51 protein-coding genes (2 of these 51 running past the window's edge) are annotated in these 56458 nt (G+C 60.5%); 19 read left to right on the top strand and 32 right to left on the bottom strand.

Going from position 1 to position 56458, the window contains the following annotated elements:
- A protein-coding gene (locus B9Z34_RS05185) for a hypothetical protein (protein WP_108427043.1) crosses the window boundary here: on the bottom strand, window positions 1–170 show its 5' portion. 232 nt of this gene lie to the left of the window's left edge; 170 of the gene's 402 nt are visible here — the first part of the coding sequence; it begins with the start codon at window positions 168–170; its stop codon lies off the left edge, out of view.
- Complete coding sequence (locus tag B9Z34_RS05180) at window positions 167–1558, bottom strand: acyclic terpene utilization AtuA family protein (RefSeq protein WP_108427042.1); 1392 nt, start codon at window positions 1556–1558, stop codon at window positions 167–169. The genes B9Z34_RS05185 and B9Z34_RS05180 overlap by 4 nt, the downstream gene beginning before the upstream one ends.
- A gap of 178 nt (window positions 1559–1736) precedes the next feature.
- Here B9Z34_RS05180 and B9Z34_RS05175 point away from each other — a divergent pair, with 178 nt between their 5' ends.
- The 6 genes from B9Z34_RS05175 to B9Z34_RS05150 are packed head-to-tail and all read left to right on the top strand — an operon-like array spanning window position 1737 to window position 8409.
- Window positions 1737–2612, top strand: a complete 876-nt coding sequence (locus B9Z34_RS05175) for a branched-chain amino acid ABC transporter permease (RefSeq protein WP_108427041.1) — start codon at window positions 1737–1739, stop codon at window positions 2610–2612.
- Window positions 2613–2621: 9 nt separating this feature from the next.
- Entirely contained in the window at window positions 2622–3698 is a 1077-nt protein-coding gene (locus B9Z34_RS05170) for a branched-chain amino acid ABC transporter permease (protein WP_108427040.1), read from the top strand.
- Window positions 3695–4528: an ABC transporter ATP-binding protein gene (locus tag B9Z34_RS05165; RefSeq protein WP_108427039.1), complete on the top strand. Its 834-nt coding sequence runs from the start codon at window positions 3695–3697 to the stop codon at window positions 4526–4528. The genes B9Z34_RS05170 and B9Z34_RS05165 overlap by 4 nt, the downstream gene beginning before the upstream one ends.
- Window positions 4525–5343 (top strand): ABC transporter ATP-binding protein, encoded by an 819-nt coding sequence (locus B9Z34_RS05160; RefSeq protein WP_108427038.1) that lies wholly within the window; start codon window positions 4525–4527, stop codon window positions 5341–5343. Before B9Z34_RS05165 ends, B9Z34_RS05160 begins: the two co-directional genes overlap by 4 nt.
- A 3-nt stretch (window positions 5344–5346) precedes the next feature.
- Window positions 5347–7203 carry a long-chain fatty acid--CoA ligase gene (locus tag B9Z34_RS05155; RefSeq protein ID WP_108427037.1) on the top strand — a complete coding sequence of 619 codons (1857 nt, stop codon included), beginning with the start codon at window positions 5347–5349 and terminating at the stop codon, window positions 7201–7203.
- A 36-nt stretch (window positions 7204–7239) separates the two neighbouring features.
- Window positions 7240–8409, top strand: a complete 1170-nt coding sequence (locus tag B9Z34_RS05150) for an ABC transporter substrate-binding protein (protein WP_108427036.1) — start codon at window positions 7240–7242, stop codon at window positions 8407–8409.
- A gap of 90 nt (window positions 8410–8499) precedes the next feature.
- Here the strand turns inward: B9Z34_RS05150 and B9Z34_RS05145 are convergent, their stop codons facing one another.
- Window positions 8500–9021 (bottom strand): DUF2062 domain-containing protein, encoded by a 522-nt coding sequence (locus B9Z34_RS05145; protein ID WP_108427035.1) that lies wholly within the window; start codon window positions 9019–9021, stop codon window positions 8500–8502.
- A 226-nt stretch (window positions 9022–9247) separates the two neighbouring features.
- Between B9Z34_RS05145 and B9Z34_RS05140 the strand changes: the two genes are divergently transcribed.
- A complete protein-coding gene (locus B9Z34_RS05140) occupies window positions 9248–10195 on the top strand; it encodes a TerC family protein (protein ID WP_108427034.1) in 948 nt (315 codons plus the stop codon).
- A gap of 71 nt (window positions 10196–10266) precedes the next feature.
- On the opposite strand, the gene B9Z34_RS05135 is transcribed toward B9Z34_RS05140, so the two are convergent.
- Entirely contained in the window at window positions 10267–11160 is an 894-nt protein-coding gene (locus B9Z34_RS05135) for a LysR family transcriptional regulator (protein WP_108427033.1), read from the bottom strand.
- 211 nt (window positions 11161–11371) lie between these two features.
- On the opposite strand from B9Z34_RS05135, the gene B9Z34_RS05130 reads away from it, so the two are divergent.
- Window positions 11372–11659 carry a zf-TFIIB domain-containing protein gene (locus B9Z34_RS05130; RefSeq protein WP_108427163.1) on the top strand — a complete coding sequence of 96 codons (288 nt, stop codon included), beginning with the start codon at window positions 11372–11374 and terminating at the stop codon, window positions 11657–11659.
- A 75-nt stretch (window positions 11660–11734) separates the two neighbouring features.
- Here the strand turns inward: B9Z34_RS05130 and B9Z34_RS05125 are convergent, their stop codons facing one another.
- The 8 genes from B9Z34_RS05125 to B9Z34_RS05090 form a co-directional block, all read right to left on the bottom strand.
- Window positions 11735–12904 (bottom strand): acyl-CoA dehydrogenase family protein, encoded by a 1170-nt coding sequence (locus tag B9Z34_RS05125; RefSeq protein WP_108427032.1) that lies wholly within the window; start codon window positions 12902–12904, stop codon window positions 11735–11737.
- Window positions 12901–14871, bottom strand: coding sequence for a biotin carboxylase N-terminal domain-containing protein (locus tag B9Z34_RS05120; protein ID WP_108427031.1), 1971 nt, complete (start codon window positions 14869–14871; stop codon window positions 12901–12903). Before B9Z34_RS05120 ends, B9Z34_RS05125 begins: the two co-directional genes overlap by 4 nt.
- Complete coding sequence (locus B9Z34_RS05115; RefSeq protein ID WP_108427030.1) at window positions 14868–15674, bottom strand: enoyl-CoA hydratase/isomerase family protein; 807 nt, start codon at window positions 15672–15674, stop codon at window positions 14868–14870. The genes B9Z34_RS05120 and B9Z34_RS05115 overlap by 4 nt, the downstream gene beginning before the upstream one ends.
- Window positions 15671–16843: an acyl-CoA dehydrogenase family protein gene (locus B9Z34_RS05110; RefSeq protein ID WP_108427029.1), complete on the bottom strand. Its 1173-nt coding sequence runs from the start codon at window positions 16841–16843 to the stop codon at window positions 15671–15673. Before B9Z34_RS05110 ends, B9Z34_RS05115 begins: the two co-directional genes overlap by 4 nt.
- A gap of 206 nt (window positions 16844–17049) precedes the next feature.
- Window positions 17050–18660, bottom strand: coding sequence for an acyl-CoA carboxylase subunit beta (locus tag B9Z34_RS05105; RefSeq protein WP_199220068.1), 1611 nt, complete (start codon window positions 18658–18660; stop codon window positions 17050–17052).
- On the bottom strand, window positions 18657–19550 hold the full coding sequence (locus B9Z34_RS05100) for an SDR family oxidoreductase (RefSeq protein ID WP_108427161.1): 894 nt from the start codon (window positions 19548–19550) through the stop codon (window positions 18657–18659). The genes B9Z34_RS05105 and B9Z34_RS05100 overlap by 4 nt, the downstream gene beginning before the upstream one ends.
- Entirely contained in the window at window positions 19547–20221 is a 675-nt protein-coding gene (locus B9Z34_RS05095; RefSeq protein ID WP_108427160.1) for a TetR/AcrR family transcriptional regulator, read from the bottom strand. The genes B9Z34_RS05100 and B9Z34_RS05095 overlap by 4 nt, the downstream gene beginning before the upstream one ends.
- Window positions 20222–20337: 116 nt before the next feature.
- The gene (locus tag B9Z34_RS05090; RefSeq protein ID WP_108427028.1) at window positions 20338–21501 is read right to left on the bottom strand and encodes an acyl-CoA dehydrogenase family protein; all 1164 of its coding nucleotides are present in this window, start codon (window positions 21499–21501) and stop codon (window positions 20338–20340) included.
- 121 nt (window positions 21502–21622) lie between these two features.
- Between B9Z34_RS05090 and B9Z34_RS05085 the strand changes: the two genes are divergently transcribed.
- On the top strand, window positions 21623–22828 hold the full coding sequence (locus B9Z34_RS05085) for an acetyl-CoA C-acetyltransferase (RefSeq protein WP_108427027.1): 1206 nt from the start codon (window positions 21623–21625) through the stop codon (window positions 22826–22828).
- A 22-nt stretch (window positions 22829–22850) separates the two neighbouring features.
- Window positions 22851–25004, top strand: a complete 2154-nt coding sequence (locus B9Z34_RS05080) for a 3-hydroxyacyl-CoA dehydrogenase NAD-binding domain-containing protein (RefSeq protein WP_108427159.1) — start codon at window positions 22851–22853, stop codon at window positions 25002–25004.
- Window positions 25005–25234: 230 nt separating this feature from the next.
- Here B9Z34_RS05080 and B9Z34_RS05075 read toward each other — a convergent pair whose 3' ends face one another.
- The 3 genes from B9Z34_RS05075 to B9Z34_RS05065 form a co-directional block, all read right to left on the bottom strand.
- The gene (locus tag B9Z34_RS05075) at window positions 25235–27652 is read right to left on the bottom strand and encodes a DUF4238 domain-containing protein (RefSeq protein ID WP_108427026.1); all 2418 of its coding nucleotides are present in this window, start codon (window positions 27650–27652) and stop codon (window positions 25235–25237) included.
- Between the two features lie 183 nt (window positions 27653–27835).
- A complete protein-coding gene (locus B9Z34_RS05070; RefSeq protein ID WP_108427025.1) occupies window positions 27836–30805 on the bottom strand; it encodes a DEAD/DEAH box helicase family protein in 2970 nt (989 codons plus the stop codon).
- On the bottom strand, window positions 30802–32850 hold the full coding sequence (locus B9Z34_RS05065; RefSeq protein WP_108427024.1) for a DNA methyltransferase: 2049 nt from the start codon (window positions 32848–32850) through the stop codon (window positions 30802–30804). Before B9Z34_RS05065 ends, B9Z34_RS05070 begins: the two co-directional genes overlap by 4 nt.
- A gap of 102 nt (window positions 32851–32952) precedes the next feature.
- On the opposite strand from B9Z34_RS05065, the gene B9Z34_RS05060 reads away from it, so the two are divergent.
- Window positions 32953–33369, top strand: a complete 417-nt coding sequence (locus B9Z34_RS05060; RefSeq protein WP_108427023.1) for a transcriptional regulator — start codon at window positions 32953–32955, stop codon at window positions 33367–33369.
- 47 nt (window positions 33370–33416) lie between these two features.
- Here the strand turns inward: B9Z34_RS05060 and B9Z34_RS05055 are convergent, their stop codons facing one another.
- From B9Z34_RS05055 to B9Z34_RS05020, 8 genes are all read right to left on the bottom strand, one after another.
- On the bottom strand, window positions 33417–34745 hold the full coding sequence (locus tag B9Z34_RS05055) for a type II toxin-antitoxin system HipA family toxin (RefSeq protein ID WP_108427022.1): 1329 nt from the start codon (window positions 34743–34745) through the stop codon (window positions 33417–33419).
- 1 nt (window position 34746) lies between these two features.
- Window positions 34747–35016 (bottom strand): helix-turn-helix domain-containing protein, encoded by a 270-nt coding sequence (locus B9Z34_RS05050; RefSeq protein ID WP_108427021.1) that lies wholly within the window; start codon window positions 35014–35016, stop codon window positions 34747–34749.
- A gap of 73 nt (window positions 35017–35089) precedes the next feature.
- Window positions 35090–36052, bottom strand: coding sequence for a DMT family transporter (locus B9Z34_RS05045; RefSeq protein ID WP_108427020.1), 963 nt, complete (start codon window positions 36050–36052; stop codon window positions 35090–35092).
- 19 nt (window positions 36053–36071) lie between these two features.
- Window positions 36072–36710, bottom strand: coding sequence for a trimeric intracellular cation channel family protein (locus B9Z34_RS05040; protein ID WP_108427019.1), 639 nt, complete (start codon window positions 36708–36710; stop codon window positions 36072–36074).
- An 11-nt stretch (window positions 36711–36721) separates the two neighbouring features.
- On the bottom strand, window positions 36722–38041 hold the full coding sequence (locus B9Z34_RS05035; RefSeq protein ID WP_108427018.1) for a DASH family cryptochrome: 1320 nt from the start codon (window positions 38039–38041) through the stop codon (window positions 36722–36724).
- A gap of 3 nt (window positions 38042–38044) precedes the next feature.
- Window positions 38045–39586, bottom strand: coding sequence for an FAD-binding domain-containing protein (locus B9Z34_RS05030; protein ID WP_108427017.1), 1542 nt, complete (start codon window positions 39584–39586; stop codon window positions 38045–38047).
- Window positions 39583–40122 (bottom strand): hypothetical protein, encoded by a 540-nt coding sequence (locus B9Z34_RS05025; protein WP_108427016.1) that lies wholly within the window; start codon window positions 40120–40122, stop codon window positions 39583–39585. The genes B9Z34_RS05030 and B9Z34_RS05025 overlap by 4 nt, the downstream gene beginning before the upstream one ends.
- Window positions 40123–40146: 24 nt before the next feature.
- Window positions 40147–41145, bottom strand: coding sequence for a MerR family transcriptional regulator (locus tag B9Z34_RS05020; RefSeq protein ID WP_108427015.1), 999 nt, complete (start codon window positions 41143–41145; stop codon window positions 40147–40149).
- Window positions 41146–41269: 124 nt separating this feature from the next.
- On the opposite strand from B9Z34_RS05020, the gene B9Z34_RS05015 reads away from it, so the two are divergent.
- The 8 genes from B9Z34_RS05015 to B9Z34_RS04980 all read left to right on the top strand — a co-directional run bounded on the left by B9Z34_RS05015 (window position 41270) and on the right by B9Z34_RS04980 (window position 49407).
- A complete protein-coding gene (locus tag B9Z34_RS05015) occupies window positions 41270–41764 on the top strand; it encodes an Rrf2 family transcriptional regulator (RefSeq protein ID WP_108427014.1) in 495 nt (164 codons plus the stop codon).
- A 118-nt stretch (window positions 41765–41882) separates the two neighbouring features.
- A complete protein-coding gene (locus B9Z34_RS05010; RefSeq protein WP_369907578.1) occupies window positions 41883–43613 on the top strand; it encodes a PHA/PHB synthase family protein in 1731 nt (576 codons plus the stop codon).
- A 13-nt stretch (window positions 43614–43626) separates the two neighbouring features.
- Window positions 43627–43863: a DUF2789 family protein gene (locus B9Z34_RS05005; protein WP_108427013.1), complete on the top strand. Its 237-nt coding sequence runs from the start codon at window positions 43627–43629 to the stop codon at window positions 43861–43863.
- A 117-nt stretch (window positions 43864–43980) separates the two neighbouring features.
- Window positions 43981–44826: a GNAT family N-acetyltransferase gene (locus B9Z34_RS05000; RefSeq protein WP_108427012.1), complete on the top strand. Its 846-nt coding sequence runs from the start codon at window positions 43981–43983 to the stop codon at window positions 44824–44826.
- A complete protein-coding gene (locus B9Z34_RS04995; protein ID WP_108427011.1) occupies window positions 44823–45743 on the top strand; it encodes a UDP-2,3-diacylglucosamine diphosphatase in 921 nt (306 codons plus the stop codon). The genes B9Z34_RS05000 and B9Z34_RS04995 overlap by 4 nt, the downstream gene beginning before the upstream one ends.
- A complete protein-coding gene (locus tag B9Z34_RS04990; RefSeq protein ID WP_108427010.1) occupies window positions 45740–46786 on the top strand; it encodes a glycosyltransferase family 1 protein in 1047 nt (348 codons plus the stop codon). Before B9Z34_RS04995 ends, B9Z34_RS04990 begins: the two co-directional genes overlap by 4 nt.
- Before the next feature lie 69 nt (window positions 46787–46855).
- A complete protein-coding gene (gene ppk1, locus B9Z34_RS04985; protein ID WP_108427009.1) occupies window positions 46856–48940 on the top strand; it encodes a polyphosphate kinase 1 in 2085 nt (694 codons plus the stop codon).
- A 5-nt stretch (window positions 48941–48945) separates the two neighbouring features.
- The gene (locus tag B9Z34_RS04980; RefSeq protein WP_108427008.1) at window positions 48946–49407 is read left to right on the top strand and encodes a histidine phosphatase family protein; all 462 of its coding nucleotides are present in this window, start codon (window positions 48946–48948) and stop codon (window positions 49405–49407) included.
- Between the two features lie 6 nt (window positions 49408–49413).
- Here B9Z34_RS04980 and B9Z34_RS04975 read toward each other — a convergent pair whose 3' ends face one another.
- From B9Z34_RS04975 to B9Z34_RS04940, 9 genes are all read right to left on the bottom strand, one after another.
- Window positions 49414–49851, bottom strand: a complete 438-nt coding sequence (locus B9Z34_RS04975; protein WP_108427007.1) for a hypothetical protein — start codon at window positions 49849–49851, stop codon at window positions 49414–49416.
- Between the two features lie 121 nt (window positions 49852–49972).
- Entirely contained in the window at window positions 49973–51025 is a 1053-nt protein-coding gene (locus B9Z34_RS04970; RefSeq protein ID WP_108427006.1) for a DMT family transporter, read from the bottom strand.
- A 3-nt stretch (window positions 51026–51028) separates the two neighbouring features.
- Entirely contained in the window at window positions 51029–51379 is a 351-nt protein-coding gene (locus B9Z34_RS04965; RefSeq protein WP_108427005.1) for a DUF6488 family protein, read from the bottom strand.
- 42 nt (window positions 51380–51421) lie between these two features.
- Window positions 51422–52210 (bottom strand): HupE/UreJ family protein, encoded by a 789-nt coding sequence (locus B9Z34_RS04960; protein WP_199220067.1) that lies wholly within the window; start codon window positions 52208–52210, stop codon window positions 51422–51424.
- Window positions 52211–52383: 173 nt separating this feature from the next.
- Window positions 52384–52743, bottom strand: coding sequence for a hypothetical protein (locus B9Z34_RS14450; protein WP_146179619.1), 360 nt, complete (start codon window positions 52741–52743; stop codon window positions 52384–52386).
- 17 nt (window positions 52744–52760) lie between these two features.
- A complete protein-coding gene (locus B9Z34_RS04955; RefSeq protein ID WP_108427004.1) occupies window positions 52761–54263 on the bottom strand; it encodes a Ppx/GppA phosphatase family protein in 1503 nt (500 codons plus the stop codon).
- 32 nt (window positions 54264–54295) lie between these two features.
- Complete coding sequence (locus tag B9Z34_RS04950; protein WP_108427156.1) at window positions 54296–54652, bottom strand: helix-turn-helix transcriptional regulator; 357 nt, start codon at window positions 54650–54652, stop codon at window positions 54296–54298.
- Between the two features lie 23 nt (window positions 54653–54675).
- Window positions 54676–55962: an organoarsenical effux MFS transporter ArsJ gene (gene arsJ, locus B9Z34_RS04945; RefSeq protein ID WP_108427003.1), complete on the bottom strand. Its 1287-nt coding sequence runs from the start codon at window positions 55960–55962 to the stop codon at window positions 54676–54678.
- 1 nt (window position 55963) lies between these two features.
- Window positions 55964–56458, bottom strand: partial view of an ArsJ-associated glyceraldehyde-3-phosphate dehydrogenase gene (locus B9Z34_RS04940; RefSeq protein WP_108427002.1) — the end only. Its footprint extends 549 nt past the window's final position; 495 of the gene's 1044 nt are visible here — the last part of the coding sequence; its start codon lies off the right edge, out of view; the stop codon is at window positions 55964–55966.

The raw sequence follows: 56458 nt of genomic DNA, 5'->3' as shown, positions 1-56458 counted from the left end.
CAAGGCGCAAAGTGCGCCTGCACCTTGGCGGCAGTGACTTCGCGCTCCAGCAGGCGATAACCTGCTTCGTTCCAGGCGAACAGGCCAAAGTCCACCCAGTCGGCCTTGTCGCCGCTGCGGGCGTGGGCGATGCGGGCCAGGGGAATCTTCACAAGAGCGGTGTGGTTCATGCGTTGGGCTCCAGTATCTCCAGGCGGGCCCGGACCTGGTGGCGTGGGATCAGGGTGGGCCAGATGCCCAGCAATTCGCTGGCGCTGTTCATGCCCTGAAAGCCGCAGGTGTAGGCCGGGCCACTCAAAGCCATCCAGGGGAACAACCTGCCAAAGCCATCGGCCACGGCTTTGGAGGGCGTGCGCAGCACCATGCGCACCCAGATCTCGGCGCGTTCGTTCAACTCGGCCGCAGGCGGCAGGGGCGCCAGTGGGCCGTGTGCCGAGTTCAGCCCGGGGTATTCCACAAACAGCTCGTCAAAAGGCATTTGGCGTTCTTTCAATTGGCTGCGGATCATGCTTTCTGCCGCCTGCACCTTGTCCCACGCATCGGGCCAGGAAAAGCCCCAGCTGACCTCGGCCTTGAAGCCATCCTTGAAGCCTGCAACCACCTTGAGCTGATCGGTGGGCGCGCGGCCTTGGGCGCCGGTCAAACGCACGCGGTGTTGTCCTTCGTCGTGCAACTGGATCTGGCCCATGTCCAGCACCACATCGGGCGAAAAATAGGCGTGCGGGTTGTGCACTTCGTACAGCAGTTGCTGGCGCACGGTGTCGAAGTTGACCAGACCACCTGTGCCCGGGGCTTTGGTGATGTAGGCCGTGCCGTCGGGCCAGACCTCGGCAATCGGGTAGCCGATGTGCGCCAAGTCAGGGATTTTTTGCCAGCTGCCTTGGCTGCCAAAGTTGCCGCCGCTGCCCTGGCCTGAGCATTCGAGCAAATGCCCCACCGTCAGGCCTTGTGCCAGGCGGTGGAAGTCTTCGGGTGTGCTCGCATCGGCGAGCTTCCAGCCCAGCGCGTGCACCAGCGGCCCCAGAAACAGCGCCGCATCGGCCACGCGTCCGGTGATCACGATGTCGGCCCCCTGGTCCAGTGCATCCACGATGGGCTGTGCGCCCAGGTAGGCGTTGCCAAACACCAGCCGTTCGCGCACGCTGGCCACGTCGGCACCGTTCATCATGTGGTCATAACGACCTGCAGGGTCTTGCAGCAGGGGCAGCACGTCATCGCCACTCACCACCGCGATGCGCGGGTGCCAGCCTGCGGCGGCCAAAGCCTTGCGCACCGCCTGCGCCGCGCCCATGGGGTTGAGGCCGCCCGCGTTGCACACGAATCGGACGCCACGCGTTTGCATCAAAGGCCACAGGCGCAGCAGCATGGGCACCACATCACGGGCATAGCCCAAAGCGGGATCGCGCTGGCGGTCTTTTTGCAGGATGGCCAGTGTCAACTCGGCCAGGTGGTCACTGGCGATGAATTGCACCTGGCCGCGCTCGATGCTGGCAGCGACAGGCTCCCAGTTGTCCCCGTAAAACCCGAGCCCGGAACCGATGCGAATGGCATGTGTCATGAAGGGATATTGAAGCCTTGCGTATGAGTTCGAATGGGGGACAACCCCTAGGGAAAGTCTCGTGTAAGACATGCACAATCGCACGGTCGTTCGCAAATGCCTTTGCTCGGTGTCGTCACCGACAAAGCTGACCTGAAAGCGAACAGAGGCCAGACAGAAAAAACAAAAGGAGACAGGCGTGCAATTGCTGCAACTGCTGATCAGCGGTGTGGCCCAGGGTTGTATTTACGGACTCATCGCCCTGGGTTTCGTGCTGATTTACAAAGCCACCGAAACGGTGAGCTTTGCCCAGGGTGACCTGATGATGGTGGGGGCTTTTTCGGGCCTGGCCGCCATGACCTTGCTGGGCTTTCCGTTCTGGATTGCGGTGCCTTCCGCCATTGTGGCCATGGGTGTGTTCGGTGCTTTTCTGGAGCGTCTGGTCATTCGCCCCATCCTCGGACAACCCGCTTTTTCCATCGTCATGCTGACCATCGGTGTGGGCTATGTGCTGCGCGGCCTGATCACCATGATCCCGGATGTCGGCACCGACACCCACACCATGCCCGTGCCCTATGCGGGCGAGGTTTTGCGACTGGGCGGTTTGGTGATCGCCGCCGAGCAAATGGTGGTGATCGGTGCCACAGCCATCCTGTGTCTGGGCCTGTTTGCCATGTTCAAGTACAGCAAGCTGGGCATCGCCATGCAGGCGGCTTCGCAAAACCAGCTGGCCGCGTACTACATGGGCATTCCGGTCAAGCAGATCAACGGCCTGGTCTGGGGCCTGGCGGCATCGGTGGCGGCGGTGGCGGGCTTGCTGCTGGCACCCATCACCTTTGTGCACGCCAACATGGGCTTCATTGGCCTGAAGGCTTTTCCCGCTGCGGTGGTGGGGGGGTTTGGCAGTCTGCCCGGCGCGATTGTGGGGGGGCTGGTGATCGGCATCGTCGAATCGTTCTCGGGTTTTTATCTGCCCGAAGGCTTCAAGGACATCGCGCCCTACATCGTGGTCTTGCTCATGCTGGTGCTCAAGCCCAATGGTTTGTTTGGCGAGCAATTGCGCAAGAAAGTCTGAGGCCCCGGCATGCGTTTCATTTTCAAAACCGACTACAACCAGGACGTCAAGCTGGCCAAGCACGGCGGCCATGTGTTCTGGTACAGCCTTCTGGGCTTGTTTCTCGTGACCGCGCCCTGGGTGGTGCCTGAATACTGGCTGGCCCAGCTGACCTTTGTCTTGATCTACGCCGTGGTGGGCCTGGGCCTGATGCTGCTGGCGGGCTTCACGGGTTTGTTCTCGCTGGGGCATGCCGCCTTCCTGGGCGTGGGGGCCTACACCCAGGCCGTCATGGTCAATGCCGGGGTGCCGTTTCCGCTGGCGCTGGTGTGCGCGGGTTTGTTCTCGGCCATCGCAGGCGTCATCGTGGGCCTGCCTGCGCTGCGCGTCAAAGGCATTTACCTGGGCATGGCCACACTGGCCTTTGGCTTCATTGTGGAGGAAGGCATGGCCCGCTGGGAAAGCGTCACGGGCGGCAATGCGGGCCTGATGGTGGGGTATCCCGCCATTGGCAGCTGGACACTGGACACCACCGAGTCGTTTTATTTCCTGTGCCTGGTCGTGGCGGTCGGTGCCACGCTGGCCATCGTGAACCTGCTGCGCTCGTCCACGGGCCGCGCTTTTGTGGCCATCCGCGACTCCGAGATTTCGGCGCAAAGCATGGGCATCCACCTGGCGCGTTACAAGACCTTGTCTTTTGCCTTGTCGGCTGCGCTGGCGGGCGTTGGCGGTGCTTTGTATGCGCACAAGATCCAGTTCCTCTCGCCCGAGCAGTTCAGCATCATCCAGTCGATTGACCTCTTGCTCATGGTGGTGATTGGCGGCCTGGGCTCGATCCACGGCGCATTCCTGGGCGCGATTTTCCTGATCGTCATGCCGCAGTTGATTGCGCTGGGCAAGGACTTTTTGCCTGCGGCCATTGGCGGTGCGGCAGGTTTGCAGGGCACGGTCTACGGCATGGTGCTGATCGCTTTTGTCCTGTTCGAGCCCATGGGCCTGTATGGCCGCTGGCTCAAGGTGCGCACCTGGTTCCAGCTCTTTCCGTTTTACCGCCGTGGCCTGTTCAAGCGCCAGAAATCGTTCCAGAAATCGGACCGCCTGAAATGAACGCAGACACCCTTTTATCCGCCCAGGACCTGAGCGTGCGCTTTGGCGGCGTGCTGGCCGTGAACAAGGTCAGCTTCGACGTCAAGCGCGGCGAGGTCTTCACCCTGATCGGCCCCAACGGCGCTGGCAAGACCACCGTGTTCAACCTGATCAGCCGCATCTACACGCCCACCACGGGCGTGATCGACTACGCCGGGCCACAAGGCCCCTTGCGCCTGACCGAGCAGCCGCCGCACCAGATCGCGGGGCTGGGCATTGCCCGCACGTTTCAGAACATCGAGTTGTTTGAGCATGCCACCGTGCTGCAAAACCTGTTGATCGGCCGCCACACGCACCGCAAGACGGGGCTGTGGAGCGAGATGTTTTTCTCGTCCAAAACCCGTGCGGCCGAGATCGAAGCGCGTGAAAAAGTGGAAGAGGTCATCGACTTTCTGGACCTGCAGCACCACCGCGACTCGATGGTCGCAGGCCTGCCTTATGGCGTGCGCAAAGTGGTCGAGCTGGCGCGAGCCCTGTGCACCGAGCCGAAACTGCTGCTGCTGGACGAGCCTTCTTCGGGCCTGAACGTCGAGGAAACCGAAGACATGGCCTTCTGGATCTCGGACATCAAGAATGAATTGGGCATCACCGTGCTCATGGTCGAGCACGACATGAGCCTGGTGTCCAAAGTGTCGGACCGCGTGCTGGCCATGAGCCAGGGCGAAGAACTCGCCACTGGCACGCCCAGCCAGGTGCAAAGCGACCCGGCCGTCATCGAGGCGTATTTGGGCACGGTAGACGATGTGTCCAGCCTGCGCCGCGAAAACTACAGACCCGGAGGTGCCGCATGAGCGCCGCAACTTCAACCCTGAACACGGTGGCTGAGCCCGTGGCTGGCAAGGTGATGCTCAAGCTGCTCAACGTGGAGAGCGCCTACGGCCCGATCAAGGCGATCCGTGGCGTGAGCCTGCAGGTGCGCCGTGGCGAGATCGCCACCGTGCTCGGCTCCAATGGCGCAGGCAAGACCACCATCCTCAAAACCATCAGCGGCATCATCGACCCGCGCAAGGGCTCGATCGAGTTCAAGGGCCAGAGCATCACCGCGCAAGACCCGGCCATCATCGTGCAGCGTGGCTTGATGCATGTGCCCGAAGGCCGCGAGGTGTTCCCGCTGCTGTCGATTCGCGACAACCTGCTCATGGGCGCCTTCACCCGCAAGGACCGCGATGGCGTGGCCCGTGACATGGAGGCGGTATTCAACTACTTCCCCATCCTGCGCGAGCGGGCTGCGCAAGACGCGGGCTTGCTCTCGGGCGGGCAGCAGCAGATGCTGGCCATCAGCCGCGCCCTCATGGCCAACCCGGACCTGATCTTGCTGGACGAACCCAGCCTGGGCTTGTCCCCGAAGTTGACCAAGGACATTTTTGAAATCGTGGTGCGCATCAACCGCGAGCGCGGCACCACCATCTTGCTGGTCGAGCAAAACGCCAACATGGCGCTGAACGCCTCGGACTACGGTTATGTGCTGGAAAACGGCCGCATCGTCATGGAAGACAGCTGCGCCCGTTTGCGTGAAAAGGACGACATCAAGGAGTTCTATTTGGGCATGAAGGAAGAGGGCGTGCGAGCCGACCGCCGCTGGAAAAAGAAGAAGACCTGGAGATAAGACATGAGCCAACTCTGGGACACCTCCGGCATCACGCCGCAAAAAAATGTCGTCATGGCGGGCGAGACCATCCCCGCCATTTTCTGGAACGCGGTGGCCGCGCGTGGCCCGAATGTCTGGATGCGCCAGAAGGACCTGGGCATCTGGCGCAGCTGGACCTGGAACGAGACCGCGCAAGCCGTGCGAGAGATCGGCCACGGCCTGATGGCGCTGGGCTTTGAGGCGCGGCACACCGCCTCCATCTTGTCCAACACCAACATCGAATGGGTGCTGTGCGACCTGGCTGTGCTCAGCGCAGGTGGCGTGTCCAATGGCATTTACCCGACCGATGCGGCCGAGCAGGTCCACTACCTGTGTGAAGACTCGGGCACCCGCGTGCTCTTTGTCGAAGACGACGAGCAGCTCGACAAGGCCTTGGCCGTGCGCGAGACCTTGCCCTTGCTGCAAAAAATCGTGGTGTTCGACATGGAGGGTTTGCGCGACTTCCACGACCCGATGGTCATCAGCCTGAAACAGCTGCAGGCCTTGGGTCGCGAACACGCTCAGCAACACTCGGATGCGTTGATGCAGCGCAGCGCCGCTTGCCAACCGGAGGACCTGGCCATTTTGGTCTACACCTCGGGTACCACCGGCAAGCCCAAGGGTGGCATGCACAGCCATCGTGGGCTGGTCTACACGGTGCGCGGCTACAACACCCTGATCGCCCGCGATGAGCGCGACGAATGCATGTGCTTCTTGCCGTTGTGCCACATTGCCGAACGCATGGGCGGTGAGTATTTTTCGCTCTACACCGGGGCCAAACTCAACTTTGTCGAGAACCCCGAGACGGTGCCCGAAAACGTGCGCGAAATAGCGCCCACCGTGTTCACGGCCGTGCCCCGCGTGTGGGAAAAGTTTTACTCGGGTGTGATGATCGCGCTCAAGGAAGCAGGCAGCTTTCAACAAGCCGTTTACGGCTGGGCGATTGGCGTGGGCCAGCAGGTGGCCGATTTGGTGCTGGCGCAAAAGCCGGTGCCTGCCAGCCTGAAACTGCGCTTTCATCTGGCGCGGCTGTTGGCGCTCAACAACGTGCGCAAACTGATCGGCATCCACCGCGCACGCTTTTTGGTCACGGGTGCTGCACCCATTTCACCCGAATTGGTGCGTTGGTACCTGGCGCTGGGTGTGCCCATGCTCGAAGTCTGGGGCATGACCGAGACCTGCGGTGCGGCCACGGGTGTGCCTGCTGACCGCATCAAGCCCGGCTCGATTGGCCCGGCCGCCGAGTACAACGAAATGCGTCTGGACCCGGTGACCAGCGAGATTCTGGTGCGTGGCCCCAATGTGTTCATGGGTTACCTGAACCTCCCCGAGAAAACCGCCGAGACCATCGACGCCGACGGTTGGCTGCACACGGGCGACGTGGGCGTGGTCGATGAGGAAGGGTTTTTCCGCATCACCGATCGCATGAAAGACATCATCATCACAGCCGGGGGCAAGAACATCACCCCGAGCGAGCTGGAAAACGAACTGAAATTCTCGCCCTACGTCACCGATGCGGTGGTGATTGGCGACAAGCGGCCCTACTTGACTGTGATCATCATGATCGACCAGGAAAACGTGGAGAAATACGCGCAGGACAACGACGTGCCTTTCTCCAACTACGCCAGCCTGACGCACAGCGCCGAGGTGCAGTCCCTGATCCAGGCCGAGCTGGACCGCGTCAACAAGAAGTTTGCCCGCGTCGAGCAGATCAAGAAATTCTGGCTGCTCGACACGCAACTGAGTGCCGAAGACGAAGAACTGACCCCGACCATGAAGCTCAAGCGCAAACTGGTCGAGAACAAATACGCGCCCCAGATCGAGGCGATGTACCGCTGATTTCATCACCCATCATCACCACAGGAGACCTGCACCATGAAACTCAAACTCAGTCTTGTCGCTGCTGCGATGGCCCTGACCGCTGGCGCGGCCATGGCCCAAACGCAGGGCGTGTCCAAAAACGAAATCGTGCTCGGCTCCATCCAGGATTTGTCGGGCCCGCTGGCCGGCTTTGGCAAGCAGGTGCGCCTGGGTATGATGCTGCGCGTGGACGAAGCCAATGAGCAAGGCGGCATCAATGGCCGCAAGTTCAAGCTGCTGGTCGAAGACTCGGCCTATGACCCGCGCCGCGCCGTGCTGGCCGCGCAAAAGCTGGTCAACCAGGACAAGATTTTTGCCATGATCGGCCACATCGGCACCGCGCAGAACATGGCGGCGATGCCTGTGCAGTTTCAGAAGAACGTGATCAACTTCTTCCCGGTCACGGCTGCGCGTGAAATGTACGAGCCCTTCCACAAGCTCAAGTACTCCTTTGCCGCCACCTATTACGACCAGATGCGCCTGGGCGTGCCGATCCTGGTGAAGGAAAAGAACGCCAAACAAATATGCGCCATGCACCAGGACGACGAGTTCGGTCTGGAGGTGTTCCGTGGTGCGGAGGCGGGCCTGAAAACCATCGGCATGCAGTTCGCCGAAGTCACCACCTACAAGCGCGGCGCGACCGACTTTGCATCGCAAATGCAAAAACTGGCTTCGTCCAAGTGCGATTTCGTGGTCATGGGCACCATCATCCGTGAAACCATTGGCGGCATCGCCACCGCACGCCGCCTGGGCTTCAACCCCACCTTCCTGGGTTCGAGCGCGGCCTACACCGACCTGATCCACAAGCTCGGTGGCCCTGCCATGAACGGCTTTTACGCCACCATGTCGACCCAGCACCCCTATCTGGACGAGGCCTCGCAGCCCATCCGTTTCTGGGCCAACAAGTACAAGACCAAGTTCAACGAAGACCCCACCGTGTTCTCGGTGTATGGCTACAACGCCATCGATTCCTTCTTGCGCGCGGTTGAAAAGTCCGGTGCCAATGTGACGACCGAAAGCATCATCAAGGCCATGGACACCATGGTGATCCCACCCGATATCTTTGGCACGTCCGAGATGACCTTCAGCCCGACCAAGCGCTTGGGCAGCAATGCGTCGCGCATGTCGCAGATCACCGACGGCCGCTGGAAAGTGACCTCGGACTACTTCAGCGACAAGAAGTAAAACCTGCAGCGCCCGCTGCACAAAAAAACCGCCAGTGCCCGAGAGGGCCTGGCGGTTTTTTCTTGAGCGTTCCAAGTGCCCAGGGGGCTGTCATCCCCCAGCGTTGGAACGGCGGCGTCGCAGTGCCACACGCACACGCCAGCCGAGTTTGACCAGCCCATAAGCCACTGCGGCGCCGCCTACGCCAAAAATGCCCATGCCCAGCAGCACCGGGCCGCCGACTTCTTGCAAGCCGCTTGCCCAGCCCGTGTCTGGCCCATTGTCTGCGGACATGGGCGTGCCCAGGAACAGGTTGCCGACGGGATAGGCCAACCACAGCCAGAAACCGAAAGTCAGTGGGTTGGTCAGCATGGTCATGACGGCCGCTGCCGGAATGTTGCCGCGCCACCAGGTGCAGTGGGCCGCAGCGACAAAGGTTTGACCCAAGGGGATCACGAAGGCCCAGAAAGTGCCAATGGCCACGCCCCGTGCCACCGACTCGTGTTGAAGCCGCCACAGCTGGGGGTGCAGCAGCTGGTGTGCCACCGGGCGCAGCCAGGCGTGTTGCGCCAGGGATTCGCGGGTGGGCAGCGCTTTTTGTAGGGAGGCTCTTAAGGTGTGGAAAACAGGCATGACGCGTCCAGTGTGTCGATGGGCGCATGTTGCCTGCCGGGTCCTGGTGGAAACAGCAAGAAATTTCAGTGTGACATTCTTGTTTTTTAGGAAAGAAATATCGTTTTATTCAATAAAAATAAAGACCTTCAAACGGCCGTGCAGGCCAAGTGTCCGGATTCATGCGCTGGGCAGTTGGCAGGTCGGTCCGGCTGATCGGTGTTTTCGATAACAAAAGAGGAATTTCATGGAAACCATTGCCCCCCTGTGGCTCTGGGCCACATTTGTGGCCATTGTGCTGGTGTCGCTGTTCGTGGACTTTGTGGTGCTCAAAAAGCAGGGCGCCCATGACATCGGCGTCAAGGAAGCGCTCAACTGGTCCCTGATCTGGATCGCGCTGAGTTTTCTGTTCAACGGCTTGTTCTGGTGGGCCATCAAGGACACGACCGGATCGTTGGAACTGGCCAACACCAAGTCGCTGGAGTTCCTGACCGGCTACTTGATCGAAAAATCATTGGCGGTGGACAACATTTTTGTCTTCCTGATGATCTTCACCTACTTTGCGGTGCCCACGAATTTCCAGAAGCGTGTGCTCATGATCGGCATCATCGGCGCCATCGTGCTGCGCACCGTGATGATCCTGGTCGGTGGCTGGCTGCTGGCCGAATTCCACTGGGTGCTCTATGTGTTTGGTGCTTTCCTGATCCTCACCGGTGTGAAGATGTGGTGGGCGGCGGGCAAAGAGCCTGACCTGGAAGACAACCCGGCCCTCAAGTTGCTGCGCAAGGTGCTGCCTGTGAGCAAGAACTACGACGGTGAAAACTTCTGGACGGTGGAGAACGGCAAGAAAATCGCGACCCCACTGTTCATGGTGATCTGCCTGATCGCGCTGACCGATGTGATCTTTGCGGTGGACTCGATCCCGGCGATTTTCGCGATCACCTCGGACCCCTTCATCGTGCTGACCAGCAACGTGTTCGCGATCCTGGGCTTGCGTGCCATGTACTTCCTGCTGGCGGCGGTGGCCAACAAGTTCCACCTGCTCAACTACGGCCTGGCCGTGATCCTGGTGTTCATCGGCACCAAGATGTGCCTGATCGATGTGTTCAAGATCCCGGTGGGCATCTCGCTGGCCGTGGTGGTCGGCATCCTGGCCACGACCATGCTGCTCAGTGTGCGTTCAGCCAAAGCCTGACACGCGGTGTTCGTGAACCAGCCTCCAGGGCCCTAAGCCCTGGGGGCTTTTTCACATCTGGAGCGCACGTCTCAATGGGCTGCGTCGCTGGCCTGCAAGAGCCGCTGTACGAGCGGGTGCTGCACTTTCTTTTCGGTGCCGATGGCAAAAAAGTTTTCCTTCACCCCTTCGCAAGGTCCGAGGCGTTGCACATCGTAGTGCGCCAGCAACTCGTCGTGCACCCATTCGGCGGCTGGGAACACGCCCATGCCGCTTTCGCCAAAGGTCTTGAGCAAGGCGCTGTCTTCGAATTCGCCCACGATGCGTGGCTGAATGGCGTGGTGTTCAAACCAATGGTCCAGCCGGGTGCGCACGGCGGTGTGGCCGGTGGGCAGCAGCACAGGCACCTCGGCCAGGCTGGCCGGAAATTTCTTCTTGGCCGATTTGACCAGCGCCGCGCTGCCGTACCAGGACACGGCGGACGAGCCCAGTGCGTGGTTGTAGAGCTTGATGTTGGCATTGCCCGGTGCAGGTCGGTCTGACAGCACCACGTCCAGGCGGTGCAGGGCCAGGTCGCCCAGCAGGTCGTCGAACTCCCCCTCGTGGCAGAGCAAGCGCAAATGCGGCTCGCCCATCACGGGCTGCATCAGGCGGCGCACCACCAGTTTGGGCAAACCATCCGAGATGCCTGCGGCCAGCCGCACGGTGGGCGAGCTCACCGCGTCGCGCACCTTGGCCGGCAGGTTTTCGCCCAACTGAAAAATCTGATCGGCTTGCTGCATGGCCGCCAGTCCTGCATCGGTCAAGGACAGGCCGCGCCCGGCGGGTTTGAGCAGGGCATAGCCCAGCGAGCGCTCCAGCTCCCGCACCTGGGCGCTAACGGTTTGTACCGCCATGTCGAGCTTGTCGGCCGCCCGTGTGATGCCGCCTTCCTTGGCCACAACCCAGAAGTAGTACAGGTGCTTGTAGTTGAACGTGGTGCGCATGGACAGAATTTTTGAGAGGGTTGATCAGCGATTATCTGCTTTTACCAGATTCATGGCAGCCGTAAAGTCAGTCCACATTTCACCTGCATTCCGTGGGCTGCAGCGTCTGGTTGCCCTCTGCGGCCGAAGGGCGTGCGTTGCCAGACGGTGCGGTGGAATGGATGAAGGTTTGATTCACATGTTGCGCTTGTCCAAATTCAAAGGAATCACCATGAAATGTCCCACTTGTGCCGATACCCCCCTCGTCATGGCCGAGCGCCAAGGCGTCGAAATCGATTACTGCCCATCCTGCCGGGGCATCTGGCTGGACCGGGGCGAGCTGGACAAACTGCTGGACCGCGCTGCAGCGGCCGCCCCTGTGCCCGCAGCACCGCAGCAGCCCACTCAGCCAGCACCAGGCATGCAGCGCCCGCAAGCTTACGGTGACGGGCGTTATGGCTACGGCGACCGAGACGGCTACAAACGCAAAAAGTCCTGGTTGCACGAAATTTTCGACTGAGTTTGCACGCCCCACCCACCCGTTGTTGCACAGGCGTCTGCTGTCGGCTCTGCGATGGCGCGGTGGGCTGGGCGCTCAAATGCCCAGTTGTTTGGCAGCCAGCTCTTTCATGATCTCTTCGGCACCGCCGCCGATCATCATGACTTTGACCTCGCGGTAAACCCGCTCACTCACGGTGCCGCGCATATAGCCCATGCCGCCGAGCATCTGCACTGCAGCATCGGCGCAAAACTGCATGGTTTGGGTGGCATGGTTTTTCAGCAGGCACACCTGCGCCACCCACTCGGCACCGGTTTGTCCTGCATCGGCTTGCTGCGTCACGGCATCCACCCAGGCCTGGGTGGACGAGATGCGCATTTGCATGTCCATCAGCTTGTGGCGAATTGCCTGCCGCTCGATCAGGGCCGCACCAAAGGTCTGGCGTTGGCGACTCCAGGCCAGTGCTTCGTCATAACAAGCCTGGGCAAAACCCAGTGCCATGGCCGACATGGCCAGGCGCTCGCCATTGAAGTTGCCCATGATCATCTTGAAGCCCGCGCCTTCGTCGCCGATGCGGTAACGTTGGGGCACGCGCACGCCGTCAAAACGCAGCTGAGCCGTGTCCGAACTGTGCCAGCCCATTTTGTGTAGGCGTGTGCGCGAAATACCGGGTGTGTCGCCCGGCACCACGACCATCGAAATGCAGCTGGCACCCTTGCTGGCCGGGTCGGTGCGCACGGCCAGCGTGATCCAGTCGGCGCGCAGGCCCGAGGTGATGAAGACTTTCTCGCCGTCGATCACGTAGTCCGCGCCATCGGCGCGGGCGGTGGTGCGCAGGCTGGCCACATCCGAGCCGCCACCGGGCTCGGTGATAGCCAGTGCCGCGATGCGTTCGCCGCGCAGCACAGGCGGCACCACTTCGGCCTGCAGTTCGGCGCTGCCGTGCGCCATGACCGGCGGCAGGCCGATGTTGAGCGAGAACAGGCTGGCCATCACGCCACCGCTGCCGCCGTAACGCGCCAGGGTTTGCGACAGCAGGTTGCGCGCACGCCAGGGCGCGGGTGTGCCACCCAGGTGTTCGGGATAGCCCAGGCCCAGCAGGCCCAACTCGGCGGCTTGGGTATAAAGTGATCGATCAAACTGACCAGCTTCTTCCCACGCGGGCACATGTGGGGCGATGGCTTGTTTGGCAAAGCGCTCCACCGTGGTTTGCAGGCCTTGCAGTTCTTCGGCGGTGAATGTGGGTGAGATGCCGGCGGTGTTCATACAGCGTCCTTCCATTGCACCAGCAACTGGCCGGGACCCACCTGTTGGCCCACGCTGGCCAAGACGCTGTGCACCACCGCATCGCGTGGGGCGCTCAGCGTGTGTTCCAGTTTCATCGACTCGATCACCAGCACGGCATCACCCTGTTGGACCGATTGGCCTTCTTGCACATGCAGTGCGATCAGCTTGCCGTTGAAGGGGGCGCGCAACGATTGCGCGGCTTGCGCACTGGTGCCTGTGTTCGGGGGGTTGTAGCTTTGTTCGGTGAGCCACAGCTCAAGGTTTTCGGGGCCTTGCAGCTGCACATGCCACTGCGTGGTGGTGTTCGTGCCTCGGCATTTCACGGCACGGGCGTGCCAGCGGCTGCCGTTCAGGTCGATGTGCAGCAACTCAGCGCTGCGCTCCACGCGGGCCTCGTGTGTGGCCTCGCCTGTCTGGACGCGCACTCGGCCTTGCCCGAGTTCCTGCAAGTTCAGCGAGAGGGTGTCTGAGCCCAGCCCCAAGCGCACCGGTCGCGTGAAGGGGCTGGGCATGGTGGTTGCAGGCGCTTGGTTGGTATACAACACAGCCAGAGCGGACACGGCACGGGCATCGCTCGTCGCCTGCAGGCTTTGGCGCACCGCATCGGCTTGTTCGGCCAGGAAAGGGATCAAGGCCTCGCCCGCGCGGAACACCGGGTGCTGCAAACACGCGGCCAAAAACGCCCGGTTGGTGGGCAGGCCCAGCACGGCCGTCTGGTCCAGGCCTGTGCGCAGGCGGTCGATGGCTTCTGCGCGGGTGGGCGCGTGCGCGATCAGCTTGCCCAGCATCGCGTCGTAGTGCGGCGTGACCACGCTGCCCACCTGCAATGCATGGTCAAAGCGCAAACCTGCAGGCGCAGTAAAGACTTGCACCGTGCCGGTTTGCGGCGTGAAGTTTTCGTCCTCGGCGCACAGCCGCACTTCGATGGCGTGGCCTTGCAGCTGCACATCGGCTTGTGCCAGCGGCAGCGCTTCGCCGCGTGCGATGCGCAGCTGCCACTCGACTAAATCGAGGCCGGTCAGCATTTCAGTCACCGGGTGTTCCACCTGCAGGCGGGTGTTCATCTCCATCAGATAAAACGGCTTTTCGGCTTGTGCTTCGTCCAGCAAAAACTCCACCGTGCCCGCGCCCACATAGCCCGCCGATTGCGCCAGCGCAATGGCCGCCTGGCCCAGCTGCTCGCGCAGTGCGGGGCTGACGGCTGGGCTGGGCGATTCTTCGATGATCTTTTGGTGGCGGCGTTGCACCGAGCAGTCGCGCTCACCCAGGTGGATGCAGTGGCCGTGTGTGTCGGCCATGATCTGCACCTCGATGTGACGGGGCCGCAGCAAGGCGCGCTCCAGCAGCAAGTCGCCGTTGCCAAAACCGGCCAGAGCTTCGGAGCGGGCGCTGTGCAAGGCGGGCAGCAGCTGGGCCATGTCGGTCACCAGGCGCATGCCACGCCCGCCACCTCCGGCCACGGCTTTGACCATCAGCGGCAAGCCCAACTGCTCAGCTTGTGCAGTGAAGGTGGCATCGCTTTGGTCCGCGCCAAAGTAGCCCGGCAGACAAGGCACGCCGTGCTGCAGGGCCAAAGCCTTGGCGGCCGACTTGCTGCCCAGGGCGCGGATGGCTTCGGGCGGCGGACCGACCCAGGTCAGACCTGCATCGATGACCGCTTGGGCGAACTCGGCGTTTTCGCTCAGGAAGCCATAGCCCGGGTGTACCGCGTCAGCTCCGCTGACCTGCGCTGCCTCCAGCAGCTTGTCGATGCGCAAATACGAATCGGCCGATAGCGTACCGCTCAAGGCAACGGCCGTGTCGGCTTCTTGCACATGCAGGGCGTCGCGGTCGGCGTCTGAATAAACGGCCACCGTCTGGATGCCCATCTGGCGGGCTGTGCGGATCACGCGGCGGGCGATCTCGCCCCGGTTGGCGATCAGCAGGCGGGTGACGGTTCGGTTCATGGCTGGCCTCCGGTAGCTTGGGCCCAGGGTGCTGGCTGTTTGCGTGCAAACGCGGCCAGGCCTTGGGCGGCTTCGGCACTGCGCAAGCCACTGGCAAAAGCCTGCGCTGCGGTATCACGCAAGTCGGGCACCGGGCCGCGCAAGCTGCGCAGCAATTGTTTGGTGCTGGCCACCGCGCCGGGCGCGGCGCGCAAGAGGCGCTGCAAAGTCGCTTGCCAAGCTGCATCGCTGCCCTCTTCGATGACTTCGTGCACCAGACCCACTTGCAGCGCTTGCGCTGCGCTGTAGCTCAGCCCTTGCAGCAGGCATTGGCGTGCGGCGCTCTCGCCCAGGCGTTGCCACACAAATGGCGCAATTTGCGCAGGCGGCAAGCCCAGCGTGACTTCGGGCGTGCCCAGCACCGAACGCGCTGTGGCCACCACATGGTCGGCGCAGCACACCAGGCCAAAGCCGCCGCCCATGGCCGCGCCATCGACCCGGCAGACCAGCAGCTGGGGCAGGGTGCTCAAGGCATGCAGCAGGTCACCAAAGCTGCGGTTCATGGCGAGCAGGGGGTCGGTTTGCCCGTCCCGCAAGGGCTGACCGATCAGGCTGGCAAAGCCACCCAAACTGCCGCCTGCGCAAAAGGCCCCGCCTGCGCCAGTCAGCACCACGATGCGCAGTGCGCTGTCTTGTGCGGCCCGCGCGCAGGCACTCAGCAAGCCGTCCAAGATGGCGTCGCTCAAGGCGTTGCGCGTGGCCGGGTCGTTCAGGGTCCAGGTCTCGACCGCGCCCTGGCGTTCGATCAACAAAGTGCTGCTCATTTTTGGGGCCGCTTGGTAATGCCCATCATCTTGGCCAGGATGCCCAGCATGACTTCGTCTGCGCCGCCGCCAATCGAGGCCAAGCGCCCATCGCGGTACATGCGCGAGACCTTGTTTTCCCAAGTGAAGCCCATGCCACCCCAAAACTGCAGGCAGGTGTCGGGCACGGTGCGGTTCAGGCGTCCGGCTTTGAGCTTGGCCATGGTGGCCCATTCGGTCACGTCTTCGCCCGCGATGTAATGTTCGCAGGCCTGGTAGGTCAGGGCGCGCAGGCTTTCCACCTCGGCCTTGAGTTCGGCCAGCTTGAACTGCACCCACTGCTGGTCGGCCAGCGTGCTGCCAAACAGCTTGCGCTCTTGCGCCCACTCCACCGTCCATTGGATGCAGTTGGTCAGTGACTGCAGGGTGCTGGCCGCGCACCACAGGCGCTCCTCCTGAAACTGTTGCATTTGGTAGATGAAGCCTTGACCTTCAGCCCCGATGCGGTAGCGCTGCGGCACCCGCACCTCGTCAAAATAAATCAGGCCCGTGTCGCTGCTGTTCATGCCGATCTTCTTGATCTTCTTGCCCACTTCGATGCCGGGCCTCAACTTGCCGTTTTCGCGCATGGGCACCATGACCAGGCTTTTGTTTTTGTGAATCGGTCCTTCGCCCGTGTTGACCAACATGCACATCCAGTCGGCCTGCAGGCTGTTGGTGATCCACATTTTTTGCCCGCTGATCACATAGTCGTCGCCGTCCTTGCGGGCCACGGTCTTGATGCCCGCCACATCGCTGCCCGCACCGGGCTCGCTCACGCCGATGCAGCCCACCATGTCGCCCGCAATGGCCGGGGCCAGAAACTGCGCGCGCAGTTCATCGCTGCCAAAACGCGCCAGCGCGGGTGTGGCCATGTCGGTCTGTACGCCAATGGCCATGGGAATGCCGCCGCAGTCAATGTGCCCCAGCGCTTCGGCCATGGCCAGGCTGTAGGAATAGTCGAGGCCTGCACCGCCAAAGGCCTCGGGCTTGGTCAGGCCCAAGAGCCCCAAGTTGCCCATCTTCTTGAAGACCTCATGCGCAGGGAAAATTTCTGCGGCTTCCCATTCGTCCACATGGGGGTTGATTTCAGATTCGATGAAACGCTTGAGCGTGTTCTGGATCTCGCGGTGCTCGTGGGTGTATTGCATGGCTTGTCTCCTGGTACTTTGTTGGGTTATCTGTTATGCCGGCTGACGCCAAGGTCTGTCATGCCGGGGATGATGTAAGCGCCTGTCATGCCGGACTTGATCCGGCATCCATGTGTGAACAGGCATGGACCCCGGGTCAAGCCCGGGGTGACAGAGAAGGGGGTCAAACCCGGGGTGATAAAGCGGAATGTGCATGGTCATGGCACTCACATCCGTGACACGCCAAACGTGCTGGCACGGGGCTGGCGGGCAGCTGCTTCAGTGCAGGTGTCCAGGCAAAACGACAACACTGCCCGCGTGTCACGCGGGTCGATCACACCGTCGTCCAGCACCAGGCCACTGGTGTAGAAGGCGTCGGCCTGGGCCTCGAACAAGGCCACGATCTTGTCGAACTGGGCCTGCATCTTGTCGGGGTCGGGCGTGATGCCCTTGCGGGCCATACCGGCCTCGGCCACGATTTGCATGGTGCGGGCCGCTTGTTCGCCCCCCATCACCGATGTTTTGGCACCGGGCCAGCTGAACAAAAAGCGCGGTGCATAGCCGCGCCCGCACATGCCGTAGTTGCCCGCCCCAAACGAGGCCCCACACTGGATGGTGATCTGGGGCACGGTGGCGCTGGTCACGGCCTGGATCATCTTGGAGCCGTGTTTGATCATGCCGCCTTGTTCACTGTCTTTGCCCACCATGTAGCCGGTGGTGTTTTGCAAATACACGATGGGGTGGCCCAGCTGGCACATCCACTGGATGAAATGCGTGCCCTTGTTGGCCCCGGCCACATCGATGGGCCCGTTGTTGCTGATGATGCCGACCGCATGCCCTCCGATGCGCGCCTGTGCGCACACGGTGGCCGCGCCAAACAGCGGCTTGAATTCCAGAAAATCCGAATCGTCCACCAGCCGCAAAATGACTTCGCGCATGTCGATCGGTTCGCGGTGGTGAGCGGGCATCAGGCCCAGCAGTTCCTCGGCGTCAAAGCGCGGGGGTTTGGCTTCTCGCTGTGTCTTGTGTGCTGGCCAGTCCCAGCGCGCCACCACATCGCGGGCCGTGCCCAGCGCATGCCGGTCGTCTTCGCACAGGTACTCGCCCAGGCCCGATACGCTGGTGTGCATCTCAGCCCCGCCCAGTTCTTCTTCGGTGGCCACTTCGCCCGTGGCAGCTTTGAGCAAAGGCGGCCCGGCCAGAAAGGCGCGTGATCTGCCCCGCACCATGATCACGGTGTCACTCAGGCCCGGCATGTAAGCCCCGCCTGCCGTGCCCGAGCCGTGTTGCACGGTGAGCACCGGCAAGCCCGCTGCCGACAGGCGGGCCAGGTTGCGGAACAGGCTGCCACCCAGCACAAAGCCCTCAACCTTGTACTGCATCAGGTTGGCCCCGGCGCTTTCGACCAGGTGCACAAAGGGGAGTTTGTTTTCGAGGGCCAACTCTTGCACACGCAAAATCATTTCCAGGCCCCGCGCCTGAATGGCCCCGGCCTCGATGCCCGAGTCGCTGGCCACCACCATGCAGCGCACGCCATTGATAAAACCGATGCCCGCGATCATGCCGCCGCCGGGCACCGACTTGGCCGGGTCGGGCGTGTCCTGCATGAAGCCCGCCAAGGCGCATAGCGGCAAGAAGGGCGCACCGGGGTCGAGCAACAAGGCCACGCGCTCACGCGGCAGGAGCTGGCCGCGTTTGTCGAACACGGGTTTGGACTGGGCCGAGGCAAGAGCCGCGCGGTCTTGCAAGGCTTGCCATTGCGCCAGGCGGGCCAGTGCCGCCTCGCGCCGTTGCTGCGCCACAGGGCTGTGCGGGTTCCAGGTGGATTCGAATGTCATTGGAATACCTTGGGGGTGACGGCACGGTGAAAGCCGTTGAACGGTTTGACCGCATCGCGGTCTTGCACATCGGGCTTGGCCACGGTTTGTTGCCAGCCCATGCGCATCTGCGGGCGGGCGCCGTCCACACGCAGCACGCTGCCGCTGATGAAGCTGGCGGCGGGCGACAACAAAAACACAATCGCTGCGGAAGTTTCGGCTTCGGTGCCAAAGCGGCCTTGCGGTACGGTGTTGCGCATCTCGCGCAGCATCGGGCCCGCCTCGGGTGGGTAATGGTCCATGCCGCTGCTGGCGATGTAGCCGGGGGCCACGGCATTCACACGCACACCGTGCGCTGCCCACTCCAATGCAGCCGTTTCGGTGAAGCTGACCATGCCCGCCCGCGCTGCGCCGCTGTGGCCCATGCCGGGCATGGAGCCCCACATGTCGGCCACGATGTTGACCACCGCGCCGCCGTGCTGTTGCATGCTTTGGTTGAAGCATTCACGCGCTACCAGAAAGCCGCCCGTCAAGTTGGTGTCGATGACCGCCTGCCAGCCCTTGGCGCTGGTGCTGGCCAGTGGCGAGATGTATTGCCCACCCGCGTTGTTCACCAAACCGTGGATGCGGCCGTGCAGCTGCAGCACCTGCGCCACCAGGGCTTTCACATCGTCCTCGCGCCGGATGTCGGTGCTGTGCCAACTGGCTTGGCCGCCGTCACCGGTGATTTCTTGCGCTGTGGTGCTCAGCTTATCGGGGTTACGGCCCACCAGCACCACATGCGCACCCAGGCTGGCCAGTTCGTGTGCGGTGCAGCGGCCAATGCCCGAGCCGCCGCCGGTGACCAGGATGACCTGCCCGCGCAGCAGGCCGGGCGCAAAGACGGATTGGTAGGGTGTGGTGGGCTTCATGCGGGGTCTCTCAAAAACAGGGCCAGGGCGGCCTCGGTCAATTCGTCCAGCGAGGCGCGTGGTGGGCTTTTCTTCGCCGCCTTTTTGGGGGGTGGCTGGTACCACTGCACTGCCCAATTCAAAGCGCCAAAAATCATCAGTCGTGCCAGTGCCACCGGGGCCTGCAGCTGACCACTGTGGTGCAAGGCTTGCAACACGGGTATCCAGGCCGCTTCGTACTCGTCCTTGATCTGCGTGATGGTCTGGCGTTGTTCGGCGCTCAGCGAGCGCCATTCGTACAGCATCACCGGTATGAAGTCACTGTCGGGTCCCAGCAGCACATCGAACTGGTTGCGGATCAGCACGCGCAGCCGCTCGCGTGCGCTTTCATCACCACTTAAACCGGCGCAGGCTGCGCGTTGGCGCTCACTGGCCTGTTTCATGCCCTCGACCATCACGGCCAGCAACAGGTCCTGCTTGTTGCCAAAGTGGTAGAAGGGCGAACCCGGCTGCATGCCGACCTGCGCGGCGATCTCGCGCGTGCTGGTGGCGTCATAGCCTTGGCGGTGAAACAGCTGCGCCGCCGCCGCAATCAGCGCTTGCCGCCGATTGCCATCGTCACGCTCGCCCTCGGTCTTGCGGGGGCGGCCGCGTGTGCGTTTGGGCTCAACGAGGGTGGGAGCGCTGGTCATTTTTTTGATGTCATGCCGGGCTTGATCCGGCATCCATGTGTGAAGGGGCATAGACCCCGGGTCGAGCCCGGGGTGACGGGGGGGTACTTGGATTGTTCGCCCACGGTGTTAATGCTTCAACGCCCCGCCAAACCCATGCTGCGCGAGATCACTTCTTTCATGATCTCGTTGGTGCCGCCGTAGATGCGTTGCACGCGGGCGTCGGCATAGGCGCGGGTGATGGGGTATTCCCACATGTAGCCGTAGCCGCCGTGCAGCTGCACGCATTCGTCCATCACCTTGCACTGCAAATCCGAGCACCAGTACTTGGCCATGCTGGCGGTGGCGGTGTCGAGTTTGTCTTGCACGATCAGCTCGCAGCATTTGTCTACAAACACGCGGGCCACCTGCACCTCGGTCTGCAACTCGGCCAGGGTGTAGCGGGTGTTTTGGTAATTGCCCACGGCCTGGCCAAACACCTTGCGGTCCTTCACGTACTGCACCGTCCAGTCGATGGCCGCTTGCGCCGCCGCAATGCCGCCAATCGCGATTTGCAGGCGCTCCCAGGGCAGCTGCTCCATCAGACAAATGAAGCCCTTGCCCTGCATGGCCGTGCCACCCAACAGCTGGTCGGCGCTGACCTTCACGTTGTCAAAAAATAGCTCGGACGTGTCTTGCGCCTTGAGGCCCAGCTTCTTCAAGCGTTTGCCCTTTTCAAAGCCGGGCATGCCGCGCTCGATCAAAAACAAGCTGGTGCCCTTGGCCCCGGCGGCCGGGTCGGTCTTGGCCACCAGGATCACCAGATCGGCGTGCCAGCCGTTGGTGATGAAGGTCTTGCTGCCGTTGATCAGGTAGGTGCCATCTGCTTGCAGCAGCGCCGTGGTTTTAACGCCCTGCAGGTCCGAGCCCGCTGCCGGTTCGCTCATGGCGATCGCGCCCACCATCTCACCGCTGGCCAGCTTGGGCAGGTATTTTTGCTTTTGTGCTTCGGTGCCGTAATGCAAGATGTAAGGGGCCACGATCTCGCTGTGCAGGCCGTAGCCAATGCCGCTGAAACCTGCGCGTGCCAGTTCTTCCATCTGCACCACCGAATACAGCTTGTCCGCATCCGAGCCGCCATAGGCCTCGGGCAGGGTCATGCACAAAAAGCCGTTCTCCCCGGCCTTGTCCCACACGGCGCGGTCCACGTAGCCTTGCTCTTCCCAGGCGTCGTGGTGGGGGGCGATTTCCTTGTCCATGAAGCGGCGAAAGCTGTCGCGAAAAGCTTCGTGGTCGGCGGAAAAGAGTGTGCGTTCAATCATGGTGTCACCTTCAGGACTTGGGGGTTGCTATTTATACAAAGCGTTTGCTTGGTAAAAGTCTATACTGAATGCGAAAATCCACAACACAGGGCAAACCCCTGATGACACCCAGGAGACATTCATGAGCGAAGCATTTGTTTACGACGCCATACGCACACCGCGTGGCAAAGGCAAAAAAGACGGCAGCCTGCACGAGGTCAAGCCGATCAGCCTCTTGAGCGGCGTGCTGCGCGAGCTGCAAAGCCGTAACCAGTTCGACACCGCTGCGGTAGACGACGTGGTCATGGGCGTGGTCTCGCCCATTGGCGAGCAGGGCTCGGTCATCCCCAAGGTGGCGGCGCTGGCGGCCGGTTGGGACTGGCGCTGCTCGGGCGTGCAGCTCAACCGCTTTTGCGCCTCTGGCCTGGAAGCGGTCAACATGGCCGCCATGAAAGTGCGCAGCGGTTGGGAAGAACTGGTCGTGGCCGGGGGCCTGGAGAGCATGAGCCGCGTGCCGATCGGCTCGGACGGCGGTGCCTGGGCGCAAGACCCCGAGACCAACAGCGCCACGCTGTTTGTGCCGCAAGGCATTGGTGCCGACTTGATCGCCACCATGAGCGGTTTCAGCCGCCACGATGTGGATGCCTATGCGGTCGAGTCGCAAAAGCGCGCCACGGCTGCGCGTGCGGCAGGTTACTTCGACCGCTCGGTCGTGCCGGTCAAAGACAAGCTGGGCCAGGTCATCCTGGCGCAAGACGAATTCATCAAGCCCGGCACCACGGTGGAAACGCTGGGCGGCCTCAAAGCCTCCTTTGAACAGCTGGGGGCCATGGGCTTTGACGCCGTGGCCTTGCAGCGTTACCCGCAGGTCGAGCGCATCCACCATGTGCACCACGCGGGCAACTCGTCCGGCATCGTGGACGGCGCAGCGGCAGTGCTCATCGGCTCTGAAGCCGCAGGCAAAACCCATGGCCTCACGCCGCTTGCGCGCATCGTGTCGGTGGCCTTGTCAGGCGCCGATCCGACCATCATGCTCACAGGCCCCATGCCTGCCGCACGCAAGGCGCTGGCCAAGGCGGGCCTGACGATTGACCAGATCGATTTGTTCGAGGTGAACGAAGCCTTTGCCGCCGTGCCCATGAAGTTCATGCAAGAGATGGGCGTGCCACACGACAAGGTGAACGTTAACGGTGGCGCGATTGCCATGGGCCACCCGCTGGGGGCCACAGGCGCGATGATTTTGGGTATCCTGATCGACGAGCTGCACCGCCGCCAACTGCGCTACGGCTTGGCCACTTTGTGTGTGGGCGGCGGCATGGGCATTGCCACCATCGTTGAACGCGTTTGACCAGGGAGACAGCACCATGATTTTGAAAACACTGCGCTACGAACTGGCGGACGGCATCGCCACCATCACCTTTGACGAGCAAGGCTCGCCGGTCAACACCATGTGCCTGCAATGGCAAGCCGACCTGGCCCAGACGGCCGAGCAGGTGGCCCAAGACAAGGCCCAACTCAAGGGCATCGTGCTGGCCTCGGCCAAGACGTCGTTTTTTGCGGGGGCAGACCTCAAGGGCGTGATGCGCTCGCAAGCCTCGGACGGCCCGCGCGTCTTTGCAGAAATTGAAAGCATCAAGAAAAGTTTCCGCACCATCGAGACGCTGGGCGTGCCAGTGGTCAGCTGCCTCAATGGTTCGGCGCTGGGCGGTGGCTGGGAAGTGGCGTTGATCGGCCACCACCGCATCGCCACCCGCAACCCGAAAACCCAGTTCGGCTTGCCCGAAGTCACGTTGGGCTTGATTCCCGGTGGCGGCGGCATCACCAAGATGACCCGCGTGCTGGGTTTGCTGGCCGCGCAGCCCTATGTGCTGGAAAGCAAACTCTTTGGCCCCGACGAAGCCGTCAAGCTGGGCCTGGTGCATGAGCTGGTGGACAGTGACGATCAGTTGCGCCCCCGCGCATTGGCTTTCATCGCTGCATCGCAAGGCCAGCCCGAAGCTGCCCAGCATGTGTGGGACCGCAAGGACTACAAAATGCCCGGTGGCACGCCCAGCAACCCCAAAATCGCGGGCATGCTGAGTGTGGCGCCTGCCGTGCTCAAGCAAAAAACACGCGGTCTGTACCCCGCGCCCGAAGCGGCACTGGCTGCCATGGTCGAAGGCGCGATGGTGGACTTTGACACCGCCATGCGCATCGAAAGCCGTTACCTCGCCGGTCTCATGACCAGCCAGGTGGCGCGCAACATGATCAACACCTTCTTCTTCAACATGAACAGCATCAAGGGTGGCCAAAGCCGCCCCAAGGCTGCACCGCGCTACAAGCCCCAAAAAGTGGGCATCTTGGGTGCGGGCATGATGGGCTCGGGCATTGCGTATTCACAAGCCAGCCGGGGCATCGCCACGGTGCTCAAAGACGTGAGCTTGGAAGCCGCAGAAAAAGGCAAAGCCTACAGCCACAAGCTCACGCAAAAACGCGTGGACAAAGGTCGCATGGCGGCTGACAAACAAGCGGCCTTGTTGTCACTGATTCACCCCACAGCCAGCGCCGTAGACCTCAAGGGCTGCGACCTGATCATTGAGGCCGTGTTTGAAAACCGCGAACTCAAAGCCCGTGTCACGCAAGAGGCCGAGCCGATGCTCGCCGAAGGCGGCTTCTTTGCCAGCAACACCTCCACCTTGCCCATCAGCGGCCTGGCCACGGCCAGCGCCAAGCCCGAGAAATTCGTGGGCATCCACTTTTTTAGTCCTGTGGACAAGATGAAGCTGGTGGAGATCATTCGCGGTGCACAAACTGACGACGAGACGATTGCGCGAGCCTACGACTACGTGCAAGCCCTGGGCAAGCTGCCGATCGTGGTGAACGATTCGCGTGGCTTTTACACCAGCCGCACCTTTGGCACCTTTGTGATGGAAGGCGCGGCCATGCTGGGCGAGGGCATCCCCGCGCCCGTGATCGAGAACCTGGCCATGCAAGTGGGCATGCCCGTGGGGCCGCTGGCTGTGCTGGACGAAACGGCGCTGTCGCTGTCGGTCCATGTGCTGGACCAGACCCGCGAAGACTTCGCCAAGGAAGGCAAGACCTACCAGGCCACACCCGGCGAGCTGCTGGTCGAGCGCATGGTCAAGGAACTCAAGCGCCCCGGCCGCGCCGCAGGTGGTGGTTTTTACGACTACCCCGCTGGCCAGAAAAAAGCGCTGTGGCCTGAACTCAAAACCCGGTTTGAAAAAGCCGATGTGGCCTACAGCCAGCAAGACATCAAAGACCGCCTGTTGTACCGCCAAGCCGTGGAAACCGCCCGCTGCCTGCAAGAAGGCGTGCTGACATCGGTGCACGACGGCAACATCGGCTCGATCTTCGGTATTGGATTTCCGGCCTGGACGGGTGGGGCGCTGCAGTTCATCTATGGGCAGGGCGTGGATGCGTTTGCCAAGCGGTGTGGTGAATTGGCAGCGTTGTATGGTGCGGGGTTTGTGCTGACGGTGGAAGTGATCGCGAGTTTGAAGCAGCATCAGCCGGTGTATTGACGGACAGACCCGAGAGGGCTTGCAAAATAAAACGCAGCGCTTGGGTGACCAGGTGGCTGCGTTTTTTGATGGGGGCGGTGAAGGCGGTTGAGGCTGCTTTGGGCTAAGAGAGTCCGCCTTTCAAGAGTTAGGTGCTCTGTCGTGTTTAGGCTGTTTGCTTCTGTTCAAATTTGGCTGCCTTGAGACCGCTGTGACGCCGATACCGGATATTCTTTGGCTTAATGCCCGCTCTATTGGAATAACTCGGGTCTAGAGTTTAATTCCTGCACGGGTTGCAGGAATATCGCTAGGCGTACAGGCGCCACCTCCTTCAGGCGTCCAAACGTCAATACCAAACGTGAGACATCCGTGCGTTGGAAACCGTTCAACGGCGTGGATAACCGGAGCTCGAAGGTGCGCATCTTGTCATCATCTCGGACTGAGTCTGAATCGTCTGCCACCGACGAGTAAGTATCCAAAGACCTGCTCCAGCGTAGAGCCACTGAGATCGTGCGCAGCAGTTCGCGAATGGAGTCTGCAGACTTCAATTCGACAGGATCCGCCACGAGCATATTAGGTACATGGATACGCAAACCTTCTAGGCAGCCCATCGCCTTTACGGCACCGGGATCCGGCGCGCAGGTGTTAACGCCATCTGTCTCGTGCAATCTCGCCCACATTGTGTCTGAATTGGTGTAAACAATGGCGCCGGTCAGTGTGGCGATATAAAGCCCTGTCTCTCTGGAAAACCCCTTCATTACCTTGAACTCGCCATTGCCTTCAGTCATCGGCGGAGGATCCAACAAGGCTAGAGGATCAAGCTCCAGTTCCTTCTTCATGAAATTGGCCGCCGCGTCAAGATCGGCACCCGTCATCTCCGTTGCGCCTTCCGGCACATTTCTCTTAAGTTGCTCCTTCAAACTCTCCAGTGGAAGGCGCTGCATAAAGCGCATGAGTTCATCTCTACCAAGTGCATCGATCAACACCTTGTCGATAGGCCCGGATGTCACCTCATCGCCAAAGCGATCGGTGATCGCCATGATCTCCTTGCGAAAGCCTGCGTCGTAGTCCAAGGGGTCAGGGATGAGGTGGATCCGACCTGCTGCTATGAAAGGCTCCAGCACAAGCATTGTGAAGACATTTCGTAGGGTCTGGTCGCGATACTGAGCAGGGTGCTTTGTTGGACTAAATTCTGGCCGCACGCCGTTTGCGTTGATGAAGGGGTGAACCAACACAACCTCATCCACATAAGCCAACATACCCACTACTAGGGTGCAAACCGTGCGAGCGTCAGTCATGCCTAGGAATAGCGCACGAGAACGTTTTCGCTGCGGGCTGGGTAGTAGGTCGATCAAACGGGTATCTGTTGACCAAAGTGATGCATATATCTCATGGATGCGGCGCACTTGATCATCAGACAAATCACGGCGCACATCAAGCCAGGTCCTTTCCCCGCCCTTGAGGAAAATGTCGTGAATTGCGCGGATGAGTACGAGATTGCGCTCGCGAATCCCCATGACGCGCCAGGAAGGACGAATGGTGGGTGGGACATCCGCGCAACAGTCTTCAAACGCAATGCCTGAGCCGCAACCGCAGTCTGAGTTGGGCGACGGGTCATTCTTAAGCGCTGGTTTGACAAGAAACTCATGCGCCTTAGAAGTCCGTCCAAATTGGTCGCGGTAGGCTGTACTGCCGTCTTTGTAGCCAATGTAAATCTCTCCGCCGAACCGCCAAAGATCTTTACGTGGTAAGAGTATGTTGCCAATGTCTTCCCAAGGGCAATCACAGTGCCTCTCGGGGTATAGCCAGTCTGGATTGCCCGCCGCTACGTACTTTCTCGCCCGAGATTTAATGATCCGGTTGACAGCATTTACTTCTATTTCGCTTAGCTTCCGGCCCCGTATAAAGTTGTCGGTGCTAGTCATCGATTCACCACGGAATCTGGCATTAGTTCGGCGCGAGAGGTGCGCGACACCCCGGGGGTCTTTGGCGTATTCCAGGTTGGTAAGGATCAGGCAGTGATTCCTGTCCAACGGAAATATCGTTTGTGAGCCTACGAGCTCAATGCCCGGATCATCTGGATACGCGCATTCTTCGGCGTCAGGAGCTAACTTGGGGTTATAGATGGTCACCGGGTGATCACTCATAAGGAACTTCACAGGTGAGTCCCCGGAGGACACAATCTCACGCACGCACTCAGACCACATGGTGCAATGCATCTGCCGCACCGCCTGCATTTGCCGCATGAGCTCGATGTGAGGCAGGCCGTTGAAATGTTTCAGGATCCAATCAAGGCCCTTGGGTGTGCGCAGCTTCTGAGCATCCATGTACTCAAAGAAGTTTAGGAACTTACGGTGTATTTGGATGGGGTTACCGGAAATCCACCCGCGCACGGCATCGGCACCATTCTTGTCGAGCTTTCCAAAAAGTAATCTCTCGATCTCGTCATTCAGCAAGTGCCTCCAACGAATTGTGTAAAGGTCGCGTTCCATGAAGGCCAGCTTCGGGCCAAGCTCTGCTATCTCAGGCTCCGCAAAGATCTGGCCATTAGGCATGCTCTTGGTGCCAGGTTGCAGATTGAGGATATGCAGTTTGTGCTTGTTCTTGGACAAAAAGCCACTTTGGTACCACTGAGGAACATAGTGGTTGTCGCGGGTGATTTGCTGCATGATTACCGTTTTCAATCAAACTCGGAATGAGTCATGCACGATATCAGAGGCATCCTGGAGATCCATGTAGTACGTCCCTGTTTATGAAAAATACGACCGTTCGTTACACCCTCATAAAGGATGGCAAACGCCGCACAGCTGACTTCAGACGCATTGGCCCGAATCCCTACTTGTAGCCCCTCCTCAAATCAACCGCTGCTGCAACGATGCCTCCCCCAGTGGCCGCAGCCGTGCATAGTCCAGCAGCTCCGCCAGCCGTGCACCTTTGCCCTGCCACTCATACACCACAGCCTCACCCAGCAGCACGTATTGCCAAGGCGGTCCGCCGCGCTGTTCTTCGGTCAGGTTGTTGATGCGCTCACACCAAGCCAGTGCGGCTTTGAGTTTGCGTTGCACGTTGGGGTGGATGGTTTGTTCTTGGCCTTTGGTTTCGACCAGGTAGACCGCGCCAGCGGTGCGCACCAAAAAGTCGGGTGAATAGAAGGCGGGCAGTCCGTCGTCTTTCACATAGCGCAGGCGGGCAAAGGTGTGGCGGTTTTCGCTGATCTTGCAAAACGCCAGCACTTGCGTGTCGGCTTGCGCCCAGTGGATGAATACGCGTTCCAGACCGCCGTTGCGGCTGGGCCAGCCCAGCCGGGTGTAGATGCATTTAGACACTTCCAGCGATGCACTCTCGCGCACCATGAGCTTGGGCACTTCGCTCAAATGCCGCAAATGCACTTCGGTTTGGCCTGTGGTGTGTTTTTCTTCCGATTCAAGCAAGCCCACCGCAAACACTTTGGTGATGTGGTCCACCACGGGCTGCAACAGCAGCAAGCGCCAGTTCTCATCTTCCAGAGGGTTGAAGGTGCCTGCAAACAGTTGCGTCCAGACGTAGTCGTCGATCCAACCCGTCAGCTCGGCGGTGTTCACTTGCAGATAGGGCTTGGCCAGGTGGGTGGCGATCTTGTTGCCCTTGGGCAGTGGCTCGCTCAGCGCCTGGCTGATGCGCCGCGTCAGGCGCGACAGGTAATCGTTGTAGCCGCTCACGTTCATCACCGCGCCGTCCACCCGGTAGTCACCAAACAGCGTGGCGCTTTGCAGGTCTTGCGAGACAAAGGTGTCACCCTTGCCCAGCATGCCCTTGAGCTGGTCCGCCGTCATGGCTGTGAAGGCGGGCAGGGCGGTCACGTCGATCTGGTTGTGGTCGCGCAGTTCGTCGGCTTCTTGCAGGATGAACGGAATGCCGAAGTCAAAGGCTTCAAAGTCTTCGCGCAGTTCTGCTGCGATCACGTCACCCGTGGCCGAGCTGCCGTCACCGTCGTCATCGCCTGTGGTGCCCGCCAAGCCTTCGTTGATCAGATCGTCATAGAAAGACTGAAACGCCGGGTGCTCCACGATGGACAGCACATCAAGCAAGCTGCCCGGTTCTTTGCTGGCCTCGATCAGTTCGCGGTTTTCGCGTTTGATGTCGTTGTATTCCGCATCGCGCCACATCAGGCGCAGGCCACGCCCAATGGTTTGCTCCAGCAGAATTTGCGCTTGGCTGGAGCGCAGCGGCACGATGACGCAGATGTTGTTCACGTCAAAGCCTTCGCGCAGCATCAACACGCTCACGATCACACGCGGGGTAGCGTGGTGGTCAACGCTGAACAGGCGTTCGCGCACAGGTGCCCAGTCCTTTTCACCCAGCTCGGCCTTTTTGCCCGAGTCGATGGTCATCACTTCGTCTTCGTTCAGGCCTTCCTGGGCGCGCAAGAATTCGGCCACCAGCGGCGACACGGTGGTGTCTTCGCAAACCACCAGCATCTTGGGGTGGCGGTGCGGGTCGATAGCCGCAAAGTCTTTTTCCAGCTTACGCAGCTTGGCCAGGCCTGCCCGCAGCATCACGCGCTGGCCTTCGCTCAGAGCAGGGTTGCCCGATTCATCGCGCTCGGCTTTGAACTCCAGCGGCAATGCACCAATTTCCTTGCGACGGTCCAGCACCAGCGACTTGACCAGCCCGGCACGCATAGCGCTTTTCAGGTCGAAGTCGGTCACGATGTGCGGAAAGTACACCTTGCGCTTGTTCTTGCCAGAGCCCACGTCGTTGTAGGGTGTGGCCGAAAAGTCCACCTGCACAAAGCGGCGGCCCTTGCTTTGGGCGATGCGGCTCAGGCTTTTTTGCCATTCCACCTCGGTGGTCTCACCTTCACGCTTGAATTCGTGGATGTGGTGCGCTTCGTCGTTGAACACCATCAGCTCGGGCAGTTGGGCCAAAAACTCCAGCACATTGCCGCGTGCATAGCGGCGGTCCAGCACGTCCAGGCTGTTGCCCGTGGCGCGACCGGGCGTCAGCGGCAGCACCTGGGCCACCACGTCTTGCGGGTCCAGGGGGGCGCCCAGTGTTTCGACTTCTTCAATGTCTTCGTTCACATCCCCTTCGGCCAGCAAGTGCCAGTTGGTGATGGCGATCATGCCGTTGCCCGTGGCTTTGAGGCCGATCTCGTTTTTGCTGCACACGTTGCCGCGCACAAAGGCAAACACCGATTCGCGGTGCGCCTCGGGGATGAACAGGTCGGCAAACTTGGCCATGTCCGAGCTGGCGAAGTCACGCGAGCCATTGCCACCCGCAACGAGCTTGCCGCAAAACGCATCGAGCAAGCGCTCATAAACAATCAGGCCCGGTGCCACCACCATGAACTGGCGGGTAAATCGTGGGTCGTCAATCCCATCAGCCAGTGCAGCGTTTTTGTTGAGAAGTTGCCAAATCATCAGCGCTTGCAATACCCAGGTCTTGCCCGTGCCCGTGGCCATCTTCAGACAGTACTTGGGGTGGCCGTGTTTGTCGGCAGACACTTCGTTCAAGCGCGTGCCTGTCAGCAACGCATCGGGGGCGGCGGCGCGGTACAGGTCCAGCAGCGTCCAGCTGTCAAGGCCAGCGCCCAGCACCTCGTGCGCCACGATGGCGTTCAATATGGCCTGCTTTTGTCCGGCATGGAAGTTCAAACCACCCCGGGCCATCACCATGTCTTCGTCAAACCACCAGGCCAGCAAGTCGGCAGTAGTGGGTGTGACCAGTTCCAGAATGTCTGCTGCACCCGATTCAAGGCCCAGGCAGAGCTGATTAGTTTTGGCGGTCAGGCCTGCGGCCAAGGCCAGTTGGTCATCGACTTTGTTGGCCGTGCTGTTCATACGGCCTCCACAGTGGCCACCACCTCGGCTTCAAAGCCAAACACATCGACCACGCGCACGCACACCTTGCGTGGCCCTCTCTTTACCGGCACGGTCACTTGCGCCTGCGTGACCACACGCAGCACATCGGCATCGTTGGCGGTGTTGCCCCGGTAGTCTTGCCAGACCGAGCGGAACACCTTGCCGTCGTAGTCTGGGTCCACCGCCCAATACTCGATCAGAGCCAGCGGCTCCTTGTTGGCCACTTGCTGCAAGGCTTGGCGGTTGGCGTCATCCAGGTTGATCGCTTCGGGCGAGAGCAGCACATAGTTTTTGAGCTTGACCGTGAGTGTTTCGGTAGGCGATTCCTCGCCTGCGCTGTTTGATACTTGGCGCGTGATCGGATCAATGGTCAGGTATTGCAGCGACGAGAACCGCACTTGACCGCGCAGCTTGTCGATTCCGCCTTTCTTCTTGAGCCGGTCCATCAGGTCGGGTGGGATGACCAATACTTCGAGACGGCTGTCGTTGAGCGCGGTGATGGTCTCGCCAATCGAGGGCTCAAAGTTCCAGCCCAGCACCACCACGCGGTCCCAGCCGCCCATGAGGTTGTCGCGCTGTGCGATGGCTTTTTTGAGCGTGGCCATGCCGGTGAGCTTGTTGGGCGAGTCGGCCAGCACCAGGGTCTTGCTGCCTTTGGAATTGCCATAGGCGTAAGCCGAAATCTGGCCCAAATTGCGCTGGGGATTGACGTCGGCAGGCAAGGGCAGTGCCCCGTAGAGTGACAACACAATTTGGGACAAATCGCCAATGCGGAAGTCGCGGCCCAGCGTGGCCTTGGCGGCTTCGACTTGGTAGTCGCCGATGGCTTGGTACAGGAAGGGTTTCGCTTCTTGGTCGATCAGGCGTTTGCGCATGATCATGCAAGCAGGTTTGCCGAGATCGGTGGTGATCCAGCGGCGAGACGGGGCTTTTGTGTAGACGCTCTTATTACCTTCTTTTGTGACTCGGCGCCCTTCTGCTGCTGCAGCAAAGGTGCCGCTACCGCCAAAAAAGTCGGCAACCAAGTCCCCTGGATCCGATGAAGCCTCAAGTATTCGGGAAATCAATTCGATTGGCTTTTGCGTTCCATAACCAACCTGTTCTTGTGAGTGCGCCACGACGAACGGAACCTCCCAAACGTCATGCATCTGGACGCCCTTACTTGGCTCATCTGTCCTAATGGTTACTAGCTTTCCAGTCTCGTCAGGGACATTTATACGGCGGGTGTCGCCATGAATAGCGGCGGTCGAGGCCGCTAATGGCTGAAACAGTTGATTGAATTTATACCGCTCAGTCTTACGGTAGAAATAGAGAGTGTCATGCATGCGCTGGAATGTGCTAGCCGCAGCCGACCAGCGCTTGTACCACCAGCAAATTTCATTGACGAAGTTTGCTTTTCCAAACACCTCATCCAAAACCAATTTCACGTAATGCCCCACATGCCAATCCAGATGCACGTAGATGGAACCGGTATCTGCCAGCAGCTCCCGCATCAGGATCAGGCGCGGCGTGATCATGGCAAGGTACGAGGCAGTGCCATCGCTCCAGGTGTCTGAATAGGCGAACTGCTCGATGACCGTGGGTTTTTGTTCGATCTCCACACCAGGCAACGTGACCTTGGTGCGGTAGTCGGCTTTGGAGTCAAAAGGTGGGTCGATATAGATCAGGTCCACCTTGCCGCGCAGGCTGGGCGTGTTGTCGTCCCCCGCCAGCAAGGCCGCCATGGCCAGCAGGTTGTCGCCATAAATCAGCCGATTGGCCCAAGGTGCCTCAGTCGTCGCTCCCAGCATCGCTTGTGGGCCATCGATCAGGCTGGCTTGCCCCGGTGCAAACACTTCGCGCTGGCTGGCCCGGTTTTGCTGGGCGATCCAGTCTTGTGCCTTGGTGTCTCTTGCGGGCAGCACCACTTCTCGGGTTTGCAGCCCCACACGGTGGCGGCTCTCGATGCCTTCCAGGATTTTTTCGGCTTGTTTGCGGCCATTGGCCACGATGTCGGGGAGTTGTTCGAGGAGGGACTTGGGCATGCAATGGACTCAATAAGCTGTTGATTCAGTTTTCAACTGATTGTTGTAATCATACTCAACAGCTATTTGAGAAAATCATCAAGCGGTTTGTAGTTTGCTTGGATGAATGAAAAAATCGAATTCACCGAGCGTTTGCGTACCGCCATGGTTCAGGCGGGCTATGTGGCCAGCCCGTCGGTTTTAGAGCATGAGTTCAATTTGCGCTGGCCGGGCAAGTCGATCAGCAATCAAGCCGCGTGGGGTTGGTTGAACAACCGTTCAATCCCAACACAAGACAAAATGAAAGTCTTGGCAGAGTGGCTTAAGGTGGAGCCTGATGTTTTGCGTTTTGGCGATGCCGTGCGTCTGTCGGTGCAGCAGCACAAAAAACGTTGGGACGAGGGTGTCGGTTACGTGGAGCGCGAAACCTTCGACGCTTTTTTGCAGCTCCCCGCTGCCCAACGCAAGATCATTCGCGAGGTGATCCTGACGTTTGCCAAGGCCAACGGCGTGCCAGATACACCGGCCAAGAAGAAGTAAGAGTTGCTTTGGAGTGAGCGGTGCGCATGAGCCGCAGTGTCCCGCTTTTAGCTGAGCCTGCCCAAAGTGGCTTGCAATCCCGCCAGGGTTTTGTCGAGTACGGCTGCCTTGAACCCGTGTGGCAGTTGGGCTTGGGTGTTGGCGATGGCTTGCGGTGCTTGGGTCACGATTTCTTCGATCATGGATGCCACATCGGCTTTGAGGCCGCAGATTTTTGCGGTGCTGACCAGATGCCGTTGCAGCACTTCTTTGTGCTGGTAATGCTTGTTCTTGCCCCAAAAAGCCATGGCCAATTTGAGCTTGTGAATGGACCACTGGTTGGGGCCAGGTCCTTCAATCGGCCAGATCGACATGACGTCGTACAGCGGGGCGAGCTTGAATTGGCCTTGCGGCAAGATCTGAATGCTGAAGTTTTTGGCGTGGCCATCGGGTGCGGCCAGCAGCCAGAACAAAATCTGGCTTTTCATGAAGTGACGCAGATCGGTCTGTGCCTGGGTTGAGCGCATCAACACTTGGGCAATGTCGCGCACGCCGGGGCCACCATCGGCTTCGTACTTCAGGTGCGATGGGAGGCCCAGGACCTGACAAAAATCTTCCTGCGGCAGCCGCATCCACCATTGGCCGGATGAATGCAGTTGGCGGTCAAAGCGCTCCACAGCCAACACGCGTTGTGTACCAAAGGTGAGCACAGCGCATCGCGCTACCGGCAGACCGAATTCACGCAGCAGCGTCAGGCACAGCCATTCGTTGTCGACTGAGCTGCTCAGGTCCACTTTCTGGTTGCCCACCAGGCCCAGCGGCATTTTGAGGATGTGGGTGGTGGGCGTGGTGCCTTGGGGCCGCATCCATTGCCCTTGATGCCAGAGCAGCGCTGTTTTTTCCTGTGCGCCCGCCAAAGAGATGCGCAGATCGTCATCGGTGTTGGGGCTGCCCAAGGCGCTGGTGGCGTTGACCACACGCAGCAGGTGTTGTTCGACGTCGAACTCACTCATGCGGGTGCCTTCGATTTGGGTCACGTTGTGCGGCGCTTCGTCTTCGCCCAGCAATTGCACAGCCCCGACGCAGTCCCGGCCGATGGCGCGCAACAAATCAAACGCATCGGTTGAGCCGGTTTTGAACCGTGTCGCCAGCCGACGGCGGATGGCCTCGTTGTCGGGCAGCAGGTTGTCAAAAAAATGTGCGACCGCTGGACCCTTGAGCGGGCTGTCATCCAGGCCAAAAGGCAGCGACAGTGAAAGTGGTCTGCCTGCAGGGGCGCGCATCCAGGTGGGGTCGTATTGCAGCGACATGCCGCTGCGGCCACCCATGCGCCAAGTGCCTACGCGCTCACCGTTCGTCCAGATGGACAGTGCCTGGGTTTGTGCAGGGCGGCCCATGTCACCACTCCGGCGCGTCGCTGTCCCGCGCCAGCAGGGCTTGCGGCGCGGTGCTTTGACGTGCTTGAACCGTGAGTTCCAGACCCAGCGCATTGAGCACGGACAGCAACTGGCCCAGACCGATGTTCTCGGGTTGTTGTTCAAAAGCCGAGATGCGGCTTTGGCTGAGACCCACCCGGGACGCCAGTTCGGTTTGGCTGAGCTGGTTGTTTTTGCGGGCTGTTTTGAGAATTTGCCCCATTTGTGTGGGGGTGACGAGCGTGTGCGGCATGGCGTTTATCCGTAAAACGAATAAATGTAATATACCCGCAAATCGAATAAATGCCAAATATTCGGATAACGAATCAAACCGCCTTGACCCGCACCCCGCCAATCACCCCCGCCACCAACAATGCAATGCCCGCCAGCGTGAGCGGTTCGGGCCACTGGCCGCGCAGCCAGAAGGCGTAGCTGAGCGCTGCCAGCGTTTCGAACACGATGAGCTGTCCGGCCAGGGCGGTGGGCAGGCGCTGGCTCGCGGCGTTCCAGCACAGGGTGCCCAGCCAGGAGGCGAACAGGCCAATGGCCATCATGAGGCCGATGAATTCGAGCGGGCGCGGGCCGAGCGGCATGGGCATCGGGTCATGCGTGGCGATGGCCCACAGCCAGAAGGCGGCATAGCCCAGCAGGGCCAGCGGCAATGTGGCGATGCCTTGTGCTGTGGCCCAGACACGGGGGTTGCGGTCGGGGTGGCCGCGCAGCCAGTCGGCGTTTTTCAGCGGGTACCAGGTCCAGCACACCACGGCGCCCACGGCCAGCACGGCGCCCGTGATGTAACGGGTGGTGTCGGCCGCCGGGTTTTGTACCAGGGCTGTCCACTCCACATGGTTGACGCAGGCGATCCCCAGGAGGATCAGCACCAGAGGCGGTGCGAGTTTCAGCCACGGAAAACGCCCGTCGCGCTGGTGGTTGAGCAGGTTGGCCGAGATGGCGATGACCACCGGCAGCGTGCCGATGATCATGGTGGGCAGCGCCCCGCCTGCGCGCTGGATGGCGCTGGCCAGAAACAGGTAATACAGCACATTGCCGATGGCCGCCAGCTTGAGCGCGGCCACCCAATCGGCCCGGGAGAGCCGTCGCATCTCGGCGCGGTCCACAAAGGCCAGGGGCAGCGCGATGAGACCGAAGGCCAGATAGCGGCCAAAGGTGTGCAGCGCGGCGGGGTAGTCGGGCAGCATCAGCGGGCCCACAAACACCAGGCCCCACATCATGCCCGCAGCCAAAGAAAAGAAGATGCCGCCCCAGAAGGCGGTAGGGTTTTGAGGCATGGTTTGCAAAAAAGTCTTGTCAGGCCCGCCACGCGGGCAGCTGCCAGTTGCGCCACAGGGCCAGGCCACGCAGCCCGACCGTGACCACCACGCAACCCAGCAGCGCCACCCAGCCGGGGGCATCGGTGGACCACAGGCCCACATAAGTCCAGCCGCCCGCAAAGGCGCAGACCGCGTAAGGACGGTGGTCCTTGAAGGCGGTGGGGATTTCGTTGCACACCATGTCGCGCAACACGCCGCCAAACACGCCCGTGATCAGGCCCATGAGCACGGCCACCACCGGGGGCATGGTGGACAGGAGCGCGTGGTGCACACCCGTTGCGGTGAACAGGCCCAGCCCCAGGGCGTCAGGCCAGAGGATCGCTTTTTCGGTGACTTCAAAATGGCGCTGGCGCATGAACAGCATGGCCGCCACGCACAGGGCCAGCACGCCCCAGAGCATTTCGGTGTGTTGCACCCAGAAAAAAGGCCGGTAGTCCAGCAGCAAGTCGCGCAGCGTGCCACCGCCAAAGGCCGCCAGAAACGCAACCACGCACACGCCCACCGCGTCGAGCCGCTTGCGGGCCGCTTCCATCAGGCCCGACAGCGCAAAGGCGGCGGTGGCCGACAACTCGACCAGCAGGCGCAGGGTGTCCCCCCAGGATTGAATGGCATACATGCACCCGATTATCAGGCCAGCCAGACCTGTCGGTAGCGGCCCTGCGGGTCGTGGTCTTGCGTCTGTTTGGCGGGGTTGAAGCGCCTGCCCACACGCGGGTCGGTGCCCCGGCCGCTCACATACAGCCAGTTGCCCTGGTTGCTTTGCACATCAAAGTCCACCAGCTGCGATTCGAACCAGGCCGCGCCCGCGCGCCAGTCGCAAGACAGGTCGTGCACCAGAAAGCTGGCCACGATTTGGCGCATGCGGTTGGAGGTGAAGCCGGTGGCGGCCAGCTCGCGCATGCCCGCGTCCACGATGGGCTCGCCCGTTTGGCCGCTGCACCAGCGTGCAAAGTCTTTCGGAAAGTGCGAGGGCTTGGGCAGGTTCGACAAACCCCGCGCTGCATAGAGCTGCGGACCGTGCTGCAGGTGCAGCATGCGGAAGTTGTCACGCCACAGCAGCTCAAACCACAGCCAATACGTGCCGTCGTTGCTGCCGTGCGCTTGTTCGTAGGCCTGCAACTGGGCCCAAATGCGGCGGGCCGACACCGCGCCCGTGGCCAGCCAGGGCGACCAGTGGCTGCTGGTGTGCTGACCTTGCAGGGCGTTGCGGGTTTGTTTGTAGCGGTCGGGCCAGGGCGGGGTGAGGTAGCTTTGCAGGTGGGCCAAGGCGCTGGTTTCGCCGCCCCGGCAGGCGGCTTGGGTGTACGGAAAGTTCGAGCGCGGGTGCGCATCGTATTCGGTGTGGGCTTGCAGCAGCGTGAACGGGTCTTCAGTCCAGCCGGGCAAGCCGGTCAAGCTGTCGCTCGGAGGCGCAGGCAACTGGGTGGGCGCGGGCAGCGGTGCCAGGGGGTGGAGCTTCGCCGATTCGATGCGTTGGCGAAACACCGTGAACACCTGCGGCATGTCTTCGGTCGCAAAGGGCAGGGCGTCGGGTTCGATCAGGCTGGACTGCCACAGGGTTTTGACGGTGAGGCCTGCGTTGATCAGGGCCTGCACCTGCGCTTCTTCTTCGGGTGCGGCGATGTCTTCGCAAAACACGGTGTCTGCGCCCACATGGCTGGCGCAAGTGGGCAGCACCTCGGCCACGGGGCCGTGCAGCAACACTAGGTGCTGGCCCAAAGCCTGCAGCGAGGCTTGCAAGTCTTGCAACGTGTCAGCCAGAAAACGCCTGCGGTGCTCGCCCATGCGGCGAAAGTCCCAAGCGGTGGGCGCGTCTTGCACGGGTTCGTGCACATAGACCAGCAACAGGGCTTGGCCATGCGTTTGGGCGTGCTCAATGGCTTGCTTCAAGGCGCGTTGGTCGTGCAGGCGCAAGTCGTTTCGGAACCAGAAGAGGGTGGTGCGCATGGTTTAAAAGTCAAAGCCCAGCTGTGTGCTGGACACGTTGGTGTTAGGCGATTTTTTTCGGGTGTTGCGTGGATTCGGAGCTATCGTTTTGCGCGATGCATGCTTGTCGATGACGGCTTTTTTGCCCGCCTTGACACCGGGTTCAGCCCGGCGGGCGTGCAGCGCCGCTTTGGCGGTGTGTGTGGCCTCGGCCAGGTCCACCAGCGGCTCTGGGATGTCCACGCCCACCGTCAGGCCACAGTGGCGCTGCACCTCGGGCGGCATGAGCCAAGGCTCGAACAACCAGGTGTCGGGCACTCGGCGCATGTGCGGCAGCCAGCGGCGCACAAAGATGCCTTTGGGGTCGTGGTCTTGCGCTTGTTTGATGGGGTTGTAGACCCGCGTGGTGTTGATGCCGGTGGTGCCCGACTGCATTTGCAGCTGGCTCCAGTGGATGCCGGGCTCGTAATCCAGAAACTGCGTGGCCAGCCAATGGCCCACGGGCCGCCAGTCGAGCCACAGCGGGTAGGCTGCCACCGACACCAGCATGGCCCGCATGCGAAAGTTCAGCCAGCCGGTCTCGTGCAGCATGACCACGCAGGCGTCCACCATGGGCCAGCCGGTGCGGGCCGATGTCAGCGCTGCAAAGTGGGCGTCGTTCCAGTCGTCTTCGCGCAGGCCATCGTAACCCCGGTGCATGTTGCGCCATTCGATTTCGGGCTCGCTCTCGAGCTTCTGGATGAAATGGCAGTGCCAATACAAGCGGCTCATGAAATCCACCAGACCCGCACGGTGGCGACCTGCTTGCGGTGGCAGGGCGTCCAGCGCAGCGCGGGTGGCCTGCACCACCTCGCGCAGGCTGATGCAGCCATAGGCCAGGTACGCCGACAAACGTGAGCATGCGGTGGGCGAGGACAACGGTGACGAGATGCCGCCCCGGTAGCTCAGCGCACGCGCATCCAGAAAGCTGTGCAAGGTCTCGAGCGCCAGGCGGCGACCTCCGTGCTGGCGCTGGGTGGGGTTGTGCTGCAGGCCGGGTGGCGGTGTCATCACCTCGGGGCCAACATTTTCAGGCGCATGAACAAAGTACAACTCGGGCAAGACCGCTTGCGGCGCGGCCATGTGTGACTCCCAGCGGGCTTGCCAGGTGTTGCGGCTTTTCAGGCGGCGCACCACGCCAAACTGCGGCAGTTCGGTCCAGGGCAGGCCGATGCTGCGGCACCACGCGCCGACCTGCAGGTCGCGCTCGTAGGTGAAGGCATTGCCGGTTTCTTCGTGTGAGACCAATTCGGCAAAAGGCGCTTGGGCATGCAGCGCGGCCAGCACCTGCACCGCAGGCCCTTCGCGCACTTGCAGGCTGCCGCCCACCGCCTGCAGCTCCTCGTGCAGTTCATTCAGCGATTCGCGAACGAACTCGAAGTGTTGCAAGGCGGCATCGGGCTGCGCCCACAAACCGGGCTCGACGATGTAGAGGCACAGCACTGGGCCTTGGGTTGCCGCATGGGTCAGTGCCGCATGGTCGTGCAGCCGCAGGTCGCGTTTTAACCAGACCACGCGGTAAGTCACAGCTGTCCCCCATCAGAGAGGGCCGCATAGCGGCGGGCTTCAATGGGCACGCAGTCGATCAGGGCCTGAGGCATCTCCGGGGCTTGTTGTTGCAAATAACGGCGTACAAAATGGGCCGGTTGCCAAGGTGCTGTGGAGCCGCTCCACACGGCGCTGTCTTGGATGAGCCAAGCATCACCTTCTAGGCGCAACACCACGATGCTGGGGTTGAGGGTTTTGAATGCGACTTCGGCAATGGCCCAGTCTGCTTGCAGGTGCAGTTGCAAGAGTTGGGCTTCCAATGAGTCCGGCAGGCTGTGTTGCTGAATGGTTTGCAGCACCGCCTGGGCCGTGGCCGTATCGTGGGCTTCGGCGCGAACGCGCTGACAGTCTTGTCGCCACGGCCGCCAGTGCTCGGCCATCCAGCCTTGAGGATCGAACTTTTGGCCGTTGATCTCCAGCAGGATGCCGTGGTCCTGGCGAACCCAGTCGATGTGGCTGTCCATGACCAAAAAGCCGGTCACGCCGAGCAAGGTGGCGGCCACGTGTCGTTTCATGTGCAGTTCAGCCGCGCGTGCTGTTCAGGTCGGGTCCTGCAGGGAGATGCCTTCGTGGTCGGCCACCATCTGCAGGGCCTTTTCAAGCAAGGCACGGGCTGTGCCTGCCATCTTGTGGAGCTGCGTGTGCAACTCGCTGTCTTTGGGGCTTTGTTGCAAGCAGTCCAGGCTGTAGTCTTCGAAACGGCCCAACTGGCCAATCAGCTCGGCCACATGGCGAGGGCATTCGCACAGCACCTGGCTGGGAATATTGGCCACCCGCTGCAGCACCGCATCTGAAAACTGGCGTGGCGGCACGGGGTCGTTCAGATGGGGCAGGCCCCAGGAGGCGTCAGTCAGTGCTGGGCGTGTGCTGCGCACGATGTTGGCCAAAGCCGCATCGTTCAGGGGTTCACGGTGCAGCAGGCAGCCCGTGCGGGCCAGGCTGTCGATGGCTTTCATTTGGCCAAAGCCATACAACACCACGGTCTGGCGTGCGCTCAATTGCGCGGACAAATCGAGAATTTGCTGGGCACTGCTGTCGCTCAGGTTGTTCACCGCGACCATGAGCACATCGGTGTCGGCGGCCTCGGGGTTCTGGCGGGCTTCGTTCAAATCGGCCCACACCGCTTGAATGTGCACAGCGGGTCCTGGGTGGGTGGATCTGAAGTGTTCGGATTGCAAACGCTCGGCCAAGTGGTGACCGACCAGCACCCAGCGATGGCGCTGGCTGTCAGGGGATCGCGGCGCTGGCGCTGACCCGCGTGCCATCTGGGAGCCAGTTTGCAACAACTGCTGCAACTGTGCGGTGCTCAGCCCGGCAATCAAGCTGATGCCGTGTCCTTGGCTGGTCAGTGACTTGAGCAATGTGGCTTTGCGCAGGTCTTCCTCGTCGTAGAGCCTGTGCTGCCCTTGGGTGGTGGCGGGCGAGAAGGCGCTGTAGCGCGTTTGCCAGATCCGCAAGGTGGGCACAGGCACGCCGCTGAGCTTGGAAACGGCACCGATGCGGTAAAGCGCTGGACGGGGATCGAGGGTGTTGGGCATTGTCTTGTTTATGTATTGAGTAGATATTTTAAGGTAAAAATAGGTTTATTGAGAAATAAAACAGGATATGAGTGGATTTTATGCGTTTAAACCATACAATACCGATTCAAATGAGGAGCGCATCATGATCCTGAAGAAAACAGCCAAAGCCGTCGACATCGCGGTTTTCATCACTTCTCGTTCAGCCGTGGAGCCCGTGACGACCGAAGAGATCGCTTCGGGCCTGGGGTTGTCGTCCTCTTACACGGAGTCGATACTCAAGGAGCTGCGCGAGGCCGGATTGATCCGGGCACACCGTGGCCCGGGCGGCGGCTACCAGATCCGCGGCAACCCCGAAGACATCAGCTTGTGGGATGTGGTCAAGCACTTTGAAGTGGTGCACAGCTTTGACGAGCTGTACCCCGACGATGGCCATCCGATGAAGTCATTGGAAGCCGACATCCAACGCCACCTGCAAGAAACACTGGCCTCGCAGACCCTGGACGATGTCGCCGTGCCCTTCATGCCACGCGACGCCCGCGTGACTTCCATGCTGGGCCAATTCCGCCTCAAGCCCTTGCCTGCGCCGGTCATGCCGCGAGCACCCAATTCAGTGTTCCAGTTGAGCATGATGCTCTGAAGTTGAGCTGCGGGCCTGTGCCCACAGGCCTGGCTTGGACTACACCGAAAGGTGAATGTTCAAGCGGCACGCTGCCGTCTAGCATGGCAGCGTGCACATTTTTGGCCATCCCCTTTCTGTGAGCGCCCCGCGTCCCGGTCCGATTCTGGACCGTTGGGCGCACACGCAGCTGTCACCTTTCACGCAAGGTATTTCGACCGTCTCCCTGCGCATGGCTTTCGACGACTGGGCGAGCCACCTGGCCATGAACCCGGCCGAGCAACTCAAACTGCTGCAGCTGGGGGTGTTGAGCGCGCAGGAGTGGGCGCACTATGCAGCGCAGGCACACGACCAACACTGCAAACCCTGCATCGAGCCCATGGTGCATGACACCCGTTTTTCGCACCCCGGCTGGCAGGCCTGGCCCTTCAATGCCATCAGCCAGGCCTTCTTGCTCACACAGCAATGGTGGCAAGAGGCCACGACCGGTGTGCGTGGCGTGTCGCCCCACCATGAATCGGTGGTCAATTTCGCGGCTCGTCAGTGCCTGGACATGGTGTCACCCGCCAATTTCGTGCTGACCAACCCCGAGGTGTGGCAACGCACCCAGGAAACCATGGGGGCGAATTTGCGTCAGGGTTTTCAGAATTGGCTGGAAGACGCCCAGCGTTGGCAGCGAGGCCAGCCACCCGCAGGCACCGAGGCGTACCAGGTGGGGCAGCAGGTGGCCATCACGCCGGGTCAGGTCGTTTACCGCAACCACCTGATCGAGTTGATCCAGTACGCCCCCACCACCGATCAGGTGCGGCCCGAGCCGGTGTTGATCGTGCCATCCTGGATCATGAAGTACTACATCCTCGATTTGTCGCCGCACAACTCCTTGATCCGCTTCTTGGTGGATCAAGGCCACACGGTGTTCGCCATGTCTTGGGTCAACCCGGACTCGGATGACCGGGATCTGGATATGGATATGGACGATTATTTGCGCATGGGCGTGATGGACGCTCTGGAGGTGGTGTGCGCTGTGGTGCCCAGACAAAAAGTGCATGCGCTGGGCTATTGCCTGGGCGGCACACTGCTGGCCATCGCAGCAGCCGCCATGGCCAGGGACGCCGATGACCGCCTGGCCAGCTTGACGCTGCTGGCGGCACAAACCGACTTCACCGAGCCTGGCGAGTTGGAGCTGTTCATCGACGAGAGCCAGGTGGCGCACCTCGAAGACATCATGTGGGACCGGGGCTATCTGGACAGCAGCCAGATGGCCAGTGCTTTCCAGTGGATGAATTCGAACGATCTGATCTGGTCGCGCCTGCTCAAGCACTATTTGCTGGGTGAACGCGCACCCATGAGCGATCTGATGGCCTGGAACGCAGACGGCACGCGCTTGCCATACCGCATGCATGCCGAGTATTTGCGGCGCATGTTCCTGAACAACGACCTGGCCAGTGGCCGCTATCCCGTGCACGGCAAACCTGTGGCCTTGACCGCGATCCAGTGTCCGATTTATGCCTTGGGCACCGTGCGTGACCACGTGGCCCCATGGCGATCGGTGCACAAGCTTCACTTACTCACCAATGTGGACACCACCTTTGTCCTGACATCAGGGGGGCACAATGTGGGCATCGTCAATCCGCCGGGTGTCCCGGGGCGCAGCTTCCAGGCGCTGACACGTCCGCACGATGGGGCCTATCTGGACCCGGACGTCTGGTTGCGTGCAGCCAGCAGACACGAGGGCTCGTGGTGGACGCACTGGCTGAGCTGGTTGCAGGACCATTCCGGTGAAGCGGGTCCACTGCCCAACATGGGTGCGCCCGACATGGGTTTGTCACCGCTGGCTGACGCGCCCGGACACTACGTTTTGAAGAAATGAGGAGGTACTGCCCATGGACCCCGTTCACCACCCGTTTCATGAGTTGTTTGCGCAGCTGGGTTTGCCTTGTGATTCGCGCAGCATTGCGCAGTTCATTCGGGCGCACAGCCCCTTGTCGGGCGATATCGCCTTGGCCGACGCTGCTTTTTGGACAGTGGCCCAAGCCAACTTCTTGCGAGAAACTTGGCAACAGGACTCCGACTGGACGCACCAGGTCGATCAGCTCAACAAGGCCTTGCGAGCGCATTGATCCCCGCTCTTGACCGGCACTCTGCACGTTCCGCGTCACGAAGAATTCACGCCATTGACTTTTTCATGTCATTTCGCTTTTGGATCATGGCTGCATTGATCCAAAGGAGAACTGGTCATGAAAGAGTTGCCGAACCCCACGTTCGCGTTGTCCCCGGTGAGTTTGCCCAGGGGGTTACTTCATCCGGCGCAGGTCCAAACCCCTGTGGATTTCCTGCCTCGACGTGCCCAAAATGCTATTCACGTCACTTGGGCAAAACATCAAGACGAAGTGCGCGAAGCACAAAAACTGAGGTTTGATGTTTTCGGCACTGAAATGGGCGCACGCTTGTCGACCCAGGTGCCCGGCCATGACATCGATCTGTTCGACGATTACTGCGAGCATTTGCTGGTCCGACACGGCGAGTCGGGCTTGGTGATTGGCACCTACCGTGTACTCACGCCGGCCCAGGCCAAACGCGTGGGCAGCACCTACAGCGACACCGAATTCGACCTGACCCGTCTGCGCGACATGCGCCAACGCATGGTGGAGTTGGGCCGCAGTTGCGTGCACGCCGAGCACCGCCAGGGTGGCGTCATCATGGCCCTGTGGGGGGCTTTGTTTGAATTCATGGACCGCAACCGCCTGGACACCATGATCGGTTGCGCCAGTATTCCCATGCTCCACAACGGTGTGGTGACGGGTGATGCCGCAGCCAGCATCTGGAACCAGTTGCGTCAGAGCCATCTGGCCGATATCCAATACCATGTCCGGCCGCGTTTGCCATTGCCCATCGATGAGCTGGACAGCAACTTGCCGATCGAGCCGCCCGCGCTGATCAAGGGCTATCTGCGCTTGGGTGCCAAGGTGCTGGGTGCGCCCGCCTGGGACCCGGATTTCAACACGGCCGATTTGCCGATGATGATGTGCACCGCAGACTTGCCAGCGCGTTACTGCAAGCATTTTTCAGCGGCTGTCAGATGACTGTGTCGTCAACCTCCTTGCAGCACGCGCTGCTGCTGAAAACCTTTGACGCCAGTCTGGCGCAGGATGGGGTGCATGGCTCACCCGTCCATGTGTCGTCCCCGTCCGCACAGGACGAGGATGACGACGCTGCAGACCGCCCTCGTTTGAGGGCGATTTTCATTTCAGACCTGCACATCGGCACACCGGGATTTCAGGCCGAGGCCTTGCTCGACTTTTTGAAGCACCACCCGAGTGATGTGCTGTATTTGGTGGGTGACATTGTCGACGGATGGCAGCTGCGCAGGCGCTGGTTCTGGCCGCAAAGTCACAACGATGTGGTGCAGAAACTGTTGCGCAGGGCGCGCAAAGGTTGCCGCGTGGTCTATGTGCCTGGTAACCACGACGAGTTTGCCCGGCATTTTGTGGGCCATGCTTTTGGCGGCGTGGAGGTGGTGCATGAAACGACCCACACCACCGCTCAGGGGCTCAAGTTGTGGGTGGTGCATGGAGACCATTTTGATGGCGTGATCCAGTGCGCCAAGTGGCTCGCGTATGTGGGTGACTGGTTGTACGAGTTGACCCTCCGAATCAACCGGCACCTGAACAGCTTCAGGGCCCGTGTGGGGCGGCCCTACTGGTCTTTGTCCGCGTACCTCAAGCTCAAGGTCAAGAAGGCGGTGAACTTCATCAGCGATTTCGAAGTGGCCGTAGCGCACGAAGCCAAGCGCCGAGGCTTTGATGGCGTGGTGTGCGGGCACATCCACCATGCAGAAATACGGAATGTGAATGGCACCTTGTACTGCAACGATGGCGATTGGGTAGAAAGCCGGACCGCCTTGGTGGAGCATGCCGACGGGCATCTCGAAATCGTCCATTGGGGTTCGCATGCGGTGGTGAGCCAACGGGGGGCTGCAGCTCAGGTGGTGCCCGCATGAAGCTCGCCCTCATCACCGATGCCTGGCACCCTCAGGTCAATGGCGTGGTGACCACGCTGCACGAGCTGGTGCAAGCCCTGAGCATGGGGGACGTCGAAGTGACGGTGATCCACCCCGGACAGTTCCGCAACCGCCCCTGCCCGGGTTATGCGGGCATTGATCTGGCGGTGCGCCCTTACAAAGCGCTGGCCAAAGTGCTGGACACATTGCAGCCCGATGCGGTTCACATCGCCACAGAAGGTCCTTTGGGCTGGGCAGCGCGCAAGCATTGCCTGAAAAAAGGCTGGCAATTCACCACCGCCTTCCACACCAAGTTTCCAGAAATCCTGAAAGCAGCGCTGCGCGTGCCCTTGTTTCTGGGCTACGGCCTGTTTCGCCATTTTCACCGCCCGTCTTCGGGGGTGATGGTGCCGACCCAAGGCGTACTGAACATGCTGAAAAGCCGTGGCTTCCAATCACTCAAGCCGTGGACCCACGGGGTGGATCTGGATTTGTTTGACCACCACGCCGAGCCGCTGGATATGCCGGAATTGGAAGGGTTTCCGCGCCCCTACGCCTTGTTTGTCGGGCGAGTTTCTTACGAGAAAAACATCGATGCGTTTCTGGACTTGAAGCTGGATGGAACCCGCATCGTGTGTGGTGTGGGGCCTTTGGAAGCGCAGCTCAAGGCGCGTTACCCGAATGTGGTCTGGATGGGAGTGTTGCCGCGCCAACAGTTGGCCAAGGTCTATGCTGCAGCCGATGTGTTTGTCTTTCCTTCGCGCAATGAAACCTTTGGCTTGGTCATGCTCGAAGCCATGGCTTGCGGCACCCCTGTGGCCGCATACCCGGTCGATGGCCCTTTGCAAGTGCTCGGTCATACCGAAGGCCAGACGATGGGGGGCGTGCTGTCGGAAGACCTGGCCGAGGCGTTTCGCCAATGCCTGACCCTTCCAAGGGCCGAGTGCCGACAGCGGGCTGAGGCCTTCGCCTGGCCCAAGACGGTCGAGTTGTTCGTGTCCCATCTGGTGCCGGTATCGGGCGCTGCAAGCACGGGCGGCTGATTCACGGTGTTGTCATCAAATTGACACAGCGAATTCCTAGAATGATTTTCAATCTATTCAGGCACGGTCATGGTTCATTCAAAAGTCGAGACTTCCTTTGCAAACGAGCGGCCAGCCTTGCTCGACCGCGATCAGAGCATCTTGTCCTTCAACGAGCGGGTGCTGGATTGGGCTCACCGCCCGGAAGTGCCAGTGCTCGAGCGTTTGCGCTATTTGTGTATCGTGTCTTCCAACCTGGACGAGTTTTTTGAGGTACGGGCAGAGCCCCATGTGATGGGCAGCCTGCAAGGCCTGAAGTCAGGGGAATACACAGAAGCCAGTCTTGCCGCCTTGGCTGAAAAAATCAGCGCCATGGTGGCGCGGCAATACGCCCTGTACAACGACGACTTGTTGCCCACTTTGCAGCGCAAGGGTTACCGGATCTTGTCGCACGGCGAGCGCAATGCGGCCCAGCGACAATGGGTGCGCAGTTATTTTCAACGCGAAGTCCAGCCTTTGCTGGTGCCAGTGGGGTTGGACCCGGCGCACCCGTTCCCGCAGGTGGCCAACAAGTCTCTGAATTTCATCGTTCAGCTGTCGGGCAAGGACGCCTTTGGTCGCTCCAATGAGATCGCGATTGTCAAAGTGCCCCGCGTTTTGCCCCGCCTCATTCCACTGCCCGAGCGGGTGTGTGACGGCACCACCGCCTTTGTCATGCTGTCCAGTGTGATCCGTGCGCATTTGGCCGAATTGTTTCCGGGCCGTGAAGTGGGGCAGTTCTCACAGTTTCGGGTGACGCGCAACTCCGAGCTGGCGGTTGACGAAGACGAGATTGCCAATTTGCGCATGGCTCTGCGGCAGGGTTTGCAGCATCGCCACTACGGTCAGGCGGTCCGGCTGGAGGTTTCGGCCAATTGCTCGCCACGTTTGGCAGAATTTTTGCGCAAGGAATTCCAACTCCCCGAAGCCTCGGTGTTTCGGGTCAACGGTCCGGTCAATCTGGTGCGTCTGATGCAGTTGATCGATTTGATCGATGCGCCGGAGTTGCTGTTCCCGCCCTACAAGGCGAGTTTCCCTGCGCAGGTGCCGCAGCACGGCTCGATCTTTGCGCGCCTCAAAACGGGTGATGTGATGATCCACCAGCCCTTTGAGAGTTTCGACGGCGTCTTGGCATTCTTGCGCGAAGCCGTGATGGACCCGAACGTGCTGGCCATCAAGCAAACGATTTACCGAGCAGGCAGCGATCCCACGATGATGGATTTGCTGCGCGAGGCGGTGCGTCGGGGCAAGGAAGTCACAGCTGTGGTGGAGCTCAAAGCCCGATTTGACGAAGAAGCCAACATCAACTGGGCAGAGCAGCTCGAATCGATTGGGGTGCAGGTGGTGTACGGCATTGTCGGCCTCAAGACGCACGCCAAGATGCTTTTGGTGACTCGCCGCGAAGGCCGCTCGCTCAAGCGCTACGGACATTTGTCGACCGGCAATTACAACCGCCGCACCGCAGCGCTGTACACCGACATCAGCTACCTCACGGCAGACGCTGGCATCACATCCGACATGGATCAATTGTTTGGTCACTTGGCCAGCCAAAGCCGCCTGCCCAAAATGAAGCGCTTGCTGGTCGCGCCTTTTCAGCTGCACAGCGACTTGCAATCGCGCATTGCGGCGGTGGGCGAAGCAGCGGCGCGTGGTGACTTTGCACGCATTGTCATCAAGATGAATGCCCTGACCGACCAACCGCTGATCGAGGCTTTGCTGGAAGCCGGGCAAAAGGGTGCGAAGATTGACTTGATCGTGCGGGGCGCTTGCATGTTGCCTGCGCGTGTGGCGGGTTTGAGCGAAAACATCCGCGTGCGCTCGGTCATTGGCCGCTTTCTGGAGCATTCCCGTGTGTTTTATTTCTGCGCCGGTCAGGAAGAGTCGCTGTATTTGTCCAGCGCCGACTGGATGAGTCGAAACATGACACGCCGGATCGAGCTGGCCTGGCCTGTGACCGACCCGGTTTTGCGTCAGCGCATCATCGACGAATGCCTGATCGCCTACCTGCATGATGGCCGTGACGCCTGGGATTTGGCGGCAGACGGTCAATACCACCGGGTCGGTCTGACGGCACCGGGACACGGAGCACAAAACGCCTTGATGCTGCGCTACGGGGCGTCTACCAAAGGGGACTGAGGGCGATGGACTTGATTTTGTGGCGTCACGCCGAAGCCCACGAGGCCGAACCCGCAGAAGATGACTTGCAAAGGGCTCTGACGCCGCGTGGCCGCAAGCAGGCTGAGCGGATGGCGGTCTGGCTCGAAAGTCAGCTTCCAGAAGGCACGCGCATTTTGAGCAGCCCTGCAGTCAGGGCTGAGCAGACGGTGCGCGCCCTGGGGCGTAAATACAAAGTTCGCGATGCCTTGTCACCGGGCGCTTCGGTGGAGGATATTCTGGAAACAGCGGGTTGGCCCGATGCCAGGTACCCGGTTTTGCTGGTTGGGCACCAGCCCGGACTGGGGGCGGTGATTTCACAGTTGCTGCGCATGCCCACTGCGGCGTGCGCGGTGCGCAAGGGGGCCGTATGGTGGTTGCGCAGGCGCAGCCGTGATGGTCAGGATCAAACCGTTTTGCTGACCGTGACCGCCCCAGAGCGTCTGTGAGCAGGCTCAGTCCTTGGCGGGCCGACCGGTTTTGATGGTGGGAACGCTGCTCAGCGCCTTTTTGAAGCTCGCATCAGTCAGGCCAAGAAGCGCCTGCAACCCTGCCCGGATGAGTTCACTTTTCTTGATCTCGACACCCAGACCCAAAGCGCGTTTTTTCATGTCTGCAATTTGCAGCAATTCGGTCTTGGGGATGGTGAAGCTGTCGCGCACAACTTTGACTTTCTTGTCTTTCAGGGGTTTGGCGGGTGCGGCAGTAGCTTGCTTGGCCACAGGCTTGGGCGTCACGGGCTTGGCGCGTGGGTTCTTGGAGACAGCTTGGCTGGGCGCACCGCTTGAAGTGGTTGTAGATTTTTTAGGGGCTGCGACTTTGGCTTTGCGAGGCGCTGGCGTTTTTGCGGCCTGGCTTCTTCCTTTGCTTGGCGTGGCTGTTGTCTGTGTCATGGGTATTGAAGGTGAAAGTTGAGATTTAACGGTGCATACAGTTTATACCGTTAAATGAAACATGACAAGTTGCGTTTCATTGTGCGTTTTATCAGCCAGCCAATGAGTAAAACTCACGCGGTCAATGACCGTGCCTGTGGTGTGCGTCTGGCACATGGGCGTGACAGTGCGTGACAGGCGCATGCGTGTGCCAATGGCTGTGGGTGCCCTCTGGCATGGTGTCGTGCACATGGGTGTGATGTCCATCGTCATGCCGGTGGGCATGTTCATGTTCCAGTGCATCGTGGGTGTGCTCATGCGCATGAGATTCCATCAAGTGCAACACAACACCCAGCATCATCAACACACCCGCAACGACCATCAAAGCACTGCCTGAACGTTCTCCCAAGACGAATGCGCCAATGGCCCCAATGAACGGGGCAAAAGCAAAAACAGAGCCGGTGCGGGCTGCGCCGAAGGTACGTTGCGCGAGCAAGTAAAACCGCAGGCTCAAGCCATAACCCGTAGCACCGACAGCTACCAACCCCATCGCGGTTGTTGCCAGTGGGATCGGTTCATCAAACAATGTAGCCAAGGCCAGCGTACATATCGCACCCAATGTGGCTTTGACCAAGACCACCTGTCCGGGATCGCGATAGGCAACCCCGCGCGAGAGCGTGTTGTCCACTCCCCAGGCCACCGTGGCCAGCATCACCGCCAGCAAGCCCCACAGCTGAACTTGACCCAAAGTGCCTTGTTCGACCACCAAAACCACGCCGCCAGCCAGCATCAAAACAACAGCAGCAATGACCCTCTTGTCTAAGGTCTCTCCGTACCATCGCCATGCCAAAACAGCGGTGAAAACAGCTTCAAGCGTGAGCATCAAGGACGCACTGGAGCCGCTGGTGTGCTGCAAACCCCAGGCCAATGCGACGGGTCCGATCACAGCGCCTGTCCCCGCCATGGCAAACAGTCTGGGCAAATCGCTTTTCTTGATGCTTGCCTCTTGTGCCGCAGGTTGTTTTAAAACCCAAGCCACGACAGCAGCACCTGCGTAAAGCAGGGCCGCAGTCGTGAACGAGCCAACGCCCTTGCCCAGGCTTTGCACCATCGGGGTGCTCAACCCGAACAATGCAGAAGCCAGCAATGCCAGCAGACCGCCTTTCAGGGCTGGTGGCGTTGACTCGTTACTCATCGATTACTGGCCTGTGAAATTGGACGCGATGAAGTTGCCTACCGGGGTAAAGAACATGTACAGCGTTTCCTTGGTTTTGTCTTTGGCGGCGGGGTCCTTGAAGGTCACTTTCCACTCTTTGCCTTTTTTACCGTCAACCGACTCGATCTTGTCTTGTTTGACAGCGGACCAAGAGGCGTCCAGTTTGCCGCTTTTAACCAAGGCGTCTTTACGTTGAGCTGCACAGCCGCTCACGGTGGCTTCAGCGGCTGGCTTGTTGCCATGGAAATGGCAGCTGCCGCCAGCAGACGCAAAAACAACAGGTGTCCACAAAGTAGTGGTCAAGGTCAGTGCAGCGAAGATAGATTTTTTCATGATGATTCCTTGAGTTACGGTTTTAAAAACAGAAGCGTTGGTCTATTTCAGGGTGTTGCGACTGTCGTCGGTGGTGTTGTCAATGGCCATGTCTTCATGGGCATGCTGGTGCTCTTGCGCTGGAAAGCGGAAGTCGTTGGGGTGGCTGTCATGCTGATAGCCATGCAGTTGCGTGAACAACAAGTAAATACCGGCGTAGATCAGGCCCAGGTTGGCCATGTGGCTGAAGCGTTTGAACGAGGGGCGATTGCGCCAGAAGGCCAGTACAGCCACCATCACGGTCAGCGCCGCGATTTGACCGACTTCTACGCCCACATTGAAGCTCAGAATGCGCCACAACATAGCCACAGGGTCATCTCCCAGGGGGAGTTGCTGCAAGCGCGTGGACAGGCCGAAACCATGCAGCAGGCCAAATCCAAAAACAGCCATCAACAAGTTGGGGGACTTCATGTCGAAGTGCTTTTGAAATCCCCCGTTGTTGTCAAAACCCTTGTAAATCACACTGATGGCAATGATGGCGTCCACCAGATAGAAGTTCCAAGTGATCTTGAAGTAGGTCGCAAAGATCAGCGTGATGCAGTGCCCCAGTGTGAACACCGTGACAAATTTGGCTACATCCTTGAAGGTGGTCAAGAAGAAGACCACACCGAACAAGAACAACAGATGGTCATATCCCGTGAGCATGTGGCTGGCACCCAGGCCCACGTATTGGAAATAACTGCCGTCAAGCATGCGCTGGCGGTCTTCTTCAGAAATGCCATGCGCCCAAGCTAATGGGGTCATGGCCAAAAAGAACAAAGCCATCAGTCGCCCAGAAAAGATGTTTTTCATAGGTCAAAAAGTGAAATGAAAGAAGGGTTTGTGCGGCTTGGGCATCCTGCCGATCAGCGGAATCACGCAGAAATACGTTTAAGAGTGGCTGCAGCACAACGCGGCCTGCCCATCTGAAAGATGTGTGTTGACCCGGCTGGGCCGGTTAAGTTCTTCAAACGAGTCGTCTGTGGTCAGACGGCTGTTGGTTGGGGTGGGCGCAGTGGCCCTTGAAGAAAGACGGCGGCGATGGGCGCTGCACTGTTTGAAAACCGTGTTGACCGAGCCCGGTCCAGAGCAAAGCCATTGACTAGAGGCACAAGTCCGACCAGCTGAAAGGTTTCACTGGCATGCTGATGCTGTGCAGCTTCCGTGACATGGTCATCCATGTGCAGCGAGTGATCGTCATGATGGTGGTGTGCCGTGGCTTGGGCGTGTGCCACGGTATTGGCCAAGTCGGCAATTCTTTGCTCTTGACCCCAAGGCGTGAGCCACACGACCACCTGCAAAAGAATTGCAAGGATCAAAAAAGTGGCGCGACTGCTTTGTGGCATGCGAAATATTTTACATGTCAGTCCTGGTGGACCTCTAACGCCCATTCGGTTTTTTGCCAAGCCGTTTTCTCTTCACGCAAGAGATGGGCCGACTGCGGCCAGACTTCGGCCCAGTCGCTGCGCAGCGTCAAACGCGCGGTGCGCTCCAGAGCATCGCAGTGGATGGTCAAACCCGACAGGTCCGGGTCGCGTCGGGCATGGCACAAAATGACCGCCAATCGGAGCGCCATGAGCTGCTGGACAAAGCTCGCGTCATCCATCTCGATTTCAAGTTTGCGCAATTTGCCCCGATGCCCCAACACCAATTGGCTCAGGCGGTGCAACTCATCGAGGGTGAAGCCGGGCAAGTCTGTATTGTCCAGGATGTAAGCGCCATGCTTGTGGTAATCGCTGTGCGAGATGCGCATGCCGGTTTCGTGCAACTGGCAGGCCCAGTGAAGTTTTTGCAGATAGCGCTGACGATCTTGCGCTGAAGTGCTGCCGCTTTCCGGGATGAGCGATTGCAACAGGCTTTGGGCCGTGCGTGATACCCGTTCGGCCTGCAGCTTGTCGGTACCAAAGCGTTGCGCCAGCCAGTCCACCATCGATGACCTGACATCCTGTGTGCTTTCCCGATCGATCAGATCGTAAAGCGCACCGTGCCGGAGCGCACCTTGGGCCGCTTGCATCTCGTCGATGTGCAGCAGGTCAAACACCGCTTGCAAGACGGCCAGCCCCCCACCAATCACGGGCTTGCGGTCTTCCTTGACCCCTTCGAGCCGCAGGTTGTCTGGCTTTTGGGCTTTGAGAAGGCGGTCCTTGAGCCAGGCGAGGCCTTCGCGGGTGATGAGTCCCTCTGGCCACCCGGAAGCGGTCAAGACATCGGCCACAGCACCGACCGTACCGGACGAGCCATAGCATTTGTCCCAGTGGTTGCGGTTGAACAGGATCTGGGCTTCATCGAGCACCGCCTTGGCTGCAATTTCCGCAGATTTGAAGCAGGCCGGCGTCCAAATCCCGTCGGGAAAGAACTTCATGGACCAGGCCACGCTACCCACGCGGTAAGACTCCAGCGTGTTGGCTTTTTCACGTTGACCCAAAATCATCTCGGTCGAGCGACCTCCGATGTCCACCACCAGGCGATGCTCATCGGATTGCGGCAGCAGGTGTGACACGCCCAGATAGATGAGTCGGGCTTCTTCCTTGCCGGCGATCACCTCGATCGGGAAGCCCAGTAGGCGTTTGGCCTTGCTCAGAAAAACATCGCGGTTGCGTGCTTCGCGCAGGGTTTGCGTGGCCACGGCCCGCACTTGGCTGGGGCAAAAGCCTGCGATGCGTTCGCCAAATCGGGCCAGGCATTCCCAGCCCCTGACCATGGCCTCTTCTGTCAGATGGCGCTCGACGTCCAGTCCATTACCTTGCCGCACGGTTTCCTTGATGTATTCGACCCTTCGCAGTTGTCCCGCATCCATCTGACCGATTTCGAGGCGAAAACTGTTGGAGCCCAGGTCAATGGCAGCGTAAAGGGACTTGGTTTGCATGTGGTGAACGACGTGGACCAGAAAAATGCTGATTATGTGACGTCTGCATGAACGTTTGATGACGGCTTGTCATGGCAGGCCACACAAGGCATGTCGACACAAGGCACACCTTGGCAGCAGTGGTCGGTCAAGAAGCCGACCAGGTTTTGCATGGTCGGCATGTCGGCGCGGTAACGCATGAACCGGCCTTCGCGTTGCACGCTCACCAGGCCCGCATGGTGTAGTTCCTTGAGGTGAAAGGACAGCGTGTTGGCAGGCACCGCCAGCGCTTGCGACAACTGGCCCGGTTGCATGCCTTCAGGGCCTGCGCCCACGATGGCGCGGAACACGCGCAAGCGAGAGGTTTGTGCCAAAGCCGCCAGCGCCTTGACGGCGAGGTCTTCGTCCATGGCGTTCAAAACGGTGTCGGTGGTCATGGGGTGCCTGTCTTTTCTGAAGGGGTGGTGTTTTCAAGCAAGCCCAAGGGCAGGCGCAGTGTGGTCAGCCAGCACAGCAGCAGCATCAGCGCCGATCCCAAGAGGGCATACAGCAGCCCGCCCCATTGGTAGAGCAAGCCCGACAGCAGCGTGCCCATGAAGCGGCCGAGTGCATTGGCGGCGTAGTAAAAGCCCACGTCTTCGGCCGCTTTTTCAGAGCCTGCATAGGCCAGCACCAAATAACTGTGCACCGACGAGTTGATGGCAAAGGCAAAGCCGAACAGGCTCAGGCCACCGACCACCCACCATTGCAGCTGCGGTGCTTGCAGCCAAAGCGCAGCGGCGATGCCCAACGGAATGAGCGTGAGGACTGCCGACCACCAGCGGGCTGCAGGCACTTCGCGGCTCAGGCCGTCGGCGCTGCGGCGCACCAGCTGCGGGGCCAGTGCTTGCACCAGGCCATAGCCAATGGTCCAGGTCGCCAAAAAGCCGCCCACCATGGTGAAAGTCCAGCCCACCGAATACAAAAACACCGGCACGCCCACCACAAACCACACGTCACGCGCCCCAAACAAAGCCACGCGGGCGGCGGCCAGTGCGTTGATGCCTGCGTTTTTGGCGAACAACTCTTTGGCCGAGCCCGATGGCTTGCTCTTACCCATCATGGGCGGCAAGCTCGTCACCACCCCGATCAGCACCAAAGCCAGGAGACCCGACATGGCCCACAGCGACCCCTGGAAACCCAGCGTCTCCAGCAGCAAACCGCCTAGAAAAAAGCCAAAGCCCTTCATGGCGTTTTTGCTGCCCGTGAACCAGGCCACCCACTTGAAGAGTTGGCCGTTGCCTTGGTCTTTGGCTTGCGCCTGAGTGATCTTGATGGCCGATTTGCTGGCGGTTTTGGTCAGGTCTTTGGCCACGCCACACACGCCCTGCGCCAGCACAACCCAAGCCACCGACATGGTCGCCGTCCACTCGGGCTGCAAGGCCGAGAGCAAACCAAAGCCGATGATCTGCGTGACCACCCCCACGGTGAGCATGCGGGCGATGCCAAAACGTGTGGCCAGCCAGCCGCCGATCAGGTTGGCCAGCACACCCGCGCCTTCGTAGAGCAAGAACAAAAAGGCCAGCGTGAAAGGGGAGTAACCCAGCTTGTAAAAGTGCAGCAGCACCAACATGCGCAAAGCGCCGTCGGTCAGGGTGAAGCCCCAATAGGCGGCGGTCACGATGCCGTATTGACGTTCTGCGGCGGTGATACCGCCGTCGTTGCGCTCAGCCGCGTTCATCTCAGATGCCGACTTCGTTCATGTGGCAAGCTAGGTCCACCATGCGGCAGGCATAGCCCATTTCGTTGTCGTACCAGGCGTAGACCTTGAGCAGTGTGCCGTCGGTCACCAGGGTAGACAGCGCGTCCACGATCGCGCTGCGCGTGTCGCGGGCGTAATCCACGCTGACCAAGGGGCGCGTTTCATAACCTAGGATGCCGGCCAATGGGCCTTGCGCCGCCGCAGCAAACAAGGCGTTGACCTCTTCGGCGCTGGTTTCGCGCTTCATCTCGAACACGCAGTCGGTCAGCGATGCGTTGAGCACCGGGGCACGCACCGCGTGGCCGTTGAGCTTGCCTTTGAGTTCGGGGTAGATCAAGGCAATGGCGGTGGCGCTGCCCGTGGTGGTGGGGGCCAGGCTCATCATGGCGCTGCGGGCGCGGCGCAGGTCTTTGTGCGGCGCGTCCACCACCAGGTTGGTGTTGGTCGGGTCGTGGATGGTGGTGATCTGACCGTG

The sequence above is a fragment of the Limnohabitans sp. Hippo3 genome (genome assembly GCF_003063665.1).
In the GTDB taxonomy this organism is placed as follows: domain Bacteria; phylum Pseudomonadota; class Gammaproteobacteria; order Burkholderiales; family Burkholderiaceae_C; genus Limnohabitans_A.
This window is presented reverse-complemented; position numbering and strand designations above follow the sequence as displayed.

Coding starts and splice junctions, on each gene's coding strand:
- B9Z34_RS05035 (WP_108427018.1), bottom strand. CDS start 38,041: ATGCGCACCACCCTCTTCTGGTTCCGAAACGACTTGCGCCTGCACGAC.
- B9Z34_RS05025 (WP_108427016.1), bottom strand. CDS start 40,122: ATGAAACGACACGTGGCCGCCACCTTGCTCGGCGTGACCGGCTTTTTG.
- B9Z34_RS05110 (WP_108427029.1), bottom strand. CDS start 16,843: ATGCAATACACCCACGAGCACCGCGAGATCCAGAACACGCTCAAGCGT.
- B9Z34_RS04965 (WP_108427005.1), bottom strand. CDS start 51,379: ATGAAAAAATCTATCTTCGCTGCACTGACCTTGACCACTACTTTGTGG.
- B9Z34_RS05135 (WP_108427033.1), bottom strand. CDS start 11,160: ATGCGCACCACGTTCAACTACAAGCACCTGTACTACTTCTGGGTTGTG.
- B9Z34_RS05090 (WP_108427028.1), bottom strand. CDS start 21,501: ATGATTGAACGCACACTCTTTTCCGCCGACCACGAAGCTTTTCGCGAC.
- B9Z34_RS05055 (WP_108427022.1), bottom strand. CDS start 34,745: ATGGGCCGCCCTGCACAAACCCAGGCACTGTCCATCTGGACGAACGGT.
- B9Z34_RS05160 (WP_108427038.1), top strand. CDS start 4,525: ATGAGCGCCGCAACTTCAACCCTGAACACGGTGGCTGAGCCCGTGGCT.
- B9Z34_RS05085 (WP_108427027.1), top strand. CDS start 21,623: ATGAGCGAAGCATTTGTTTACGACGCCATACGCACACCGCGTGGCAAA.
- arsJ (WP_108427003.1), bottom strand. CDS start 55,962: ATGAACGCGGCTGAGCGCAACGACGGCGGTATCACCGCCGCAGAACGT.
- ppk1 (WP_108427009.1), top strand. CDS start 46,856: ATGGTTCATTCAAAAGTCGAGACTTCCTTTGCAAACGAGCGGCCAGCC.
- B9Z34_RS05095 (WP_108427160.1), bottom strand. CDS start 20,221: ATGACCAGCGCTCCCACCCTCGTTGAGCCCAAACGCACACGCGGCCGC.
- B9Z34_RS04955 (WP_108427004.1), bottom strand. CDS start 54,263: ATGCAAACCAAGTCCCTTTACGCTGCCATTGACCTGGGCTCCAACAGT.
- B9Z34_RS04975 (WP_108427007.1), bottom strand. CDS start 49,851: ATGACACAGACAACAGCCACGCCAAGCAAAGGAAGAAGCCAGGCCGCA.
- B9Z34_RS05145 (WP_108427035.1), bottom strand. CDS start 9,021: ATGCCTGTTTTCCACACCTTAAGAGCCTCCCTACAAAAAGCGCTGCCC.
- B9Z34_RS05060 (WP_108427023.1), top strand. CDS start 32,953: ATGAATGAAAAAATCGAATTCACCGAGCGTTTGCGTACCGCCATGGTT.
- B9Z34_RS05165 (WP_108427039.1), top strand. CDS start 3,695: ATGAACGCAGACACCCTTTTATCCGCCCAGGACCTGAGCGTGCGCTTT.
- B9Z34_RS04950 (WP_108427156.1), bottom strand. CDS start 54,652: ATGGACGAAGACCTCGCCGTCAAGGCGCTGGCGGCTTTGGCACAAACC.
- B9Z34_RS04990 (WP_108427010.1), top strand. CDS start 45,740: ATGAAGCTCGCCCTCATCACCGATGCCTGGCACCCTCAGGTCAATGGC.
- B9Z34_RS05170 (WP_108427040.1), top strand. CDS start 2,622: ATGCGTTTCATTTTCAAAACCGACTACAACCAGGACGTCAAGCTGGCC.
- B9Z34_RS04960 (WP_199220067.1), bottom strand. CDS start 52,210: ATGAAAAACATCTTTTCTGGGCGACTGATGGCTTTGTTCTTTTTGGCC.
- B9Z34_RS04980 (WP_108427008.1), top strand. CDS start 48,946: ATGGACTTGATTTTGTGGCGTCACGCCGAAGCCCACGAGGCCGAACCC.
- B9Z34_RS05140 (WP_108427034.1), top strand. CDS start 9,248: ATGGAAACCATTGCCCCCCTGTGGCTCTGGGCCACATTTGTGGCCATT.
- B9Z34_RS05015 (WP_108427014.1), top strand. CDS start 41,270: ATGATCCTGAAGAAAACAGCCAAAGCCGTCGACATCGCGGTTTTCATC.
- B9Z34_RS05005 (WP_108427013.1), top strand. CDS start 43,627: ATGGACCCCGTTCACCACCCGTTTCATGAGTTGTTTGCGCAGCTGGGT.
- B9Z34_RS05120 (WP_108427031.1), bottom strand. CDS start 14,871: ATGAACCGAACCGTCACCCGCCTGCTGATCGCCAACCGGGGCGAGATC.
- B9Z34_RS05040 (WP_108427019.1), bottom strand. CDS start 36,710: ATGTATGCCATTCAATCCTGGGGGGACACCCTGCGCCTGCTGGTCGAG.
- B9Z34_RS05050 (WP_108427021.1), bottom strand. CDS start 35,016: ATGCCGCACACGCTCGTCACCCCCACACAAATGGGGCAAATTCTCAAA.
- B9Z34_RS05115 (WP_108427030.1), bottom strand. CDS start 15,674: ATGAGCAGCACTTTGTTGATCGAACGCCAGGGCGCGGTCGAGACCTGG.
- B9Z34_RS05180 (WP_108427042.1), bottom strand. CDS start 1,558: ATGACACATGCCATTCGCATCGGTTCCGGGCTCGGGTTTTACGGGGAC.
- B9Z34_RS14450 (WP_146179619.1), bottom strand. CDS start 52,743: ATGCCACAAAGCAGTCGCGCCACTTTTTTGATCCTTGCAATTCTTTTG.
- B9Z34_RS05000 (WP_108427012.1), top strand. CDS start 43,981: ATGAAAGAGTTGCCGAACCCCACGTTCGCGTTGTCCCCGGTGAGTTTG.
- B9Z34_RS05075 (WP_108427026.1), bottom strand. CDS start 27,652: ATGCAGCAAATCACCCGCGACAACCACTATGTTCCTCAGTGGTACCAA.
- B9Z34_RS05100 (WP_108427161.1), bottom strand. CDS start 19,550: ATGAAGCCCACCACACCCTACCAATCCGTCTTTGCGCCCGGCCTGCTG.
- B9Z34_RS05105 (WP_199220068.1), bottom strand. CDS start 18,660: ATGACATTCGAATCCACCTGGAACCCGCACAGCCCTGTGGCGCAGCAA.
- B9Z34_RS04970 (WP_108427006.1), bottom strand. CDS start 51,025: ATGAGTAACGAGTCAACGCCACCAGCCCTGAAAGGCGGTCTGCTGGCA.
- B9Z34_RS05070 (WP_108427025.1), bottom strand. CDS start 30,805: ATGAACAGCACGGCCAACAAAGTCGATGACCAACTGGCCTTGGCCGCA.
- B9Z34_RS05065 (WP_108427024.1), bottom strand. CDS start 32,850: ATGCCCAAGTCCCTCCTCGAACAACTCCCCGACATCGTGGCCAATGGC.
- B9Z34_RS05150 (WP_108427036.1), top strand. CDS start 7,240: ATGAAACTCAAACTCAGTCTTGTCGCTGCTGCGATGGCCCTGACCGCT.
- B9Z34_RS05020 (WP_108427015.1), bottom strand. CDS start 41,145: ATGCCCAACACCCTCGATCCCCGTCCAGCGCTTTACCGCATCGGTGCC.
- B9Z34_RS05125 (WP_108427032.1), bottom strand. CDS start 12,904: ATGAACACCGCCGGCATCTCACCCACATTCACCGCCGAAGAACTGCAA.
- B9Z34_RS04995 (WP_108427011.1), top strand. CDS start 44,823: ATGACTGTGTCGTCAACCTCCTTGCAGCACGCGCTGCTGCTGAAAACC.
- B9Z34_RS05045 (WP_108427020.1), bottom strand. CDS start 36,052: ATGCCTCAAAACCCTACCGCCTTCTGGGGCGGCATCTTCTTTTCTTTG.
- B9Z34_RS05130 (WP_108427163.1), top strand. CDS start 11,372: ATGAAATGTCCCACTTGTGCCGATACCCCCCTCGTCATGGCCGAGCGC.
- B9Z34_RS05155 (WP_108427037.1), top strand. CDS start 5,347: ATGAGCCAACTCTGGGACACCTCCGGCATCACGCCGCAAAAAAATGTC.